The sequence below is a fragment of the Leisingera sp. G5_S3_59_S7 genome, assembly GCF_054968485.1.
The window spans coordinates 1-46,590 of the sequence record NZ_JBQKUH010000036.1 but is presented as its reverse complement, the minus strand read 5'-3'; the positions used below and the strand labels follow the sequence as shown (position 1 = coordinate 46,590).

43 protein-coding genes, 2 tRNA genes and 1 riboswitch are annotated in these 46,590 nt (G+C 64.3%); of the genes, 20 read left to right on the top strand and 25 right to left on the bottom strand.

Features of this window, described 5'->3' with window-relative positions; translation table 11 throughout:
- From ACTRWG_RS15600 to ACTRWG_RS15585, 4 genes are all read right to left on the bottom strand, one after another.
- Positions 1–580: DNA-3-methyladenine glycosylase I (locus ACTRWG_RS15600; protein ID WP_462829566.1), on the bottom strand; the 580-nt coding region annotated here is incomplete at its 3' end.
- Positions 577–870, bottom strand: a complete 294-nt coding sequence (locus ACTRWG_RS15595; protein WP_027238204.1) for a YciI family protein — start codon at positions 868–870, stop codon at positions 577–579. The genes ACTRWG_RS15600 and ACTRWG_RS15595, both read right to left, overlap by 4 nt.
- 21 nt (positions 871–891) lie before the next feature.
- Positions 892–1,473: a TetR/AcrR family transcriptional regulator gene (locus tag ACTRWG_RS15590; protein WP_462829565.1), complete on the bottom strand. Its 582-nt coding sequence runs from the start codon at positions 1,471–1,473 to the stop codon at positions 892–894.
- A gap of 95 nt (positions 1,474–1,568) precedes the next feature.
- Complete coding sequence (locus tag ACTRWG_RS15585) at positions 1,569–2,018, bottom strand: nucleoside deaminase (RefSeq protein ID WP_462829564.1); 450 nt, start codon at positions 2,016–2,018, stop codon at positions 1,569–1,571.
- 61 nt (positions 2,019–2,079) lie between these two features.
- Here ACTRWG_RS15585 and ACTRWG_RS15580 point away from each other — a divergent pair, with 61 nt between their 5' ends.
- From ACTRWG_RS15580 to ACTRWG_RS15555, 6 genes are all read left to right on the top strand, one after another.
- Positions 2,080–3,102 carry a pseudouridine synthase gene (locus tag ACTRWG_RS15580; RefSeq protein WP_462829563.1) on the top strand — a complete coding sequence of 341 codons (1,023 nt, stop codon included), beginning with the start codon at positions 2,080–2,082 and terminating at the stop codon, positions 3,100–3,102.
- Between the two features lie 174 nt (positions 3,103–3,276).
- On the top strand, positions 3,277–4,170 hold the full coding sequence (locus tag ACTRWG_RS15575) for a 5-bromo-4-chloroindolyl phosphate hydrolysis family protein (RefSeq protein WP_462829562.1): 894 nt from the start codon (positions 3,277–3,279) through the stop codon (positions 4,168–4,170).
- A gap of 18 nt (positions 4,171–4,188) precedes the next feature.
- On the top strand, positions 4,189–5,379 hold the full coding sequence (locus ACTRWG_RS15570) for a toxic anion resistance protein (RefSeq protein ID WP_462829561.1): 1,191 nt from the start codon (positions 4,189–4,191) through the stop codon (positions 5,377–5,379).
- 53 nt (positions 5,380–5,432) lie between these two features.
- Positions 5,433–6,326 carry a DUF2927 domain-containing protein gene (locus ACTRWG_RS15565; RefSeq protein WP_084299665.1) on the top strand — a complete coding sequence of 298 codons (894 nt, stop codon included), beginning with the start codon at positions 5,433–5,435 and terminating at the stop codon, positions 6,324–6,326.
- Between the two features lie 26 nt (positions 6,327–6,352).
- A complete protein-coding gene (locus ACTRWG_RS15560; RefSeq protein ID WP_027238211.1) occupies positions 6,353–7,537 on the top strand; it encodes an SPFH domain-containing protein in 1,185 nt (394 codons plus the stop codon).
- Between the two features lie 88 nt (positions 7,538–7,625).
- Positions 7,626–8,747 (top strand): TFIIB-type zinc ribbon-containing protein, encoded by a 1,122-nt coding sequence (locus tag ACTRWG_RS15555; RefSeq protein ID WP_027238212.1) that lies wholly within the window; start codon positions 7,626–7,628, stop codon positions 8,745–8,747.
- Between the two features lie 94 nt (positions 8,748–8,841).
- On the opposite strand, the gene ACTRWG_RS15550 is transcribed toward ACTRWG_RS15555, so the two are convergent.
- Positions 8,842–9,261: an Hsp20/alpha crystallin family protein gene (locus ACTRWG_RS15550; RefSeq protein WP_462829560.1), complete on the bottom strand. Its 420-nt coding sequence runs from the start codon at positions 9,259–9,261 to the stop codon at positions 8,842–8,844.
- Positions 9,262–9,397: 136 nt separating this feature from the next.
- On the opposite strand from ACTRWG_RS15550, the gene ACTRWG_RS15545 reads away from it, so the two are divergent.
- Both ACTRWG_RS15545 and dtd read left to right on the top strand, forming a co-directional pair.
- Complete coding sequence (locus ACTRWG_RS15545) at positions 9,398–10,072, top strand: nitroreductase (RefSeq protein WP_462829559.1); 675 nt, start codon at positions 9,398–9,400, stop codon at positions 10,070–10,072.
- Positions 10,073–10,094: 22 nt separating this feature from the next.
- Positions 10,095–10,541: a D-aminoacyl-tRNA deacylase gene (gene dtd / locus ACTRWG_RS15540; protein WP_027238215.1), complete on the top strand. Its 447-nt coding sequence runs from the start codon at positions 10,095–10,097 to the stop codon at positions 10,539–10,541.
- A gap of 165 nt (positions 10,542–10,706) precedes the next feature.
- Here the strand turns inward: dtd and ACTRWG_RS15535 are convergent, their stop codons facing one another.
- Complete coding sequence (locus tag ACTRWG_RS15535; RefSeq protein ID WP_260003513.1) at positions 10,707–10,907, bottom strand: hypothetical protein; 201 nt, start codon at positions 10,905–10,907, stop codon at positions 10,707–10,709.
- Positions 10,908–10,953: 46 nt separating this feature from the next.
- Here ACTRWG_RS15535 and ACTRWG_RS15530 point away from each other — a divergent pair, with 46 nt between their 5' ends.
- From ACTRWG_RS15530 to ACTRWG_RS15495, 8 genes are all read left to right on the top strand, one after another.
- Positions 10,954–12,537: an ABC transporter substrate-binding protein gene (locus tag ACTRWG_RS15530; protein ID WP_027238216.1), complete on the top strand. Its 1,584-nt coding sequence runs from the start codon at positions 10,954–10,956 to the stop codon at positions 12,535–12,537.
- Positions 12,538–13,494 (top strand): ABC transporter permease, encoded by a 957-nt coding sequence (locus tag ACTRWG_RS15525; RefSeq protein ID WP_027238217.1) that lies wholly within the window; start codon positions 12,538–12,540, stop codon positions 13,492–13,494.
- Entirely contained in the window at positions 13,491–14,306 is an 816-nt protein-coding gene (locus ACTRWG_RS15520) for an ABC transporter permease (protein ID WP_027238218.1), read from the top strand. Before ACTRWG_RS15525 ends, ACTRWG_RS15520 begins: the two co-directional genes overlap by 4 nt.
- Complete coding sequence (locus tag ACTRWG_RS15515) at positions 14,303–15,940, top strand: ABC transporter ATP-binding protein (RefSeq protein ID WP_027238219.1); 1,638 nt, start codon at positions 14,303–14,305, stop codon at positions 15,938–15,940. Before ACTRWG_RS15520 ends, ACTRWG_RS15515 begins: the two co-directional genes overlap by 4 nt.
- A gap of 214 nt (positions 15,941–16,154) precedes the next feature.
- Positions 16,155–16,796, top strand: a complete 642-nt coding sequence (locus ACTRWG_RS15510) for a DUF1326 domain-containing protein (protein ID WP_027238220.1) — start codon at positions 16,155–16,157, stop codon at positions 16,794–16,796.
- A gap of 88 nt (positions 16,797–16,884) precedes the next feature.
- Positions 16,885–17,628 carry a DUF2182 domain-containing protein gene (locus ACTRWG_RS15505; RefSeq protein ID WP_462829558.1) on the top strand — a complete coding sequence of 248 codons (744 nt, stop codon included), beginning with the start codon at positions 16,885–16,887 and terminating at the stop codon, positions 17,626–17,628.
- Between the two features lie 132 nt (positions 17,629–17,760).
- A complete protein-coding gene (locus ACTRWG_RS15500; protein ID WP_027238222.1) occupies positions 17,761–18,597 on the top strand; it encodes an alkaline phosphatase family protein in 837 nt (278 codons plus the stop codon).
- A gap of 69 nt (positions 18,598–18,666) precedes the next feature.
- Complete coding sequence (locus ACTRWG_RS15495; protein ID WP_027238223.1) at positions 18,667–19,224, top strand: DUF4453 domain-containing protein; 558 nt, start codon at positions 18,667–18,669, stop codon at positions 19,222–19,224.
- Between the two features lie 6 nt (positions 19,225–19,230).
- On the opposite strand, the gene ACTRWG_RS15490 is transcribed toward ACTRWG_RS15495, so the two are convergent.
- The 4 genes from ACTRWG_RS15490 to ACTRWG_RS15475 all read right to left on the bottom strand — a co-directional run bounded on the left by ACTRWG_RS15490 (position 19,231) and on the right by ACTRWG_RS15475 (position 24,445).
- A complete protein-coding gene (locus ACTRWG_RS15490; protein ID WP_027238224.1) occupies positions 19,231–20,157 on the bottom strand; it encodes an alpha/beta hydrolase in 927 nt (308 codons plus the stop codon).
- Between the two features lie 120 nt (positions 20,158–20,277).
- Complete coding sequence (locus tag ACTRWG_RS15485; RefSeq protein ID WP_027238225.1) at positions 20,278–22,173, bottom strand: acyl-CoA synthetase; 1,896 nt, start codon at positions 22,171–22,173, stop codon at positions 20,278–20,280.
- 211 nt (positions 22,174–22,384) lie between these two features.
- Positions 22,385–24,184, bottom strand: coding sequence for an ABC transporter transmembrane domain-containing protein (locus ACTRWG_RS15480; protein ID WP_260003501.1), 1,800 nt, complete (start codon positions 24,182–24,184; stop codon positions 22,385–22,387).
- A 187-nt stretch (positions 24,185–24,371) separates the two neighbouring features.
- Positions 24,372–24,445: transfer RNA gene (locus tag ACTRWG_RS15475), tRNA-Gly, on the bottom strand.
- 172 nt (positions 24,446–24,617) lie between these two features.
- Here ACTRWG_RS15475 and ACTRWG_RS15470 point away from each other — a divergent pair.
- Positions 24,618–25,325 carry a CbiX/SirB N-terminal domain-containing protein gene (locus ACTRWG_RS15470; RefSeq protein WP_462829557.1) on the top strand — a complete coding sequence of 236 codons (708 nt, stop codon included), beginning with the start codon at positions 24,618–24,620 and terminating at the stop codon, positions 25,323–25,325.
- Positions 25,326–25,449: 124 nt separating this feature from the next.
- A tRNA-Cys gene (locus tag ACTRWG_RS15465) sits at positions 25,450–25,523 on the top strand.
- A gap of 131 nt (positions 25,524–25,654) precedes the next feature.
- Here the strand turns inward: ACTRWG_RS15465 and ACTRWG_RS15460 are convergent.
- The 12 genes from ACTRWG_RS15460 to ACTRWG_RS15405 form a co-directional block, all read right to left on the bottom strand.
- The gene (locus ACTRWG_RS15460) at positions 25,655–27,268 is read right to left on the bottom strand and encodes an AMP-binding protein (RefSeq protein WP_462829555.1); all 1,614 of its coding nucleotides are present in this window, start codon (positions 27,266–27,268) and stop codon (positions 25,655–25,657) included.
- Position 27,269: 1 nt separating this feature from the next.
- Entirely contained in the window at positions 27,270–28,430 is a 1,161-nt protein-coding gene (locus tag ACTRWG_RS15455) for an acyl-CoA dehydrogenase family protein (RefSeq protein ID WP_027238229.1), read from the bottom strand.
- A 110-nt stretch (positions 28,431–28,540) separates the two neighbouring features.
- Positions 28,541–29,344 (bottom strand): enoyl-CoA hydratase family protein, encoded by an 804-nt coding sequence (locus ACTRWG_RS15450; protein ID WP_027238230.1) that lies wholly within the window; start codon positions 29,342–29,344, stop codon positions 28,541–28,543.
- Positions 29,338–29,796 carry a MarR family winged helix-turn-helix transcriptional regulator gene (locus ACTRWG_RS15445; RefSeq protein WP_027238231.1) on the bottom strand — a complete coding sequence of 153 codons (459 nt, stop codon included), beginning with the start codon at positions 29,794–29,796 and terminating at the stop codon, positions 29,338–29,340. Before ACTRWG_RS15445 ends, ACTRWG_RS15450 begins: the two co-directional genes overlap by 7 nt.
- Positions 29,793–30,548 carry an SDR family NAD(P)-dependent oxidoreductase gene (locus tag ACTRWG_RS15440; protein WP_027238232.1) on the bottom strand — a complete coding sequence of 252 codons (756 nt, stop codon included), beginning with the start codon at positions 30,546–30,548 and terminating at the stop codon, positions 29,793–29,795. The genes ACTRWG_RS15445 and ACTRWG_RS15440 overlap by 4 nt, the downstream gene beginning before the upstream one ends.
- Entirely contained in the window at positions 30,545–32,839 is a 2,295-nt protein-coding gene (locus ACTRWG_RS15435; RefSeq protein ID WP_027238233.1) for a bifunctional salicylyl-CoA 5-hydroxylase/oxidoreductase, read from the bottom strand. The genes ACTRWG_RS15440 and ACTRWG_RS15435 overlap by 4 nt, the downstream gene beginning before the upstream one ends.
- A 209-nt stretch (positions 32,840–33,048) precedes the next feature.
- The gene (ptsP, locus tag ACTRWG_RS15430; RefSeq protein ID WP_027238234.1) at positions 33,049–35,289 is read right to left on the bottom strand and encodes a phosphoenolpyruvate--protein phosphotransferase; all 2,241 of its coding nucleotides are present in this window, start codon (positions 35,287–35,289) and stop codon (positions 33,049–33,051) included.
- A gap of 271 nt (positions 35,290–35,560) precedes the next feature.
- Positions 35,561–36,799, bottom strand: a complete 1,239-nt coding sequence (locus ACTRWG_RS15425) for an aspartate kinase (protein ID WP_027238235.1) — start codon at positions 36,797–36,799, stop codon at positions 35,561–35,563.
- A 178-nt stretch (positions 36,800–36,977) separates the two neighbouring features.
- Positions 36,978–38,426: a TrkH family potassium uptake protein gene (locus ACTRWG_RS15420; protein WP_027238236.1), complete on the bottom strand. Its 1,449-nt coding sequence runs from the start codon at positions 38,424–38,426 to the stop codon at positions 36,978–36,980.
- A 47-nt stretch (positions 38,427–38,473) separates the two neighbouring features.
- Positions 38,474–39,418: a hypothetical protein gene (locus tag ACTRWG_RS15415; RefSeq protein ID WP_051357896.1), complete on the bottom strand. Its 945-nt coding sequence runs from the start codon at positions 39,416–39,418 to the stop codon at positions 38,474–38,476.
- Positions 39,419–39,721: 303 nt separating this feature from the next.
- Positions 39,722–40,825, bottom strand: coding sequence for a GTP cyclohydrolase FolE2 (gene folE2 / locus ACTRWG_RS15410; protein WP_462829554.1), 1,104 nt, complete (start codon positions 40,823–40,825; stop codon positions 39,722–39,724).
- 110 nt (positions 40,826–40,935) lie between these two features.
- Positions 40,936–41,787: a LysR substrate-binding domain-containing protein gene (locus tag ACTRWG_RS15405; protein ID WP_161631112.1), complete on the bottom strand. Its 852-nt coding sequence runs from the start codon at positions 41,785–41,787 to the stop codon at positions 40,936–40,938.
- Positions 41,788–41,897: 110 nt separating this feature from the next.
- Between ACTRWG_RS15405 and ACTRWG_RS15400 the strand changes: the two genes are divergently transcribed.
- Entirely contained in the window at positions 41,898–42,686 is a 789-nt protein-coding gene (locus ACTRWG_RS15400; protein WP_027238238.1) for a HalD/BesD family halogenase, read from the top strand.
- Between the two features lie 118 nt (positions 42,687–42,804).
- On the opposite strand, the gene metZ is transcribed toward ACTRWG_RS15400, so the two are convergent.
- On the bottom strand, positions 42,805–43,995 hold the full coding sequence (metZ, locus tag ACTRWG_RS15395) for an O-succinylhomoserine sulfhydrylase (RefSeq protein WP_027238239.1): 1,191 nt from the start codon (positions 43,993–43,995) through the stop codon (positions 42,805–42,807).
- Positions 43,996–44,055: 60 nt separating this feature from the next.
- A riboswitch (SAM riboswitch) is annotated at positions 44,056–44,134 on the bottom strand.
- Positions 44,135–44,270: 136 nt separating this feature from the next.
- Here metZ and ACTRWG_RS15390 point away from each other — a divergent pair.
- Positions 44,271–44,960 carry a glutathione S-transferase N-terminal domain-containing protein gene (locus ACTRWG_RS15390; protein ID WP_027234710.1) on the top strand — a complete coding sequence of 230 codons (690 nt, stop codon included), beginning with the start codon at positions 44,271–44,273 and terminating at the stop codon, positions 44,958–44,960.
- A gap of 106 nt (positions 44,961–45,066) precedes the next feature.
- On the opposite strand, the gene ACTRWG_RS15385 is transcribed toward ACTRWG_RS15390, so the two are convergent.
- Both ACTRWG_RS15385 and ACTRWG_RS15380 read right to left on the bottom strand, forming a co-directional pair.
- Entirely contained in the window at positions 45,067–45,678 is a 612-nt protein-coding gene (locus ACTRWG_RS15385) for an inner membrane-spanning protein YciB (protein WP_027234711.1), read from the bottom strand.
- A gap of 32 nt (positions 45,679–45,710) precedes the next feature.
- On the bottom strand, positions 45,711–46,590 hold an 880-nt coding region (locus ACTRWG_RS15380; protein ID WP_462829553.1), incomplete at its 5' end, for an EamA family transporter.

Sequence of the window (46,590 nt, the reverse complement as noted above, 5' to 3'; positions counted from 1 at the left end):
CGGTGGCGGCCTTCTCGCGGCAGATGCAGCCGCGGGCGTGATCGTTGATCAGCCCCATTGCTTGCATGAAAGCGAACGCCGTGGTGGGGCCGACAAATTTCCAGCCGCGTTTTTTCAGCGCCTTGGACAGCGCAACGGACTCCGGGCTGGTGGAGGCGGTCTGCGGTTCCGGCAGGTCTTCCGGCTTCGGCTCAAAACTCCAGAAAAACGCGGCCAGCGAACCCGTCTCCGCCACCAGTTCCCGGGCGCAGGCGGCGTTGTTGATCACCGCCTCGATCTTGCCGCGGTGGCGGATGATGCCCTTGTCCTGCAAGAGCCGCTCCACGTCCGCCGCGCCGAACTTGGCCACCTCGTTGTAATCGAACCCGGCAAAGGCCGCGCGGAAGTTCTCGCGCTTGTCCAGAATGGTGCGCCAGCTGAGGCCGGACTGGAAGCTTTCCAGGCAGACTTTCTCGAACAGGCGGATGTCGTCGCCCACCGGATAGCCCCATTCCTCGTCGTGGTAGCGCAGAAAGTCCGGCGCCGAGGCGCTCCAGCCGCAGCGGGGCAAACCGTCGGCGGCGGTGAACAAACTGCTCATTCCCCTGCCCGCAGAAAATCAAGCCGGGGATCCATCATGGTCGGCGCGACGCCAATGATTTCGGGCTCAACGACGCCGCCGGTCACAAAGGGGTCCTGCGCGACGCGGCCGGCCAGCGCCTCCTCGCTTTCTCCCACAGCCAGGATTGCGCCGCCCTCGCCGTCGGTCATCGACCCGGCGGCAAGAAAAACCCCGTCCTCAAACCCCTGCTGAAGCCAGGCCTTGTGGCCCTCCAGAAATTCGGCCAGACGGTCCTTCTGCGCCGCAAACGAAAGCAAAATGAAATACATGCGTGTCTCCTGTGATGAGTGTTATGCGGGGTGATCCGTTGGCATCTGATCCCGGAGCCAGTCCTGCATCAGCGCCACTTCACGGCTGATGAAATCCGCGTCGCCAAACGCCTGTGCCAGTGTCGCCGCCCCCTGGCTGCGGGCCAGCAGGTGCATGGCCAGGGCGTCCGCCCCTTCGCCGCAACCCAGCTCCTCAAACTGGCGGCGCAGCCAATCGCGGAACAGCGTGAAAAGGGCAGCGGCCTGATCCTGCGCCGCATGGTCCAGCTTGCCAAGTTCCGCCACCAGCGTGCCAACCGGGCAGCCGTAGAGGGTGATCTTGGCCTGGTTGGCGGTCAGGATGCGGATAAAGCAGGCTATCCGGTCCAGCGGGCTGGCGGACGCCGTTTGCCAGTCGCTCAGCATAGCGCGTGTGCTGGCCATGCGGCGTGTGATCACGGCGTCAAGGATCTCGTCCTTGGTCTTGAAATGGTAGTAGAAATTGCCGCGGGAGATGCCGACAGCAGCGGCAATGTCCGCAAATGACGTGGCCTCGAACCCGCGCTCATAGAACAGCTGATCAGCTGCTTCCGCAATCCGGTCTTTGGTTGTTTCCTGCGTCATCCAAACCCCTAGGACAATTGACCTACATCCTTCTTAGGGCAAATGTCCTAATTCCGCAACCATTCGAATCCCGGTGTAAAACCACCGGCATCCGCTCAGCGCTTTCCAGCGAAGAAACCCTTGAGCAGCGCGCTGGCCTCGCCTTCGGCAATCCCTTCATAAACCTCTGGCGCGTGATGCGCCTGCGGGTGGGAGAACACACGGGCGCCATGCGCCACGCCGCCGGACTTGGGGTCGGAGGCGCCATAGTAAACCCGGCGGATGCGGGCGGCGGCGATGGCGGCGGCGCACATGGCGCAGGGCTCCAGCGTGACATAAAGGTCGTAGCCCGTGAGCCGCTCGCTGCCCAAGGCGGCGCAGGCCTCGCGGATGGTCAGGATCTCGGCATGGGCAGTGGGATCGTGCAGCTCGCGGGTGCGGTTGCCCGCCAGCGCCGCCACCTGTCCGTCCGGCGCAATCAGAACGGCGCCCACCGGCACCTCGCCCCGCCCTGCCGCCGCCCGCGCCTGGTCCAGCGCCTTATCCATATGCGATTTGAATGCCATGCCCCTTCCTGCCCGCGATTGCCCGCTTTCGCAAGGCGGCGGAATGCTCTATGGCACTGGCATGAGCAAAACACCCGCATCCCCCAAGGGCAAACCGGCCCCGAAATCACAGCCCCGCAAGGCCCCTGCCAAACCTGAAGGCGCCGCGCCCGAGGGCGACCGCATCGCCAAGGTCCTGTCGCGCGCAGGCATCGCCTCGCGCCGCGAAGCCGAGCGCATGATCGCCGAGGGCCGCGTATCGGTGAACGGCAAGAAGATCGACAGCCCGGCGCTGAACGTGACCGCGGCAGACCGGATCAGCGTTGACGGCCAGCCCTTGCCGGAGGCCGAAGCGCCGCGGATGTGGCTGTATTACAAACCCATCGGGCTGGTGACCTCGAACAGCGACGAAAAAGGCCGCAAGACGATCTTTGACGAGCTGCCGGAGGACATGCCGCGGGTGATGACGGTCGGCCGCCTCGACCTCAACTCCGAGGGGCTTTTGCTGCTGACAAACGACGGCGGCATCAAGCGCAAGCTGGAGCTGCCCGCCACCGGCTGGCTGCGCCGCTACCGGGTGCGGATCAACGGCCGCCCCAAGGACGAGGATTTCGCCCCTCTGCGCAAGGGCCTGATGATCGAGGGCGAGAGGTTCCAGCCGATGACGGTCTCGCTGGACCGCCAGCAGGGCGCAAACGCCTGGCTGACCGTGGGCCTGCGCGAAGGCAAGAACCGCGAGATCCGGCGTGCGATGGAGGATATCGGCTTCAGCGTGAACCGGCTGCTGCGGGTGTCTTACGGGCCGTTCCAGCTGGGCAACCTGAAACCGGGCGAGGTCGAGGAACTGCGCGCCCGCGTGGTGCGCGACCAGTTGGGGTTGGAGCCGGAAGAGGAAAAACCGGCCGCCCGCCCCACCCGCGCGCGCGGCGGCAAGCCGGCAGGAAAGCCGATGGGCAAGCCCGCAGGCAAACCAGGCGGGAAACAGGCGTCGCAGGCGCCTGGCAAAGCGGGCAGGCCCGCAGGCAAAGCCCCGCCCTCCCGCGGCGCCCGGCCGGAACAGCGCGGCGGCGGTAAACGCCCCGCCGGCAAGAATCCCCGCCGCTGAGCCATTTACCGCGGACTTCCCCCTAGCAACAGCGCCAGCTATCCCCTAGATTTCCAATCAGTTAATCTTCGCTGGCCGTTCCTGGGGGAGCTTGCGTGCAGAAAATCGCCTATGTCGCCCTATTGATCCTGATGTTCGGCCTCAGCACTGGCTGGATTGTGGGGGGCTGAGCGGATGGCACAGCGTTACGGCGGCAAACACAGCCCCGGCAGCAAACCCGGGCCGGAAGGCCCTGCTCCGCAGCAGTCTTACCGCAATGCCCAGGTGGACCCGGTCGGGGTGCGCGCCAACGTGCTCTTTGTGCCGCCCGCACTCCTGGCCCTGCTGTCGCTGAACGACGGCGCCACCGGGCTGGCGCTGGGGCTGCTTGGCGCAGGCCTGTGGACCAGCGGCGCCTTCCTGCTGCGCGAGGGGCTGCAGGCTGAGGCCGCCTATACCGCCCGCAAGGTGGCCCGCAGGCCCGCCCTGCCCCGCAAGATCTTGGCAGCACTGCTGGCCGGCGGCGGCGCGGCGCTGGCTGCGTGGAAGGCCGAACCCGGCATACTGATTGCCGCCATTTACGGCGCCGCGGCAACGGGTTTGCATATCACCGCCTTTGGCATCGACCCGCTGCGGGACAAGGGTGTGGCAGGCGCCGACACCTTTCAGCAGTCCAGGGTGGCCCGCGCAGTGGATGAGGCCGAGCAAAGCCTTGCCGCCATGAAGGACGCCGCCCTGCGCGCCCGCGACCGCCGGGTGGAGGCACGGGTGGAACAGTTCCAATCTGTTGCCCGCGAATTGTTCCGCACGGTTGAGGAAGACCCGCGCGACCTGACTGCGGCGCGGAAGTACCTGACCGTTTATCTGCAGGGCGCCCGTGACGCGACGGTGAAATTTGCCGACATTTACGCCCGCAGCCAGGACGCGCAGGCGCGCGAGGGTTATTTGGCGCTGCTGGATGATCTGGAACAGAACTTTGCCGCGCGCACCCGCAAGATGCTGGTGGAAGACCGCACGGACCTGACGATTGAGATTGATGTGCTGCGCGACCGTTTGCAGCGTGAAGGGGTCCATCTGGACCGCAACTGATTAGCGAGGAAGCCGTTCATGTCGGAAGCTGTCCAACAGAAAGCCGCCCAGGCCGAAACACTGGTAAAAGAGGTCACGGCCATCGAACTGCCGGAACCTGTGGCGGAGGTGCAGCCGCTTGAGCAGGCCGATGCCCCCACCAGCGAGGCGATCCGGGTGCGCATGGACCAGCTCGACATGGCGGACACCAATTCGATCATCCATTTCGGCTCTGCCGCACAGGCCGAGCTGCAGACAATCAGCCAGGCGATGCTCTCGGATGTTCGCAATAAGGACGTGGGGCCTGCAGGCGACAGCTTGCGCAATATCGTGACCACCATCCGCGGCTTCTCGGTCTCCGAACTGGACATCCGCCGCAAGCCGACCTTGTGGGAGCGTCTTTTGGGCAGGGCCGCCCCCTTTGCCAAATTCACCGCGCGCTATGAGACGGTGCAGGAGCAGATCGACAGGATCACCGATGACCTGCTGGGCCATGAGCATCAGCTGCTGAAAGACATCAAGTCGCTCGACCTGCTGTATGAGAAGACGCTGAACTTCTACGACGAGCTGGCGCTGTATATCGCGGCAGGCGAGGCCAAGCTGGCGCAGCTGGACGGCGAGGACATCCCGGCCAAGGAAGCCGAGGTGCAGGCTGCCGCCGAAAACGATCAGGTCATGAAGGCGCAGGAGCTGCGCGATCTGCGCGCAGCCCGTGATGATCTGGAACGCCGGGTGCATGATCTCAAGCTCACCCGCCAGGTCACCATGCAGTCGCTGCCGTCGATCCGGCTGGTGCAGGAGAACGACAAGTCGCTGGTGACCAAGATCAACTCCACCCTGGTCAACACCGTGCCGCTGTGGGAAACCCAGCTGGCGCAGGCACTGACCATCCAGCGCTCCGCCCAGGCGGCCGCCGCGGTGCGCGACGCCAATGACCTGACCAATGAGCTCTTGACCTCCAACGCCGCCAACCTGCGCCAGTCGAACGAGATGATCCGCCAGGAGATGGAGCGCGGCGTCTTTGACATTGAGGCCGTGAAACAGGCCAATGCGGATCTGATCGGCACCATTCAGGACAGCCTGCGCATCGCCGATGAGGGCAAGGCCAGACGCGCCGCCGCAGAGGCCGAACTGCAAAAGATGGAGGCCGAGCTGCGCGACACGCTGGCTGCCGCCAAGTCCCGCCGCGACGGGACTGGCGACACCGCGGGCACCGCGGTGCCGAACTGAAACCGGTGGCAGGCGTGCGGGCGCATAACGCGGTTTGGAAAGGCGGAGCGGCACTGGCCGGGCTGGCTGCCCTGGCGGCATGCCTGCCGTTTGACCAGCCGGAATCGCTGGTGCCGCAGCCCCGCCCTGCCGTGCCGGAACCTGCAGTCTACAAACCCTCCGCCGACAGCGCACAGCTGGCCTACTACTACAACGCCTTGCAGCGCGACCTGCTGACCCGCGGCCTGCTGCGAACCGACGGCGGCGGACCGGACACGCCTTATGATGCCGAAGATCTGGCGGAGAGCTTCGAAGCGCTGGCGTTTTATGATGAATACGGCGGCTCCGGCATATCCGGCGGATTGGGCCGCTGGGAAGGCCCGGTGCGGATCGCGGCAGAGTTCGGCCCCTCGGTGCCCGCGGCCCGGCGGGCTGCGGACACCGAGACGCTGAACGCCTACGCCGCCCGGCTGGCCCGGATCACCGGCCACCCGATCGGCACCGTGGCCGCGCGCGGCAATTTCCACGTGATCTTTGCCAGCCTCGACGACAGCGCCTTTGTGGCCGAGCGCGTGCGCGAACTGCTGCCCGCGATCAGCGCCAAGGACCTGTCGCTGCTGGCCGCGCCGCCGCGCAGTTTCTACTGCCTGGTGGTGGCAGGCGGGCCGCAGAGCAATCCGCTGTCCTACACCCGCGGAGTGGCGCTGATCCGGGCCGAGCACCCGGACCTGGTACGCAAAAGCTGCGTGCATGAGGAAGTGGCGCAAGGTCTGGGCCTTCGCAACGACAGCCCGCGGGCGCGGCCCTCGATTTTCAACGACGATGACGAATTTGCGCTGCTGACCAGCTTTGACGAAAAACTGCTGCAGATGCTGTATGATCCAAGACTGAAAACGGGCATGAGCGCCGAAGACGCCCGCCCCGTGATCCGCATTCTCGCCCGCGAGGCGATGGGCCAGGAACTGTAGGCCGCCAAAGGAAGAGGACCTGAAACATGGGTATTTTCGATTTTCTCAAGGGCGAATTCATTGATGTCATTCACTGGGTGGATGACACTCGTGACACCATGGTCTGGCGGTTCGAGCGCGAGGGCCATGCCATCAAATACGGCGCCAAGCTGACGGTGCGCGAGGGCCAGGCAGCAGTGTTCGTGCATGAGGGGCAGCTGGCGGATGTGTTCACCCCGGGTCTCTATCTGCTGGAGACCAACAACATGCCGGTGCTGACGACGCTGCAGCATTGGGACCATGGCTTCCAATCGCCGTTCAAGTCGGAGATCTACTTTGTCGACACCACCCGCTTCAGCGATCTGAAGTGGGGCACCAAGAACCCGATCATCTGCCGCGATCCGGAATTCGGCCCGGTGCGGCTGCGCGCCTATGGCACCTATACGATCAAGGTCGCCGACCCCGCCCGCTTCCTGAGCGAGATCGTCGGCACCGATGGCGAGTTCACGATGGACGAGATCTCCTATCAGATCCGCAATATCATCGTGCAGGAGTTCTCCCGCGTCATCGCAGGCTCCGGCATTCCGGTGCTGGACATGGCCGCCAACACGGCAGACCTGGGCAAGCTGGTGGCGGCAGAGATCTCCGGCACTTTGGCGGACTACGGCCTGATGATGCCGGAGCTTTATATCGAAAACATCTCGCTGCCGCCCGCGGTAGAGGAAGCGATGGACAAGCGCACGCAGATGGGCGTGCTGGGCGACCTTGGCCGCTATACCCAGTTTTCTGCGGCCGAAGCGATGACCGCCGCGGCCAAAACGCCGAACAGCGGCATGGGTGCCGGCATGGGGATGGGCATGGGAATGGCGATGGCGCAGCAGATGGGCCAGGCCCTGCAGGGAGGCGCGGCTTCTCAGGCAGCGGGTCAGCCGTCCGGGCCATGGGGTGCGCGGCCCGAACCCGCTGCGCCGCAAGCGCCTGCGCCCGTGGCGCCGCCCCCGCCGCCGGTGGAGCATGTCTGGCATATCGCGGCGGAGGGGCAAACCTCCGGGCCCTTTTCCAAAGCGCGGATGGGGCGGATGGCGCAGGACGGCAGCCTGACGCGGGACACCCATGTCTGGACGCCAGGCCAGGATGGCTGGAAACGGGCGGGCGATGTGATGGAACTGGCGCAGCTGTTCACGATCCTGCCGCCCCCGCCCCCGCCCCCTCCGGCCCCGCCTGCCGGCTGAGCCTTGGCTGCGGCGGTGCCCGGACCGCGATGCCGCCGCCCTCATTCCTTCCGTTGATTTCCCACCGCAGGTTCCCCGCCCCGTGACGATGCCCCCGCCGCCGCCAGCCGCCAGCGCGCCCTCTGCCCAGGAGGACAGCCACCGCTTCCCCTGCCCCAATTGCGGCGCCGATTACCGTTTCGACCCGAACGCGGGGGCGCTGATCTGCGATCACTGCGGCCACCGCGAAGACGTGCGCAGCGGGCCGTGGGAGGGCTCCGCCCTGCGGGAGCTGGACTTCCGCGCTGCCGTGGCCGAGCAGCTGCCGGAGGCGGAAATCGAAGTCACGCGCGTCTCTGTCTGCCCGAACTGCGCGGCCCAGGTCGAGTTCGACCCTGACACCCACGCCAAGGAATGCCCGTTCTGCGCCACCCCGGTCGTGACCGGCACCGGCGAGAACAGGCATATCAAGCCCAAGGGGGTGCTGCCGTTTGCCGTGGAGGAGCGCGCGGCGCACAAGGCAATGACCGATTGGCTCGGCCAGTTGTGGTTCGCACCAAGCGGCCTGAAGGAATACGCCCGCAAGGGGCGGCGGATGCAAGGGATCTATGTGCCTTACTGGACCTATGACGCCCAGACCCGCAGTTCCTATACCGGTCAGCGCGGCACGGTCTATTACGTGACCGAAACCTTCCGGCGCGACGGCAAGATGCAGACCCGGCAGGTGGCCAAGGTGCGCTGGCGGCCCGCTTCCGGCCGGGTGCAGCGGTTCTTTGACGATGTGCTGGTGCTGGCCTCCAAAAGCCTGCCGAAACGCTATACCGAGGCGCTGGAGCCCTGGGACCTGTCGCAGCTTGAACCCTATCAGCCGCAGTATCTGGCGGGCTTCCGGGCCGAGGCCTATGCGGTGGACCTGGAGGCAGGCTTTGCCGAGGCGGGACAGAAGATGGAGCGCGTTATCGAGCGCGACGTGCGCTTCGACATCGGCGGCGACCGGCAGCGCATCAGCAGCATCGACACGCGGATGTCCGATGTGACCTTCAAGCACATCCTGCTGCCGGTCTGGCTGGCGGCCTACAAGTACCGCGGCAAGACCTACCGTTTTGTGGTGAACGGGCAATCGGGCCGGGTGCAGGGCGAGCGGCCCTATTCGGCCTGGAAGATTGCCATTGCGGTCGTTCTGGCGCTGGCCGTTGCCGCGGGCATCGCCCTGCTGGCCAGCCAGCAGTAGCGCTGCAAACAGCGGAAGGGGGAGCTGCCTCCCCCTTCCTGATGCGGCCGGTTCCTTTCCCCGGTATTCTGCCGGAACCGCAGCCGACCCCTTGTCAGCCCTTACTGATCTCGATCTTGCGGGCGGTCTCAGGCTGCTCCAGCGCTTTCTTCGGCACCGAGATATGCAGAACGCCGTCCTCCATCCTGGCAGAGGCCGCCTGCCCGTCGGCATCCTCCGGCAGGCGGAAGGAACGGCGGAAGGCACCATACTGGCGCTCGCTGAAGTACCATGTGTCGCCTGTCTTCTCGGACTGGGTTTTCTTTTCGCCGCGGATCGTCAGCACGCCGTTGTCCACGGTCAGCTCGACATCTCCAAGAGCGACGCCCGGAAGCTCCATCGCAATGTCATAAGCCTCTTTGCCCGAAGAGGCCTCAGTTGCGGGATTGAGCCAATCGGTGAGACGGGTTCCGAAGCTGCGGAACGGGTCATAGAGCGACGGCCAGAAACCGCCGTGTTCGGTTTTTTCCACCATAGTTCAACCTCCTTTCCTGTTTCGGCCCATTGTATCCCTGACGCTGCGGCACTGCCTTGATCCGGCGCAAGCGGGGCGCTTGCGCAAAGGAAATTCTGACGCCAGTCTGGCCCTCAGCCGCCCGGAGGGACCTGACGTGACACCCGAACTGCAACGCCTGAACAAACTGTTTGCCGCGCGCCACAGCTGCCGGGCCTTCCGCCCGGAGCCGGTGCCGCGCGCGGTGATAGATGACATCCTGCGGACCGCGCAAAAGGTGCCCTCATGGTGCAATGCGCAGCCCTGGAAGGTGACGATCTGCAGCGGCGCTGAAGCGGAGCGCGTGCGGGCCGCCCTTCTGAAGGCGGCCGAGGACGGCGGGCACAGCCCGGACCTGCCCTTTCCCGATGGCTACTCGGATGAGTATCAGCAGCGCCGCCGCGACTGCGGCTGGGCGCTGTATGAGGCTGTCGGCGTGCAGAAAGGCGACCGTGCGGGCTCGGCCCGGCAGATGATGGAAAATTACCGGCTGTTCGGCGCACCCCATTGCGCGATCCTGTCCTCTCCGGCGGAGCTGGGATCCTACGGCACGATGGATTGCGGCGGCTTTGTTGCGGCCTTCACGCTGGCGGCCCAAGCCGCCGGGGTTGCCAGTATCCCGCAGGCGGCGGTTGCCTCCTTTGCACCGCTGCTGCATGAACTGCTGGACATACCGGACGACCGGATCATCCTCTGCGCCATCTCCTTTGGTTACGGCGACGGAGACCACCCGGCCAACAGCTTCCGCACCAGCCGGGCGGCGCTGGAGGAATTTGCGGACTGGCGCGGCTGAGGCAGGACAAGGACAAACACAGATGCGGGCATTGATTCAGCGGGTCAGCGAGGCCTCGGTCACGGTGGATGGCGAAACCCTTGGCGAAATCGGCCCCGGACTGCTGATCCTGGTCTGTGCCATGCAGGGCGACAGCGAAGCCCAGGCGGATCAGCTGGCCGCCAAGATCTCCAAGCTCAGGATCTTCAAGGATGAGGGCGGCAAGATGAACCTCTCGGTGCTGGACACCGGCGGCAGCGCCCTGGTGGTCAGCCAGTTCACCCTGGCCGCAGACACCCGCCGCGGCAACCGGCCCGGGTTTTCGGCAGCCGCATCCCCGGCAGAGGGCGAGCGGCTGTATGACTATTTTGCGGGCCAGCTGTCGCGGCTCGGTTTGGAAACAGCCAAGGGGCGCTTTGGCGCCGACATGAAAGTGCGGCTGCTGAACGACGGCCCGGTGACCATCTGGATGGATACGGAACAGGCCTGATCCGGCCATCGCGCCCCAGTGGCCCCAGCGGCCCCACCCGCCGGAAACGCGCTGTCAGCCGGCCCTGCCGGCGGCAGCGACGACGTTTTCAGGCCAGAAAGCATCGATTCTATCCCTGTTACCGCCAGCATTGCACCTCGAACCGGCCAAATCATAAAAAAACCGTCATTCCTGCGCACAAAAATTTCTTGTCGCATTCCAGATGTTTTTTTGATTTACACCCGGCATGGCAGCGAAAAACGGCACCTTACTTGAAAAAGGCGACTTCCCTTCAGCAGCCCTTGCCGGCGTGTGCGCGGCCTTACCAAGCGTTTCACGAATAACGCTTGCGAGGTGGCAGCAAATGCGCAAATCTTGAACCACCAATCAAAAAACGGGTGCTTACGGCACCGCAACCAATCGGGAGAGACCTATGAACAGACACATGCAGTACCTGGCCAGCCAGGCTGTGGCAGGCAAGCTGTCGCGCCGCGACTTCCTGGGCAAGGCCGCAGCACTGGGCTTTACCGCTGTATCCGCCAACCTGCTGCTGTCCAGCGCCGCCAAGGCGGCTGGCCCGCAGAAAGGCGGCACCATCCGCCTTGGCCTGCAGGGCGGCTCCACCACCGACAGCCTTGATCCTGCTCTGGTCACCAACACCGTCGGCCTGATGGTCACCCGCCTGTGGGGTGAAACCCTGGTCGAGCTGGCCGAGGACGGCGGCATCGAAGGCAAGCTGGCCGAAAGCTATGAAGCCTCGGCTGACGCCAAGACCTGGACCTTCAAGCTGCGCCCCGGCGTGACCTACTCGAACGGCCAGAACGTGACCGCCGAGGACGTGGTCAAGACCATGGAGCGCCACAGCGGCGAGGACACCAAGTCCGGCGCCCTGGGCATCATGCGCGGCATCAAGGACGTGCGCGCGGACGGCGACAGCGTTGTCTTCGAACTGGACAGCCCGAACGCCGACTTGCCTTATCTGCTGGCCGACTACCACCTGATCATCCAGCCGAACGGCGGCAATGACGATCCGGCAGCGGCCATCGGCACCGGCCCCTACATCATGAAATCCTCCGACATGGGCGTGCGCTTCGTGGCCGAGAAGAACCCGAACTACTGGGGCGATCTGGGCAATGCGGACACCGTGGAGATCATCGTCATCAACGACGACACCGCCCGCGTCGCAGCGCTGCAGTCCGGCCAGGTGGATGTGATCGACCGGGTGCCGCCGCGCACCGCGAAACTGGTGGACCGCGCGCCGAACATCACCGTGCACTCGACCTCTGCGGCCGGCCACTATGTGTTCATCATGCACTGCAACACCGCGCCGTTTGACAACAACGACGTGCGGATGGCTCTGAAGTACGGCATCAACCGCCAGGAAATGGTCGACAAGATCCTGAACGGCTATGGCACCGTGGGCAACGACACCCCGATCAACGCCTCCTATCCGATGTACACCGAGCTGGAACAGCGCCAGTTCGACCCGGACAAGGCGATGCACCACATGAAGAAGGCTGGCCACGACGGCGCCATCCTGCTGCGCACTTCGGACAACTCCTTCCCCGGCGCGCCGGATGCCTCCGCCCTGTTCCAGCAGTCGCTCAACAGCGCGGGCATCAAGCTGGACGTCAAGCGCGAGCCGAACGATGGCTACTGGTCGGAAGTCTGGAACAACAAACCGTTCTGCACCAGCTACTGGGGCGGCCGTCCGACTCAGGACCAGATGTTCACCACAGCCTATCTGTCCACCGCGGACTGGAACGACACCCGCTTCAACAACGAGCAGTTCGACCAGATGCTGGTTGCCGCACGCGGCGAGCTGGACGTTGCAAAGCGGACGCAGATGTATGCTGACATGTCGATGATCCTGCGCGACGAAGGCGGCCTGATCTGCCCGATGTTCAACGACTTCGTCGAAGCGACCACCGACAAGGTCGACGGCTTTGTCGAAGGCATCCCGGGCCAGGTTCTGATGAACGGCTACGCCGCCAGCAAACTGTGGGTCAAAGCCTAAATGTCCCCGGTATTGAAACTTTTGGTTCAGCGCATTGCGCTGAGCCTCCTCCTCCTTTTGCTTATCTCGATGGTGATTTTCGCGGGCACGATGGTGCTGCCCGGCGATGTTGCCCAATCGATTCTGGGCCAGTCGGCGACTCCGGAAGCACTTGCCAACCTGCGGGCTGAGCTTGGGGTCAACGATCCGCCTGTGCAGCGCTATTTCGCCTGGCTGTTCGGCGCCATCCAAGGCGACCTGGGCACCGCGCTCACCAGCGGCCAGGATATTTCCGAGGCCCTCGCCAGCCGTTTCTGGAATACCCTGTTCCTGGCCTTCTGGGCAGCCGTCGTTGCTGTGCCCCTGGCCATTTTCCTTGGCCTGCTTGCTGTCCGCTTCAAGGACCGCTGGCCCGACAAGCTGATCTCCGGCGTCACCCTCGCCTCGATCTCCATTCCCGAATTCCTGATCGGCTACGTGCTGATGTACGTCATTGCGGTGCAGCTGCGCTGGTTCCCCTCTGTGGCGATGGTCAACGACAACATGAGCCTGTTTGAAAAGCTCAACGCCATCGCTCTGCCGATTGCCGTGCTGACCCTGGTGGTGCTGGCGCACATGATGCGGATGACCCGCGCGGCGATCCTGAACGTGATGCAATCGGCCTACATCGAAACCGCCGAGCTGAAGGGCCTCAACGCCTTTCAGGTGATCTACCGGCATGCCTTCCCGAACGCCATTGCCCCCATCGTCAACGTGGTGATGCTGAACCTCGCCTATCTGGTGGTGGGCGTCGTGGTGATCGAGGTGGTCTTTGTCTATCCCGGCATGGGCCAGTATCTGGTGGACCACGTGTCCAAGCGCGATGTGCCTGTTGTGCAGGCCTGCGGACTGATCTTTGCGGCCGTCTATATCGGCCTCAACATGATCGCTGATATCGTCGCCATCCTGAGCAACCCGCGCCTGAGGCATCCGAAATGAAGAATATCCCCATTTCCGCACTCATCGGGCTGTTCTTTACGGCCTTGTACTTTCTCGGCGCGATTTTCGCGCCGCTGCTGGCCCCCTATGGGGTTGGCGAAGTGGTCGGCGACGTCTGGGAACCCGCCAGCTCGGAGTTCCTGCTGGGCACTGACAACATCGGACGGGACCTGCTGACCCGGATGATCTATGGCGGCCAGACCACGATCTTCATCGCCACTGCAGCAACCCTGCTGTCCTTCACCACCGGATCCATCCTGGGCTTTATCGCCGCCGAGGCCGGCGGCTGGCTGGACCAGGCAATGTCGCGCTTTGTCGACCTGATCATGTCGATCCCGACGCTGATCTTCGCCCTGGTGGTGCTGTCGGTCATGCCGGTGACCATTCCGATTCTGATCGTCGTGATGGGCCTGCTGGACTCGACCCGGGTCTACCGGCTGGCGCGCGCGGTTGCGGTCGATATCGAGGTCATGGACTACGTCGAAGCCGCGCGGCTTCGCGGCGAGAAGACCTCCTGGATCATCTTCCGCGAGATCCTGCCGAACGCGCTGTCGCCGCTGGTCGCCGAAATGGGCTTGCGGTTCATCTTTGCGGTTCTGTTTGTCTCCACCCTGTCCTTCCTGGGCCTTGGCGTTCAGCCGCCGGCGGCCGACTGGGGCGGCATCGTGAAGGAAAACAAGGACGGGATTGTCTATGGCATTCCTGCGGCCCTGATCCCTGCCTTTGCCATCGCCACCCTGGCGATCTCGGTCAACCTGGTGGCTGACTGGGTGCTGAACCGGACCACATCGCTGAAAGGAGGCCGCGGATGAGCGATACCCTGTTGAAAGTCCGCGACCTGAAAATCGGCGCAACCGTCTATCCGCCGGGGGAACGCCCCCGCGACATCGAAATCGTGCACGGGGTCAGCTTTGACCTCGCGCCCGGAAAGGTGTTGGGGCTGATCGGTGAATCCGGTGCCGGCAAATCGACCATTGGCCTCGCCTCCATGGCCTATGGCCGCGGCGGCGTGAAGATCACCGGCGGCGAGGTCTGGGTCAACGGCCGCGACATCCTGAAGTCCAAGCTTGGCGACATCCGCAAGCTGCGCGGCGGCGAGGTCACCTATGTCTCGCAATCCGCGGCGGCCTCCTTCAACCCTGCCAAGAAGATCATGGACCAGGTGGTCGAGGCCGCGGTCGAGCAGAAGAAGTTCTCCCGCAAGCAGGCCGAAGCCCGTGCCCGCGCCCTGTTCGCCAAGCTGGGCCTGCCGGATCCGGACAACATCGGCGAGCGCTACCCGCACCAGGTGTCTGGCGGCCAGCTGCAGCGCTGCATGACCGCGCTGGCGCTGTGTCCTGAGCCGGATCTGGTGGTGTTCGACGAGCCGACCACCGCCCTCGACGTGACCACCCAGATCGACGTGCTGATGGCGATCAAGGAAGCGATCCGGGATACCGGCGTTGCCGCGCTCTACATCACCCACGACCTGGCGGTTGTGGCGCAGGTAAGCGACGACATCATGGTGCTGAAGATGGGCAACACGGTTGAATACGGCCCTGTCGACCAGATCATCAACAACCCGCAGGAGGAGTATACCCAAGCGCTGGTCTCGGTCCGCTCCATCGAGCATGAGGAAAAGGCTCCCACCGAGGAGCCGGTGCTGAGCGTGCGCAACATCACCGCCCGCTACAAGGGCACCAGCTTCGACGTGCTGCACAATGTGAACGTCGACCTGTACCCCGGCCAGACGCTGGCGGTGGTGGGCGAATCCGGTTCCGGCAAATCCACCCTCGCCCGCGTGATCACCGGCCTGTTGCCGCCGCGCGAGGGCGAGATCGAGTTTGCCGGCCGCACGCTATCGCCCGATCTCAAGGGCCGCAGCCGCGAGGACCTGCGCGAGCTGCAGATGATCTATCAGATGGCGGACGTGGCGATGAACCCGCGCCAGACCGTCGGCACCATCATCGGGCGCCCGCTGGAGTTCTACTTTGGCATGCGCGGCGCGGAGAAGAAGAAGCGGATCATCGAACTGCTGGATGAGATCGAGCTGGGCGAGAAGTTCATGGACCGCTACCCGGCGGAGCTGTCGGGCGGCCAGAAGCAGCGCGTATGCATCGCCCGCTCGCTGGCGGCCAAGCCCAAGATGATCATCTGCGACGAGGTCACCTCGGCGCTGGACCCGCTGGTGGCGGACGGCATCCTGAAGCTGCTCCTGGACCTGCAGAAGATCGAGGACGTGGCGTATCTGTTCATCACCCACGACCTGGCGACCGTGCGCGCCATCTCCGACAACATCGCGGTGATGTACCAGGGCAAGGTGCAGCGCTACGGCGGCAAGTCCAAAGTGCTGAGCCCGCCGTTCGACGATTACACCGACCTCCTGCTGAGCTCCGTTCCAGAGATGAAGCTCGGCTGGCTGGAAGAGGTGATCGCCCACCGCAAGATGGAAAGCGCCGGCAACTGAGTCCACCACAAGATGCAAAGCCCCCGCCCCAATGCGGGCGGGGGCTTTTTCTTTTTATACATACATGATTTTGTGATAATTTAACGGTGCAGGGAGAGTGCGGCGACATCAGCCGCAAGCAATAATACGATCACCGCGTGCGGCTGTTTTCATGCAGGTCTAACCCGAATACTCCGGGCAGTTTTGCGTTTCAGGCAGAACAGGAGGGGATGCCATGACGGATTGGGCTATTCACGGACAGGAAATCGGAAACTGCAACTGCAACCCGGGATGCCCCTGCCAGTTTTCCCAGCTGCCCACGGACGGCACCTGCGAGGCTTTGCTGACGTACCGCATCGACAAGGGGCATTACGGCAATGTCCAGCTGGACGGCCTGTTCGCCGCAGTGATCTATAAATGGCCAGGCCCCGTGCATGAGGGCGGCGGCCAGATGCAGATGATTATCGACGAACGCGCAACAGCCGAACAACGCGCAGCACTGGAAGCGATCATGACAGGCGAAGACACAGATGAGTTCGCCACGATGTTCTCTGTGTTCAGTCTGATGAGCCCGACCAAGCACGAGACGCTGAGCGCAGCAATTTCGCTGGATTATGACGCTGAGAGCGGCACCGGCCAGGCCAAGGTGGGCGGCTATGCAGAGACCAAGGTGCAGCCGATCCCGAACATTGTTTCCGGTGACCCGCATTTCGTCAGCATTGCGCTGCCCAAAGGCTTTGAATTTTCCGAGGCCACCATGGCGTGCGGCTCCACCCAGACCCGCAATGCAGCGATCAGCCTGGAAAAGAACAGCGGAACCCACGCCCATATCGCCGAGCTGCACCTGACCGGCAAAGGCGTAGAGCGCGCGGCCTGAGGCGGTCATGCCGCAGGTCCAGCAAGACACAGGGCCGGTGGAACGGCTGGCCCGCCACGACCAGGCGGTCGTGCTGGGCGCCGCAACCATGGTTGTCGTGCTGAGCGCACTCTACACCGTGCTCGGCACCGGCATGGACATGACTGCGGCCGAGATGACCAGGATGGCCGGCCCGGTCGGCGAGCCGATGCAAATGGGAACCGGCGCTCCGTGGACCGCAGGCTACGCCGGTCTGGTCTTCCTGATGTGGTGGATCATGATGATTGCCATGATGACACCCAGCGCCGCCCCCGTCCTGCTGCTGTTCACCGCCATCAAGAAAGCGGGCGCGCGTCCTGCACAGGCGCCGCTGCTCAGCCTCTTGTTCCTGTGCGGCTACCTGCTGGCCTGGGGCGCCTTTTCAGCCGCAGCCACCGCCTTGCAGTGGGGGTTGGAAACAGTTGGGCTGTCGGATGGCCCGATGATGTCGCTCAGCAGCCGTGCCCTTGCGGGTGCGTTGCTGCTGGCGGCGGGCGCCTATCAGTTTACCCCCTGCAAGCACGCCTGCCTCTCTCACTGCCGTATGCCGGTTCATTTTTTGACCGCGCATAACCGCACAGGCTTGGCTGGTGCTGTGCTGATGGGCGCCCATCACGGCGCGTATTGCCTGGGCTGCTGCTGGGCGCTGATGCTGCTGCTGTTTGCGGGCGGTATTATGAACCTGTACTGGATCGCCGGTATTGCCCTCTATGTGCTTGCCGAGAAGCACCTGGCACGCGCCAGGCCGGTCGTTCCGGCCACCGGTATCCTGCTGATGCTTGCCGGCGGCTACCTGATGGCTACCGCTTTCTGAACCGCGGCGGCCCTGCCCGCTCACCAGAATTTGCCGCTTTCAGACCATCCATTCGCTTTTTGAATGGCGCTTCAAGAAACTGACATCAAAATGGGGCACCGAAGCCATTGCAAGGCAAGAGGGATTCGGGCCATGGACAACAAACTTCTGCTTATCATTCTGGACGGCGTGCCCTGGCGCAACTTCCGGCGCCTGTTCGGAAACCTGGAAGGCTGGGTGGACAGCGGCGATGCCCGCGTCTGGAAGCTGCGCAGCGTGCTGCCGTCGATCTCTGCCAGCTGCTATGCCTCGATCCACACTGGCGTGGCCCCCGCCATCCACGGCTGCACCGGCAACGCCAACGTGTTCCGGCTGAAAGAAAAGGACGTGTTCAGCCAGGTGCGCGAGGCGGGCGGCGTAACAGGAGCCGTGGCGCACAGCTACTGGTCCTCTTTCTTCAACCGGCATCCGTTCGACTACGTGCGCGACATCGAATATGACGAGCCCGAAAGCAAGACAATCAACCACGGCCGGTTCCACACCATGACCGGCTACGGCAAGGACAACCAGATGACCCCGTCGGATGTCGATCTGTTCGGCACCCTGACCAACCTGTGCCTGCGGTTCGGCCTGGATTACGGCATGCTGCACACCTGCACACTGGACAGCATGGGCCACCGCTATTTCCACGACTGCCAGGAAATGGACCACGCCTGCTTTGTGATGGATGAGATGCTGGCCCCTTTCATCACCCGCTGGCGCGATCTGGGCTATGAGGTGATCGTCACTGCCGACCACGGCCAGGACGAGCGCGGCCACCACGGCGGCCGCAGCCCGCTGCAGCAGGAAACTGCGCTCTACTATTTTGGCGATGCCGACGGCCCCGACCACAGCGATGTCATCGACCAGCGCCAATTGGCCCCGGCCATCCTCCAGCGGCTGGGCGCGCCCATCGCGGAAACCATGAAGGCTGAACCGTTCCTGAAGTAACGCGGTTGCGGCGGCTGTGTGCTAGACTGCCCCTCAGCCGCCGTTTCCAATTGCCAGAAAGGATTGCCCGTGAAATCCCTTGTTACCGCCCTCTGCCTGCTAGCCGGCCCGGCTCTGGCCCGCGATACCTGCCACGATCTGTGGTTCACCAGAAACGCGCTGATCGACCGGGCCGGCTATTGCTTCGGCTCGCCGCTGGGCCAGGCCGTCTTTGACAACACAGGCTGCATCGGCAAGTCCGTCTCCCTGCCGCCGCAGGACGCGCGGACAGTGGCACAGGTCAAACAGATGGAGGCACGCATCGGCTGCCGGGTGAACAACCGGCAGACCTATCTGAACCTGGACGACCTGTACCTGCGTTATCAGCTGTGGGACCTGCCGGTGCATGACGAGTTTGAAGGCGCCTGCCTGGGCTGGCTGGGCCCCGTGATGGGCCTGCGGGCCGGACACCGGCCGGACGCCCCTCTGGTCGGGCAGATCAATCCCGGCGACTACATCAAGTTCTCCCATATCCCGGTTGGCAGCTGGACCTACGTCACCACCTCCGGCCCGGACTGGCGGTTCATCAGCGGCGGCTGGCTCGATACTTCGCTGTATGAGGAACAGTGCCGGGATTTTGCCGGTTAGGCGGGACTAGTCGTCATAAGCCCAGATTCCCTGCCCCAGCGCCTCGATCGCGATCGAGATCCTCTCGAAACTGTCACGGGCGCGGCTGACGCTGTGGCGGGCGCGCAGATAGCCATGGATCAGCCCCGGCTCGTTGATCCAATGCGCTTTGCCGCCGGCAGCGGCGATGCGGTCGCGGTAGTCACGCGAGTCATCGCGGACCGGGTCGCAATCCGCCGTCACCAGCACCGTAGGCGGCAGCCCCGAAAAGTCGCTGTCTGCCAGCGGCGCGAACCGCGGATCATCCTTCGGCGCCCCGCCATCCGCGCGAATATCCATATAGTAACGCACGTCCTCGCGGGTCAGCATCGGTGCCTGGGCGTGTTCGATATAGGACCCCTGGTCCATATCACCGCCAAAGACGCCATAGATCAGCACCTGACCCAGCAACGCATCGGTCCGGCCCCGGGCGTGGTGCGCCACCGCAGCACAGATGTTTGCCCCGGCGCTGTCGCCCGCCAGCACAATCCCCTTGCCATAGGTCTTTTCCGCCCAGGTCAGCACGGTCCAGGCGTCTTCGAACCCGGCGGGATGCTTGTGCTCCGGTGCCAGACGGTAATCCACCGCCACCACCCTGTAACCAGTCTGCGCACAGATCTCGGCGCAGATATCGTCGTGGCTGTCGAGGCCGCCGACCACAAAACCGCCGCCGTGGCAGAACAGCACCGTGCGGGTGGGATCGCCCGCGGAATAGATGCGCACTGGCACGCCGCCGGCCCGGGTGTCCTTGATGGTGACGAAGTCCGGACGCGGCGCCCGGAACTCCCGGGCCATGCAGTCGTAAATGCGGCGCTGCTCGTCTATGGACATTTCCACGGCGTCATCGGGATAGAGCTCGCCGGTCTTCTGGATGAAATCCCAGGTCTCCTCGTCGATCAGCCGTTCGTAGTCCATCTGCGAGCCTCCCTGCGCGCCTCGTTTTCCCGAGCCTAGGCAGAGATTCCCGCAAATGGAATGCCTGAATGAAAAAGCGCCCCGCAGGGCGCCTTTTGCTGTTGCATCTGATGGCGGAGGTCACGCTGCCGCGGCCGGCTCCCAGGGCCGGGTGAAGCTGTTCAGAACGCCGTTGATATCCGCATCCTGGCTGCCGTTGGCGGCGACCTGCGCCACCAGCCCGCGCTTCTTGTCATCAATCACGCTGACAACCCGCGCAGCCACCCCGGCCTTTTCCAGTGCGCCATTGTAGACACGGGTGATCGCCAGCTTGCGCAGATCCGGCTTGAACACCTTGCCCACCGCAGTTTTCGGCAGCTCATCCAGCACCGTCAGATGCTTGGGGATCGCTGCGCGTTCGTGCACGTGGATCTTGCAGTATTCCAGCAGCTCCTGCTCGCTGACAGAGGCCCCGTCCACCAGCTCGACAAAGGCGCAGGGCAATTCACCGGAATGGGCGTCCGGCTGGCCGATGGCCCCGGCAAAGGCCACGGCCTCATGCCCCAGCAGCGCCTCTTCGATTTCCGCCGGGTCGATGTTGTGGCCGCCGCGGATGATCAGGTCCTTGGCGCGGCCGGTGATCCACAGGTAGCCATCCTCGTCGATACGGCCCAGATCGCCGGTGCGCAGGAATTTTTCCTGATAGTAGAGATCCACGTTCTTTTCGGCCTCGGTATAGGTGTTGCCGGCAAAAACCCCGGGATTGGACACGCAGATCTCGCCCACCTCGTCCACACCGCATTCCAGCGGGCCGCCGTTGGTCTGCTTGACGATCCGAACGTCCGTATACGGGAACGGAATGCCGACAGAGCCGACCTTCTTCTCGCCGCCGGGCGGGTTGCAGGACACCAGACAGGTGGCCTCAGTCAGGCCGTAGCCCTCGACAATGGTCACACCAGAGGCGTTTTCGAAACGCTTGAACAGCTCCATCGGCATCGGGGCGGAGCCGGAAAACGCCGTCTTGACGGTCGAGATATCGGCATCCACCGGCCGCTGCATCAGCGCCGACACCGCGGTGGGCACGGTGATGACAAAGGTGATCTTCCAGCGCTCGATCAGCTTCCAGAAATTGTCGAAAACCCCCTCGCCGCGGTAGCCCTGCGGGGTCGGGAACACCACATGCGCGCCAGAGGCCACCGCCGCCATCATGATCACATGCACCGCAAAGACATGGAACAGCGGCAGCGGGCAGATGATGTTGTCTTCCTCGGTGAACAGCAGGGTGCTGCCCAGCCAGCCGTTGTAGACCAGGCCCGAGTATTTGTGCTGCGCCACCTTGGGCATGCCCGTGGTGCCGCCGGTGTGGAAATAGCAGGCCACCCGGTCGCCGGCGCTGTCAGCAAAGCTCAGCGTCTTGGGATGCTTCGCCATTTCCTTGGCAAAGCTCATGTAGTCGGCGTGGGCAGCCTTGGCCTGGTTATCCAACTTGGGCCGCACCAGCGGCACGATCCAGGACTTGGGCGGCGTCAAGTAGCGGTTCAGGTCCACCTCCAGCACCGTGTTCACTCCGGGCGCATGGCGCACCGCCTCGGCCACTTTCTGCGCCACGTCGGTCTTGGGGAAAGGCCGCAGGGTCACCACCACCTTGGCCTTGGTCTCGCGCAGGATCGAGGCGATCTGCTCCGGCTCCAGCAGCGGGTTGATCGGGTTCACGATCCCCGCCACCGCGCCGCCCAGCATGGTCACCAGCGTCTCGTTGCAGTTGGGCAGCACATAGGCGACCACGTCCTTCTCGCCGATCCCCAGCGCGCGGAACATGTTGGCCGCCTGGCTCACCTGCTCCTTCAGCGTGCGCCAGGTCAGCGTTTCCGCCTTGTCCGCAGGGCCAGAGAAGATCTGATAGCTGACCGCATTGCTGTCCGGAAATTTATCCGCCGTGCGCGACAGCAGCCCATACAGCGTGGCTGGCAGATCCCGCGCCTCATACGGCATTTCGTTCTGCAGCGCGTTACGGTCCGTAATCCCGCAAAAACCCATTCGTCTCCTCCCCGTGCCCCCGGTGTTTCGGGGTGTGTTCTCGTTCGCCTCAGACTATTGCAAACACGCATTTGCGCAAGCTCCGGCACGGGGTCACGTCAAGGCAGGTTGCGGCATGACGTGACGCCAATTCCACCAAGAATTGACCTTTTGCTGCAAAAAACGCCCCGGACAGGGTCCGGGGCGCCTGGAATCATGCGAATGCGTGCGGTTACTCCGCGGCCAAACCTTCGGTGAACTGCAGCTTGGCAAGGCGCGCATAAAGACCGCCCTGCGCCACCAGCTCATCATGGCTGCCGGTGGCGACGATGCGCCCCTGGTCCATCACAACGATGCGGTCAGCCTTTTTCACGGTGGCCAGACGGTGCGCCACAATCAGCGTGGTGCGGCCCTGGCTCAGCTCATCCACCGCGGCCTGCACCAGCCGTTCGCTTTCCGCATCCAGCGCCGAGGTCGCCTCGTCCAGCAGCAGCACCGGCGCGTCGCGCAGGATCGCACGGGCAATGGCGATCCGCTGCTTCTGCCCGCCCGACAGCATCACCCCGCGCTCGCCGACAAAGCTGTCGTAGCCGTCCGGCAGCTTGGAAATGAACTCATGCGCCGCAGCAGCTTTGGCGGCAGCTTCCACTTCCGCATCGGACGCATCGGGGCGGCCAAACCGGATGTTCTCGCGGGCCGAGGCGGCAAAGATCACCGGATCCTGCGGCACCAGTGCGATATGGCGGCGGAACTCGTCCCGCTGCAGGTGCTTCAGCGCAATGCCGTCCAGCTTCACCGCGCCCAGATTGGGGTCATAAAAGCGCTGCAGCAGCTGGATGATGGTGGTCTTGCCAGCGCCGGACGGACCGACAAAGGCGACCGTCTCGCCCGGCTTCACAGCCAGCGACACCTCCTCCAGCGCCGAGACGTCCGGGCGTGACGGATAGCGGAAGGAGACATTCTCGAACGCGATCTCGCCCTTAACAGGCGCGGGCAGCACTTGCGCCGCTGCCGGGTCCAGCACGGTATCCTGGGCGTTCAGCAGCTCCACCAGCCGCTCAGTCGCACCGGCAGCGCGCTGCAGTTCGCTCCAGATTTCCGACAGCGCGGCGACGGAGCCCGCCACCAGCACCGCGTAGATCACAAACTGGATCAGCGTGCCCTCGGACATCACGCCGGCGCGCACATCGTTGGCCCCCATCCACAGCACGCCGACAATGCCTGAGAACACCAGGAAGATCACGATCACCGTCAGATAAGCCCGGGTCCGGATCCGGCGGCGCGAGACGTCATAGGCGGTCTCGGTCATCTCACCGAACTTCAGGCGGCTGGCGCTTTCATGGGTAAAGGCCTGGACCGTCTGCACCGCCCCCAACGCCTCCCCCGCGTTGCCGGAGGACGCGGCGATCCAATCCTGGTTCTCCTTGCTGATCGCGCGCAGCCGGCGGCCCAGGAACAGGATCGGCACGATCACCGCAGGCACGATCAGCAGCACCATCATCGTGAGCTTCGCGGAGGTCAGCAGCATCAGCACCATGCCGCCCAGGAAAATCAGCAGGTTGCGCAGCGCAATCGACACCGACGAGCCCAGCACCGACTGGATCAGCGTGGTGTCGGTGGTGATCCGGCTCAGCACCTCGCCGGTCATGATACGCTCATAGAATTCCGGGCTCATGCCGATCACCCGATCAAACACCGCCTTGCGGATATCCGCCACCACGCGCTCGCCCAGCCGCGTCACCAGCGCATACCGCACCCCGGTGCCAACAGCCAGCAGCGCTGCAATCCCCAGCGCAGCACCGAAATAGAGGTTCAGCAGCTCGGAATCGGAGACCCGGAAGTTGTCCACCACCCGGCGCACCGCCAAGGGCAGCGTCAGCGACAGCGCCGCCGTCAGCACCAGCGCGCAGGTGGCTGCAAACATCAGCCCCCGGTAAGGGCGCATAAACGGCCACAGCGCCGAGAGCACACCAATCTTGCGGGACTTTTCCCGCTCCTGTTCCGCGTTCGGGGCCGCTTGTCTCCGCGCCATTCCGGATCCTTCTGCACTTTTGGTCTTGCGGGCCGAAAACCCGCGCATTTGCCAAGGTTCATGGCCCCGCAGGCCCCGCGCGTCAAGCGCAGAGCAGTTTCAAACTGCGTATGAGAATGGCGCCAGCCCGCGTCACACTGTATCAGCGGATCAGCGCGGCGCTTCGGCAGGCGGTGCGGGGAAGGTCTGGAGCGGGTAGCGGGAATCGAACCCGCACCTTAAGCTTGGAAGGCTCTTATGATACCATTTCACCATACCCGCTCAGGACATCTGCTGATTTAGGTGAAGCGCCGGGGAAGGTCAACCACCTTGAATTGCTTTCTCCGGGGGCGGCCGGAAAATTATCTGCAGCCCTTGCGGAACGCCCCCCAAGACCCCCAAATAACAGGATAATCCGCTGCCCGGCAGCCCCTCAACAATCCGGACGCACGCTGTGACCCAAAGCCCGAAAACCGCCGTCATCACCGCCCACGGACAGCCCTCCGCGCCCGCGCCCGCCGAAGCGGACCTGGCAAAACTCGCAGCGGATGTTGCCGCATACCTGCCGGAGTGGGATGTGCGCTCCGCCACGCTCGCAACGCCTGGGCGGCTGGAGGAAATGACGGAGGACGGCGCCGTGGTCTACCCGTTCTTCATGTCCCAAGGCTATTTCACGGCCAGGGTGCTGCCAGAGCGCCTGAAAGGGATCAACTGCCATATCGCGGCGCCCTTCGGCCTCGATGCCGCCTTGCCGCCGCTGGCGGCCCGGGCGATTCAGCAGGCAGCACTGGCACAAGGGTGGGATCTAGGCGGCCTCCACCTGCTGCTGGCCGCCCACGGCTCTGCCCGCGGACTTAAGGCAGCCGAGGCCGCAGAAGCCTTTGCCGCCAGACTGCGTCCGATGCTGCCCGGCTGCACGGTCACCCCCGGCTACGTCGAACAGGACCCGCGTGTTGAAACCGCGGCGGCTTCCCTGCCCGCCCGCGCCCTCTGCCTGCCGTTCTTCGCCCAGGCCGGCGACCACGTGAAAGAAGACATTCCCGAAGCGCTGGAGGCAGCGCAGTTCGGCGGCCCTGTGCTGCCGGTCACCGGCGCGCTGCCGGGTGTCCCCGGGCTGATCGCCAAGGCCATCCGCAGCGCGGCCTCAGACCGCGAACCCTGACGCAACTCGGGCCCGGCGGGATTCTACCCAACCGGAAAGAAAAACAATTTTAGGCCGGGGCAAGGACAAAACGCCTCTTGCACCGGCGCCGGGCATGTGATTAATCACGCCTTACACCACGGATGGCGAGTTGGCGGAGTGGTGACGCAGCGGATTGCAAATCCGTGTACACCGGTTCGATTCCGGTACTCGCCTCCACACTCGTTCACTAACATCCGTGAGATCCGCAAGCGCTGCCGCCACACAGGCAGCACGCGTTTTGCGCCGCACCGAACACCCCGGCGGCACGGCGCCCGCCAAGGGCGTTCTGCTGAAGATATCCTCTACAACTACCCTTTCAGCCGGAACCGCTGGATCTTGCCCGTCTCCGTCTTCGGCAGCGCGTCAGTGAACACCACCGAGCGCGGGTATTTGTAAGGTGCGATCTCCGCCTTCACGTGGTCCTGCAACTGCTTGATCAGATCCTCCGACGGCACAAGCCCTGCGGCCAGCACCACATGCGCCTGCACGATCTCCCCGCGGGCCTCGTCCGGGGCACCGACTACCGCGCATTCCGCCACCGCCGCATGCGCCAAGAGCGCCGCCTCCACCTCAGGGCCGGCGATGTTGTAGCCGGAAGAGACGATCATGTCGTCGTTGCGGGCCGCGAAATGCAAATAGCCGTCCGCGTCCTGGATGAAGCTGTCACCGGTGATGTTCCAGCCGTTCACCACGTAAGCCGCCTGCCGGTCATCCGCCAGATAGCGGCAGCCGGTCGGGCCCTTCACCGCCAGCCGCCCGGCCTCGCCGCGCGGGGCTTCGTTGCCGTCTGCGTCCAGCACCCTTACCCGGTAGCCGCCCACCGGTTTGCCGGTGCAGGCGGGCCGGTGGTCGCTGAAGCGGTTGGTGATGAAGATATGCAGCAGTTCGGTTGCGCCGATCCCGTCCAGCATCGGCTTGCCGGTTTTCTCCATCCACTCCTGATAGACCGGCGCGGGCAAGGTTTCGCCCGCCGAAACCGCCGCCCGCAGCGAGGACAGATCCGCCCCCTCCTCCATCGCCCGCAGCATCACCCGGTAGGCGGTCGGCGCGGTAAAGCAGACCGTTGCCTTGTATTTCTCGATGATCTCGATCAGGTTCGGCGGCGAGGCATTCTCCAGAAGCGTCGCCGCCGCGCCGAACCGCAGGGGGAAGATCGCCAGCCCGCCCAGGCCGAATGTGAAGGCCAGGGGCGGTGAGCCGACAAACACGTCCTCCGGCTGCACATCCAGCACTTCGCGGGCATAGCCATCGGCGATGATCAGCAGGTCGCGGTGGAAATGCATCGTTGCCTTGGGCGACCCTGTGGTGCCGGAGGTGAAGCCCAGCAGCGCTACGTCATCCCGGCCGGTTCTCACCGCCTCATAGGTCACCGGCCTCTCCAGCGCCAGCCGGTCCAGTTCCGCATCGTGGTTGGAGGTGCCGTCAAACCCGACAACCGTTTTCAGGAACTTCGACTCCTTGGCGCAGGCCACCAGCTCATCCTTCAGACGGGTGTCGCACAGCGCGTGGGAGACCTCGGCCTTGTCGACGATCTTGGCCAGCTCGCCCTTCCGCAGCAGCGGCATGGTGTTGACAACCACCGCGCCCGCCTTGGTCGCCGCCAGCCAGCAGGCCACCATCGCCGGGTTGTTGGCCGAGCGGATGAGCACCCGGTTGCCGGGCTTCACGCCCAGGTCCTCGGTCAGCACATGCGCCAGCCGGTTGGTCCAGTCGGCCAGTTCCTTGTAGGTGCGGTACCGGCCGTTACCGATCAGCGCGGTGCGGTCGCCAAAGCCCTTCTCCACCATCGCATCGGTCAGCTCGACCGCCGCATTCAGGTATTCTGGATAGTCGAAGCCCTCCAGCAGGAACTCCGGCCACTGGTCGATGGGCGGCAGGTTATCCCGGGCGAATGTGTCCACATGGGCGGTTGGTCCCAGCATCTCAATTCCCTCCCTGAAAGGCACCCAGCGCCTGGCGCGCGATCACCACCCGCTGCACGTCCGAGGCCCCCTCGTAAATCCGCAAGGCCCGGATATCGCGGTAAAGCTCCTCCACCTTCTGGCCCCGGCGCACACCATCACCGCCGTGCAGCTGCACCGCCTTGTCGATGACCTGCTGCGCCTGATCGGTGGAGAATAGCTTGGCCATCGCAGCTTCCCGCGTGACCCGCGCGGCACCGGAATCCTTGGCCCAAGCGGCGCGGTAGACCAGCAGCGCGCTGGCATCCACATCCAGCGCCATGTCGGCGATATGGCCCTGCACCATTTGCAACTCGAACAGCGGCGCCCCTTGCACCGTGCGCTCGCTCACCCGCTGCAGCGCCTCGTCCAGCGCCCGGCGGGCAAAGCCCAAGGCGGCGGCGGCCACGGTGGAGCGGAACACGTCCAGCACCGACATCGCGATTTTGAAGCCCTGCCCCGGCTGCCCCAGCAGCGCCGATTTCGGGATGCGGCAGCCGGTGAACCGCAGCGTCGCCAGCGGGTGCGGCGCGATCACCTGCTGGCGCTCAACAACTTCAAAACCCGGCAGGCCTGCGGGCACGACAAACGCCGACAGCCCCCTGGCGCCCGGCGCCTCGCCGGTGCGGGCAAACAGCGTGTAAACATCGGCAATCCCGCCGTTGGAAATCCAGGTCTTCTCGCCATTCAGCACATAATGGTCGCCATCCAGCGTGGCGGACATGGTGGAGTTCGCCACATCCGACCCTGACTGCGGCTCGGTCAGGGCAAAGGCCGAAATCGCCTTGCCTGCCCGCGTCAGCGGCAGCCATTCCGCCTGCTGCTCCGGGGTGCCGAACAGCGAGATCGCGCCGGTGCCCAGCCCCTGCATGGCAAAGGCAAAATCGGCCAGCCCGTCATGGCGCGCCAGCGTCTCGCGGATCAGGCACAGGGTGCGAACGTCCAAGGTCTCCCCCGCTTCGGCGCCTGAATGCCGTGTCCAGCCCGCCTCGCCCAGGGCCGCAACCAAAGCCCGGCAAGCGGCGTCGGTATCGGAATGATCAATCCCGCCCAGATTCGCCCCGGCCCAGTTGTCCAGCTCTGCCGCCAAGGCGCGGTGGCGGTCCTCAAAAAACGGCCATTCCAAAAACGACTTGTCTGCCATCTTCACTCCTCCCCGGCCAGAGAACGGATCCGCTCCTTCATCTGGCCCTAATTATCCCCGCCGGAGGCTCCCGCACCCTCCTCCGGCGCGGGCTCCGGCGTTTTCACGGCTCAGTCGCCCTCGAACAGCGGCTTTTCCTTCTTCACAAAGGCATGATAGGCGCGCTCGAAATCCGCCGTCTGCATGCAGATCGCCTGCGCTTGAGCCTCCGCTTCAATCGCCTGTTCGATCGACATCGACCATTCCTGCGCCAGCATGGTCTTGGTCATCATGTGACCAAAGTTCGGCCCCGCCGCGATCCGCTCCGCCCAGCTCTGCGCCTCGCCCGCCAGCGCGTCCGCCGCAACCAGCTTGTTGTGAAAGCCCCAGGCGTGACCCTCCTCGGCGCTCATCGACCGCCCGGTATACAGCAGCTCCGCCGCCCGGCCCTGGCCGATAATGCGCGGCAGGATTGCACAGGCGCCCATATCGCAGCCCGCCAGCCCTACCCGGGTGAACAGGAACGCGGTCTTCGCCTCCGGCGTCGCGATCCGGATGTCGGAGGCCATGGCGATAATTGCCCCCGCACCCACGCAGATCCCGTCAATCGCCGCAATCACCGGCTTGCCGCAGTTCACCATCGCCTTGACCAGATCGCCGGTCATCCGGGTGAAGGCCAAAAGCTCCTTCATGCTCATCTTGGTCAGCGGCCCGATAATGTCATGCACATCACCGCCAGAGCAGAAGTTGCCGCCGTTGGAGGCAAAGACCACCGCCTTAACGGTATCGTCGTAATGCAGATCCCGGAACCAGTCGCGCAGCTCGGCGTAGCTGTCGAAGGTCAGCGGGTTCTTCCGCTCCGGCCGGTCCAATGAGACGGTGGCGACACCGTCTTCGATCCGGCACAGGAAGTGTTTCGGGTCCGTGTTCAGCATCTCGCCTTGCCTCCGTTTTCCAGACGCCGGGCCACCGCGTCCAGGCTTTCTGTTATTCTCTGCGCCTCATCCGCGGTCAGCCCGTCAAAGGCCGCGTTGATCCAGCCCTCATGCGCGTCCGCCTGCCGGGCAAACTCCGCCTTGCCCGCCGGGGTCAGCCGCACCAGGTTGGCGCGCCGGTCGCCTTCGACCTTCTCGCGCAGCACATGGCCGTCTTCGACCAGCCGCTCGACGATCCCTGTCACATTGCCGTTTGAGACTTTCAGGACCCCCGACAGTTCGCTCATCTTCAGGCCCTTATCGTGCTGCATCAGCGCCGCCATCACGTCGAACCGCGGCAGCGTGGTAGAGAAATCGCGCCGCAGGTTTTCCCGCACTTCGCTCTCCACCGCCTTGGTGGCTTTCAGCACCTTCAGCCACAGCCGCAGCCGGTCTTTCGAAGTTGTGCTCAAATCTCCCCTCCCGAAATCGGCAGCGCGCTGCCGTTGACCGATCCCGCGCCCTCGCTGGCCAGCCACAGCGCTGCCTCCGCCACTTCTTCCGGCTGGATAAACCGGTCCTGCGGGTTGCCCCGGCGCAGGGATTTGGCCGCCTGCTCCGCCGTCATACCGGTCTTGGCCACGATGTTGTCCAGCGATCTTTGCAGCAGCGGTGTTTCGATGAAACCCGGGCAGATCGCATTCACCGTCACCCCGGATTTCGCCAATTCCACCGCCAGCGCCCGGGTCAGGCCGACAACGCCGTGCTTGGCAGCGCAATAGCCGGAAACATAAGGATAGCCCTTCAGCCCCGCGGTGGAGGCCACGGCAATCAACCGCCCCCAGCCCTGGTCTTTCATGCCCGGCAGACAGCCCTGCCACAGATTGAAAACACCGGTCAGATTGACCGACAGCGCCGCCTCGAAATCCCCGGTGGTCATCCGCTCAAAGGGTTTGGAGGGCGCAGCACCGGCATTGGCCAGCGCGATGCTGACCGGCCCGTTAGCCTCAGCCGCCTTGGCCAAGGCGTCATCCAGCGCCGCCCGGTCCGTCACGTCGCATACGGACGGAAAGGCGCCCGTGCGGTCCGCCACCTCTTGCAACGGCTCCATGCGGCGGCCCAGGATGGTGACCCTGGCGCCGCCTGCGGCAAACCGCGCGGCAAGCTCGGCGCCGACGCCGGAGCCGCCGCCGGAAATCACCGCATGTTTGCCCGCCACGCTCATGCCCGGATCACCTCCGCCTCGCGGTCGGCCAGCCGCCACAGCTGATCGCGGCCCGCGTGATAAGGCAGCGGCCAGTCGCCATGCCGGTCACCGATCCGCGCCGCCTCGTGCAGGCTCCAATAGGGATCTGCCAGATGCGGCCGGCCGACGCAGACCAGATCCGCCCGCCCCGCCATCAGGATCGAGTTGGCATGATCCGCCTCATAGATGTTGCCCACCGCCATGGTGGCAATCCCGGCCTCGTTGCGGATGCGGTCGGAGAACGGCGTCTGGAACATCCGGCCATAAACCGGCTGCGCATCGGTCGAGGTCTGCCCGGCAGAGACGTCAATGATATCGGCACCCGCCGCGGTGAAAGCCTTGGCGATCTCCACCGCCTCCTCCGGCGTCACACCCTCGTCGCCGACCCAGTCGTTGGCGGAGATACGCACCGACATCGGTTTGTCGTCCGGCCAGACTGCGCGCATCGCCTGGAACACCTCCAGCGGGTAGCGCAGGCGGTTTTCGAGGGAGCCGCCGTACTCATCCTCCCGGATGTTCGATTTAGGCGAGATAAAGGACGAAATCAGATAGCCATGCGCCGCATGAAGTTCGATCATGTCAAACCCGGCGCGCTCTGCCATTTGCGCGGCGGCCACGAATTCCGCTTTGATCGCATCCATTTCCGCGCGTGAGATTTCCCGCGGTGCCGGGTTGTTGTCCGACCACGGGATCGCCGAGGCCGAAACCGTTTCCCAGTTCCCTTCCGGCAGCGGCGCATCCATTTCCTCCCAGCCCAGCTGGGTTGAGCCCTTGCGGCCCGAATGGCCGATCTGGCAGCAGATTTTCGCACTGGTCTCAGCGTGGACGAAATCCGTCAGCCGCTTCCACGCCGCCTCATGCTCCGGCGCGTAGAGCCCTGGGCACCCGGGCGTGATCCGCCCCTCCGCCGACACACAGGTCATCTCGGTGTAAACCAGCCCTGCCCCGCCCTTGGCGCGCTCGCCGTAATGGATCAGGTGCCAGTCCGTCGGGCTGCCATCCACCGCCTTGTACTGCGCCATCGGCGACACCACGACGCGGTTCTTCAGCTCCATCCCGCGCAAGGCATAGGGCGCAAACATCGGCGGCCGCACAGGTGCATCGGCAGGCGCGCCTGCCTTATCCTGAAACCACTTCTCGGCGCTTTCCAGCCACTCCGCATCGCGCAGGCGCAGGTTTTCATGGGAAATCCGCTGCGAGCGGGTCAGCAGCGAGTAATTGAACTGCACCGGATCCATGTCCAGATAGCGCTCGACTTCCTCGAACCACTCCAGCGAGTTGCGCGCCGCCGACTGCAGCCGCAGCACATCCAGCCGCCGCTCCTCCTGATAACGCTCAAACGCGCGCTCAAGCGTCGGCTCGGTGCTGACCAGCTCCGCCAGCGCAATTGCGCTGTCAAAGGCCAGCCGCGACCCCGACCCGATGGAAAAATGCGCAGTGGCGGAGGCATCGCCCAAAAGCACCACATTCTCGTGATACCACTTCTCGCACAGCACCCGCGGAAAGTTGATCCACACCGCTGCCCCGCGCAGATGCGCAGCGTTGGACATCAGCGCGTGCCCGTCCAGATGATCGGCAAAGATCTCCTCGCAGGTGCGGATGATTTCGTCCTTGCTCATCCCCTCAAAGCCCCAGGCCTCCCAGGTCTCGGCAGAGCATTCAACAATCACCGTAGCGGTGTCGGCGTCGAACTGATAGGCGTGAATCCACATCCAGCCGTGCTTGGTCTTCTCGAACACAAAGGTGAAGGCATCATCGAATTTCTGATGGGTGCCCAGCCAGATGAACTTGCAGGGGCGGACGTCGATTTCCGGTTTAAAGTGCTCTGCGAACTCATTGCGGACACTGGAATTCAGCCCGTCGCAGCCCACCACCAGATCGTATTCTTTCTGATACTCGGCAGCGGTTTTCGCGGCGGTTTCAAACTGCAGGTCGACGCCCAGCTCCCGCGCCCGGTCCTGCAACAGCAGCAGCATCTGCTTGCGCCCGATCCCGGCAAAACCGTGGCCGCCCGACACCGTGCGGGTCCCGTTATGGACAACTGCGATGTCGTCCCAATAGGCAAAGTTTTCCCGGATCGCCGCCGCGCTTTGAGGGTCGTTCTCGGTCAGGTTCTCCAGCGCGTCATCCGACAGCACTACACCCCAGCCGAAGGTGTCATCCGCCTTGTTGCGTTCAATCACCGTGACCTGCGCCTCCGGCTGGCGCAGCTTCATAGAGATCGCAAAGTAGAGGCCGGCAGGCCCTCCCCCCAGACAGACGACTTTCATGACCATCCACTCCCGCTCAGCACAATATCCGCGGATCAGGATAAGCGGGTCCGGAAAAACTTCAAGCCTAAAGTTTTAAGCTTGAAACAAATGGCCGCGAGAAAGGCTCACGGCACGGACCCGGCACCGCCTCAGACGTGGCAAATGCACCCCAGCCCCGCCCTGGGCGGGGCTACGGAGCAGGCCGCCGCGGCACGGGCTGCCGCGGATTACAGCCCCCGCAGGTACTCCATCACCGCCGGGCGCACCGCCTGGTCGCCGCGGTGGCGCGCATCCGAGATGATCTTGCGCAGCTCACCCAGATCCACCCGCAGCAGCAGCGATTTCACCGGCCCGATCGAGGCCGGGCGCATCGACAGCGTGCGGATGCCCATCGCGGCCAGGCACACCGCCTCGACCGGCCGCCCTGCATCCTCCCCGCAGAAGCTGAGCGGCGTGCCGGAGATCGCGCAGCGTTCGACAATCCGCTCGATAAAGCTCAGGAAGCTGACATTCAGCGTGTCATAGCGGCGGCGCACCCGCTCGTTCTCGCGGTCAGCCGCAAAGAAGAACTGCTTCAGGTCGTTGCCGCCGATCGAGATGAACGCCACCTCGTCAAAGAACTTCTGCGGCGCATAGGCCAGCGACGGCGTCTCCAGCATCGCGCCCACCTCCAGATCGGATGGCAGCACGTGGCCCAGAATACGCTCGCGCTCGATTGTCTTTTCTACCTCGGCCTTGGCGGCGCGGTATTCCTCGAACTGCGCCACAAAGGGGAACATGACCGACAGCGGCCGCCCCTCGGCGGCGCGCAGCAGCGCTTGCAGCTGCATCCGCATCACCCCGGGCTTGTCCAGCCCGACCCGGATCGCCCGCCAGCCCAGCGCCGGGTTCGGCTCATCCGTGGGCTTCATGTAAGGCAGCACCTTGTCGGAGCCGATGTCCAGCGTGCGGAACACCACCGGCTTGCCGTGGGCCGCGTCCAGAACCCGTTTGTACAAGGCCACCAGCTCCGAACGCTTCGGCATCTGGTTGCGCACCAGGAACTGCAGTTCGGTGCGGAACAGCCCCACCCCTTCGGCGCCAGAGCCGTCCAGCGACGGCAGGTCAGCCATCAGGCCCGCGTTCATCATCATGTTTATGCGCTGCCCGTCGGTTGTCACCGCGGACTTGTTGCGGATCGAGGCATAGCGCTCCTGCGCCTGGGTATGCATCGCGATCTTGTCGCGGAAGGCGCCGACGACGGTTTCGTCGGGGCGCAGATGCACCACGCCCTGATCGCCGTCCACCATGATGTGGTCGCCATTCAGCGCCTCGGTGGTGACGCGCTTGGCATTCACCACCAGCGGAATTGCCAGCGCCCGCGCAACAATGGCCGCGTGCGAGCCGACGGAGCCTTCCTCCAGCACGATCCCCCGCAAGGACCGGCCGTATTCCAGCAGATCGCCCGGGCCGATGTTGCGGGCAATGAGGATCGGGTTCTCCGGCAATTCAGCGCCTGTATCGGCGCCCTGGCCGGTCAGAATGCGCAGCAGCCGGTTCGACAGGTCGTCCAGATCGCTCAGCCGTTCGCGCAGGTATGCGTCCTGCACCTGACTCATCCGGGCGCGGGCCTGGGACTGCTCCTTCTCCACCGCCGCCTCAGCGCTCAGGCCGCGGGCGATGTCCTCTTCCATGCGCCGCATCCAGCCTTTGGAATTGGCGAACATCCTATAGGCCTCAAGGACCTGCAGCTGCTCCTTGTCGCCATTGCGAGAGACTTCCAGCATCTTGTCGACACCGACCCGCAGTTCCTCCACCGCGCCGTTCAGCCGCTCCAGCTCGCGCTGCGGATCATCGGCAATCGGATTAGTGACAATCACCCGCGGCTCGTGCAGCCAGACATTGCCTTCCGCCGCGCCCTCCTGGGCCGAGGTGCCGTGAATCAGCACCGCCTGCTGGTGCAGCGGAGACAGCGCCGCGCCCTCGCCAACAAAGGCGCCCAGCTCGGTCATCTCGGCGATCACCATTGCCACCACTTCCAGTGCGTAAACCGCGTCCGAGGAAAACTCGCGCGCCTCCTTGGACTGCACCACCAGCACGCCCAGCATCTCGCCCAGGCGCTGGATCGGCACCCCCAGGAAGGACGAGTACCGCTCCTCCCCGGTTTCCGGCATGTAGCGGAAGCCTTTGGCATTGGGCGCATCCGGCGTGTTCACCACTTTGCCAAACCGCGCCACCCGGCCCACCAGGCCCTCGCCGATGCGCATCCGGGTCTGGTGCACCGATTCGATGTTCAGGCCTTGAGTCGCGCACAACTCCAGCGTCTCATCATCGCGGAACAGATAGACTGAGCACACCTCTGTGCCCATGCTGTCGGCGATCAGATGGGTGATCTTGTCGAGCCGCGCCTGACCGGCATCATCACTCGCCATCGCCTCGCGCAAGCGGCCCAGAAGCTTCCTGCTTTCGGATTCCGTACTATCGGCCATTCTCACCCTCTCCCGAGGTCGTTTCCCCGCACGCTGCCGCCCAGATTGCTCTCCCGGAACGGATACCGCCCAGAGTAGTACGCCAGCGCTCTCTCCTCCACCCACTTGTCCCACCCCAGGATGAAAAGTCCAAGTGTTTTTACTGCATTGCCCGTATTCAGCGCAGCCCGCTCCGGCGTTGCGCAAAATACCGCACAGCGCGGCCCAGACACAACAAAGGCGCCGGAAGGGCGCCCTTGCAATTTACCGGATCTCTTTATCAGATCAGCGCTCAGCCGGCTTTCTGCAGCTCAAACGCGTCGTGCAGCGCCTGCACCGCCAGCTCCATGTACTTGCGGTCGATCAGCACCGAGATCTTGATTTCCGAGGTGGTGATCACCTTGATGTTGATGCCCTCATCCGACAGCACCTTGAACATCTTGGCCGCCACGCCCGACTGCGAGCGCATGCCGATGCCGACCACCGACACCTTGGCCACATCCCTGTCGGCCAGCAGCTCGGCATAGTTCAGCTCGCCCTTTTCCTTGATCGCCAGCAGCGCCTGTTCGGCGCGGGCAACCTGATCGGTCGGGCAGGAGAAGGTCATGTCGGTGCGGCCCTCTTCGGAGATGTCCTGCACGATCATGTCCACATTCACGCCCGCGTCGCTCAGCGTTGTAAAGATGGTGGCCGCGATGCCAGGGCGGTCGGCCACCGACTGCACGGTCAGCTTGGCTTCGTCACGGGAATAGGCCACACCGGCCACAACATTGGATTCCATGATTTCCTCCTCGTCGCAGACCAGGGTTCCGGCCTCGTCGGACTGTTCCTCAAAGCTCGACAGAACGCGCAGCTTCACCTTATAGCGCATTGCCAGTTCGACCGAGCGGGTTTGCAGCACCTTGGCCCCCAGCGAGGCCAGCTCCAGCATTTCTTCAAAGGCGATCTTGTCCAGCTTGCGCGCCTTGTCGCAAATCCGCGGATCGGTGGTATAGACGCCGTCCACGTCGGTGTAGATGTCGCAGCGCTCCGCCTCGAACGCGGCGGCAAACGCCACTGCGGTCGTGTCCGAACCGCCGCGGCCCAGGGTGGTGATACGGCCCTCGGGGCTGATGCCCTGGAAACCGGCCACAACCGCCACTTTCATGCCCTCGGCAAACTTGGCACGGATGTTTTCCGGCGGAATCTCCTCGATCCGGGCCTGGCTGTGCGCCGAATTGGTCTTGAGCGGCACCTGCCAGCCCTGCCAGCTGCGCGCCGGGACATCCATCTCCTGCAGCGTCAGCGCCATCAGGCCGGCGGTCACGTTCTCGCCCGAGGACACCACGGCGTCATATTCCCGCGCATCGTACAGCGGCGAGGTCTCATCGACCCAGCCCACCAGCTCGTTGGTCTTACCGGACATGGCAGAGACGATGACGATCACGTCATAGCCCTTGGCCACTTCAACGCCGACACGCTTGGCGGCGCGGCGGATGCGGTCCAGGTTGGCGACAGATGTGCCGCCGAATTTCATCACAAGTACGGGCATATGGAACGGGTCTCCCTGCGCTTGCGGGTTTCGGTCCCGTGCCTCATATGCGAGCGGCCCTGTAAGGGCAAGAGCGCGCAGCCCCATCCGGCAAGGAAGCTGCGGTTCCGCCAGCCCCTGCGGCGCGGCAAAGCGCCACAACAGGCGGTTTGCGCAATTTCTGCCAATCCGCGCGCTGTCAGCCGCGCCAGAACCGCACCGTCAGAATGGCGTAGACCGCCATCAGTTCCAGCCGCCCGATCAGCATTGCCGCGCTCAGGATCCATTTCGCCGGATCGTTGAGAGTGGAAAAATTGCCGGCCGGCCCGATTGTATCGCCCAGCCCGGGGCCGATGTTGGCCACTGCAGTGGCCGCGCCCGAGACTGCGGTGACAAAGTCCAGCCCCGTCAGCGCCAGCGCCCAGGCAACCACCCCCAATGTAACCACAAAGAACATGAAAAAGGAGATCACCGAGCTCAGCACCTCAGCGTTCACGGGACGCCCCTCATAACGGGTGATGAACACCCCGTGCGGCGAGCGGATGCGCTGGATCTGATTGCGTATCGAGGCAAACAACAGCTGGTAGCGGAAGATCTTGACTGAACAGGCGGTCGAGCCCGCGCAGCCGCCGATCAGCCCGGTGAAAAAGAAGATCATCACCAGAAAGCTGCCCCATTGCATGTAATCGGCGCTGGCATAACCGGTGCCCGACATGATCGAGGTGATATTGAACAGGGCCGAGCGCAGCGCCTCCTCGCCGCCATGCGGGCGCGCGTAGTACAGCACGCCTGCGGCAATCGCGACCAGCAGCCCCAGCGTCATCATGAAGCCCCGGATCTGGCTGTCGCGCAGCATCGGGGTGCCGTGGCCGTTGATCAGCTGCACATAGCGCACGAAGGGCAGCGCCGCCAGGATCATAAAGACAGAGGCGGCATATTCCACCGGCCCGGCAAAGGCCCCGAAGGACGCATCGTAATTGGCAAAGCCGCCGGTCGCGATGGTGGTCATCGAATGCACCAGCGCATCAAACGGCCCCATGCCCATCACCATGTAAACCAGCATGCAGGCCATCGTCAGCGACACGTAGATCAGCGAAATCTGCTTGGCGATCGCCTGCGCGCGCGGCAGGATTTTCCCAAAGGTGTCAAAGCTTTCCGATTTAAAGATCTGCATCCCCCCGACCCGAAGCTCGGGCAGGAACACCATCGCCACAACAATGATGCCGATCCCGCCGACCCATTGCAGGATGCCACGCCACAGCAGCAATCCGCGCGGCAGATCATCAAGTCCCGAGATCACCGTCGAGCCGGTTGTGGTCAGCCCCGACATCGCCTCGAAAAAAGCATCGACAAAACGCAGCTCGGTGGCCCCCAGCATCAGCGGCACCGCACCGAACAGCGGCAGCGCAAGCCAGACCATCGTGGTCAGAAGGAAGGTCTGGCGGATGCTCAGCCCCTCCTTCACCCCGTTGGCACAGCTCAGCGCCATCAGCCCGCCGACCAGAATGGTGAACACCGCGCTTTCCAGAAAAACATGCCACTCGCCGCGGCCGTCCAGCAGATCGACCAGCAGCGGGAACACCATCATGGCTCCCAAGATGACGACCAGCAGGCCGATGACATATCCAACCGGGCGGAGATCCAACATGCGGCGCAGCGTTGGCCCCCCGCGCGGTAAGTGTCAAGTGTGCGGCGCTATTCGCCGCTGCCTCTGGTGCCAGCAGCGTTGCGCTGCGGCATCTGCGGCGGCGAAGACGGCTTGCGCGGCCGCTTGGCAGAGCCGGACTGGGCTGCCTCCGCCTTGGCTGGTGCTTTCACCTCAGGCGGCTTAGCTCCCGCGGCTTTTGCCTCAGGCGCCCTTGCCTCAGGAGCCTTTGCCTCAGGCGCCTTTGCTTCCGGTGCCTTTGCTTCAGGTTTCTTTGCCTGAGGCGCCGCGGCCTTGGTCTCGGGTGCCTTCAACGCAGCAGCCTTGGCGTCCGGCGCTGCGGCCTTTGGCGCTTCGGCCTTGGCTGCGGGTTTCTCTGCCGCCTTGGCCGGCTGTTCCGGCGCGCTCTTGCGGGATGCGGAGGTGCGGAACACCGCGGGTGCCTCTTTCATCCCGGGTCCGGCAGCCGCCCCGCCTTGCTTGGCGGCCTGATTGCCGGCGGCGTCTTTGGCTGGCTGTGCCGCGGCAGTCTTGGCCTGCTCCGGCTTGGCCGCCGTATCTGCCGCCGCCGCACGGGCCGGGGCCTTTCGCGCGGCAGGCTTGCGGGTTGCAGGCTTCCGGGTTGCAGCCTTGCGGGCCGCCGGCTTTTTGGCTGCCGCCTTCCGGGCCGTCTTGGCAGCCGGCTTCTTGCCGGGCTGCGCCTTTGCGTCCGCGTCCGCCACGGCTTCCGTTCCGGCTGCCGCTAGCGGGGCCGTTTCCGCCTCCGCTCCGGCGTCAGCTTGGCCTTCCGGCACGGTCTCCGCCGCGGCCGGGTTTGCGCCCATCAGCCGCCGTTGCGCCTCAAGCATCGAATGCGCCATCCGCATCTGCTCAAAGGGGGTCTGCAACGCCGCCTCTGCCGCCTGGCGCCACAGCTTCAGCTGTATGCCGGCCGCAAACCCCGCCCATTCATGCGCCCGGGCCGTGAAACCGGCAAAGTGGTGAAAGCTCGTCATCTGGTACTCCTCAAGTCCTGCACTGGCCTTGCGCCGGGGCTGCATTGAGATGTCCGGGCAAGGATATCGGGGAGCGGACGCCGGATGCGCACCGGGCCGGGTCCAGCAGAATTCGGGCCGTCAATTGCAGACACCTGCGCACAAGCTCCCCTGCCCCCGGCAGGATAACCGGGGGATTCGCAGATCAGGCTAACATGCGTTTCTGCGCAGCGGCGTAAAAATTGCGGCAACGCAGAAAATGCCGCAGAGCAGGCTCGTTTCAGGCGGAAACCTGCCTGCAAATCAGGCAGGCGCGCGCGTGTCTCAGCCGTGATGGATCAGGGTCGAGAACAGTTTCGGGTCCAGGCTCATCGCCTTGAACAGCGGTCCTTGGGTCAGCACGCTGACCGCGTCATGGCTGTGCAGGCTTTCCTGGTGGCTGGCCACCACCCGGAAATCGCCGATCCGGGCATCCCCCTGCAGCGCCTCGCAAAACAGCCGCGCCGCATCCTCGACAAAGATCGGATTGGCGGCGTTCAGCTCGGCAAACGCCTGCTCGTCCTCGCGCTTGACCATCACCTGGGTCTCGGTCGGCACCGCCTTGCGGCACAGCTCGATCAGGTCCTCGAACCACAGGCACTGGCTGCCCGGCACAGACTGCACCGAAATCCGCGCGACAGAGCGCTGCGAATGCGGCGTCGCCAGCTGGCCGCGCGCCTGGCGGGCGTGCTCTGACAGCTCCAGCGAACACGGGCAGGTCGAGGAATAGACATAGTCCAGGTGCATGATCTTCTCACGCACCCCGTCATGGTCCACCAGCTCCAGCGCAAAATCGTAATACTGGTAACCGCTCAGGCCGGAGCGCAGGCTCTTGACCCGCGCCGGGAAGGAGAACCGCATCTGGATGCGCGCATCCGGGCTGTCCAGATCGCTCAGGTAATCATCCAGCGCGTTCGCCATCACCTCGAAACTGAAGGTCCGCTCCGCGTGCTTGTAGAAGGTGCGCATGATCCGGGACATGTTGATGCCCTTCTTGCCGGCGTCCAGGCTGACGGTGCCGGTCACGCTGGTTTCCAGCGTCAGATCGCCATCATCGCGGGTGTGGAACCGGATCGGCAGGCGGAAGTTGGAGATCCCCACATGCTGAATCTGCTCCTTGGCGCCGCGGATCAGGCTGGTAGGCCCGTTCTGCAGGTCGGGCAGCGTCGCGCGATAAGCCTCGTCCGACTTGAAATCCTCGGGGTAAATCCGCGACAGATCCGGATAATTCCCGACCTCACGGCCCGGCAGCAGCCGTGCCACAGCCGGGTCCAGCTCGGCAATCTCGGTCTCAGACGCAATGCCGGCCCAGGCCCGCAACACATCCAGCGCGGCGGCAGCGGCCTCGCGGTCCGGCGCCTCAGCAGCGTCGCGGTTATGAATGTTCATCGGCGTTTCCCCCAGTGATACGGCCCATATAAGGTCCGGCAGGCCACCCTCATATACTGTTACGCGGCAATTTTCAAAACGGATCCGCCATTTGCGGCAGAACCGGCGCCTTATCGGACCCCCAACGCCTCTGCAAGCGCCCTCAAGCGCCGCGAACGCGACTTGTAATGCGCAGTGACCAGCACATAAGGCCGCGCCATCTCCAGCGCCGGCCCCTCCAGCCGGTGCAGCCTGCCCGCGCGGAGTTCGCCGCCCACAACCTGCTCCGGCAGCAGCGCAATGCCCAGCCCCGCCTGCACCAGCGACACGACAGAGGGAACCGACTGCCCGATCGCCGCCGCCAGGCTGGGGCGCTCAATCCCATGCTGCGTAAAATACTGCCGCCAGCCCGGCACCGAGGAAATCGTCTCGCCCCAGGCAACCTCGACCAGCGGCGCACTGCGCACATCGGCCTGCGGATCCGCTCCGACCGGCACCAGCCGGTCCTTGAACAGTGCCTGCGTCCGGTGCTCCGGATGCTCGCCGCCATAGGCCAGCCGCGCATCAATACCCTCGGCTTCCAGGTCGATCCTGTCATCCTCGATCCGAAGCCGCACCGTCACGTCAGGCCGCGCCTGCGCAAACAGCTTCAGCCGCTCCGGCAGCCACAGCTGCGCCAATGCAGGCGTGGCAGAAATCACCAGCGGGCGGCTTTTGGCGCCTTCGGTCATCGCTTCGGTGAAACTGGCGATCTCCGCCAGCGATACCGCCGCCCGTTGGTAGTAATCCCGCCCCGCATCCGTCAGCCGCACCTGATTGGCGCGGCGGACAAACAGCTTCAGCGCCAGCCAGTCCTCCAGGTTCTTGACCTGCATCGACACCGCAGCAGAGCTCACCCCCAGCTCCGCCCCCGCAGCCGAAAAACTCCCGGTCCGGGCAGCGCATTCAAAGGCGCGCAGGGCGTTCAGGGGCGGCAGCTTCATGGCGGCACAGTGCAAGAAATGCTTATGCTCGCCAAGATATTTTATAGTGGTCAGATGTCCGCGCAGCGCGCAGGCTTTACAAAAGACCATCAAGATCCAAGGACCACCCCATGCACGATATTCTTGATCTCGACCGTTACCCGCTCGACCGCCCCGGCACCCCGGAATGGCAGGCGCTGGTGGACCGCTGCCGTGCTGAGCTGGCCGCCGACGGCATGTTCAGCCTGGAGGGGCTGATGAAGCCGGAGGTGGCCCAAGGCGCAGCCGACGCGCTGAAAGGCAAGTTCGAGACCGAAAGCTTCCACCACAAGCGCTGGCACAACATCTATTTCAAGGACCGCGTCGAGGGGCTGGCCTCGGACCACCCGGCCCTGCAGAAGGTGGAGACCTCGAACTTCACCCTGTGTGCCGACCAGTTCCCGGACTCGCCTGTGCTTCGGCTGTACGACTGGCCGCCCTTTGCCGAATTCCTCGCCGCCACAATGGACAAGCCCGCGCTTTACACCATGGACGACCCGCTGGCGCGGCTGAACATCATGTCCTACGGAGCCGATCAGGCGCTGAACTGGCATTTCGACCGTTCTGAATTCACCACCACCATGCTGCTGCAAGCGCCTGAGGAAGGCGGCGAGTTCATCTACAGCCCCGAGCTGCGCAGTGATGACGATCCGAATTACGCAGGCGTCGAACGGCTGCTGAAGGGTGAAGACCCCAACATGCGCTCGATCACCCTGGCGCCCGGCACGCTGAACATCTTCCGCGGCAAGAATTCACCCCACCGGGTCGGCACCGTCAAAGGCGGCAAGACCAGGGTGATCGCCGTCTTCACCTTCTACGAACGCCCGGGCGTGCGGTTCAGCGATGAGGAAAACATCGGCTTTTACGGCCGCGCCTCCTGAGCCGGCCCCCGCTGAAAGAAAAGAGGGGGCTGTCTGCCCCCTCTTGAGCCTCCGGCTCAATTCACCCCCGAGGATATTTTCAGCCAGATGAATAAATGTTTTTCCGGCTGTAACGGGGTCAAGCCTGCGCGGCCTCCAGCGCCGCTGTCAGGTCGGCAATCAGATCGTCTGCGTCTTCCAGCCCCACCGAGAAGCGCACCAGGCCGGGTGTGATGCCCAGCTCGACCTTCAGGTCGTCGCTGAGGCGCTGGTGGGTGGTGGTGGCCGGGTGGGTGGCAATGGATTTGGCGTCGCCCAGGTTGTTGGAGATCACCGGGATGGTCATGGCGTTCAGGAACTTGAAAGCCGCCGCCTTGCCGCCCTTCAGGTCCAGCGACAAAACGGTGCCGCCCTTGCCGCCCAGCTGGGTCTGCACCAGCGCGTTTTGCGGATGGTCCTTGAGCCCCGGATAGATGGTTCGCGCCAGTGCCGGATGGCCGTTCAGGGCTTCGGCAATTTTCAGCGCGGTTTCGGCCTGGGCATTCACCCGCAGCGCCAGTGTTTCCAGCCCCTTCAGCATCACCCAGGCATTGAACGGGCTCAATGAGCCGCCGGTGTGCTTCATATAGGGTTCCAGCGTGCCGCGGATGTAGTCCTTGGTGCCCAGCACCACACCGCCCAGCGCCCGGCCCTGGCCGTCGATGTGCTTGGTCGCGGAGTAGATCACCACATCGGCGCCCTGTTCGATCGCGTTGGAAAACACCGGGGTCGAGAACACGTTGTCCACCACCACCGTGGCGCCCGCGGCATGGGCGATCTCAGCCACGCCCGCGATGTCGATCACCTCCAGCGTCGGGTTCGACATGCTCTCAAAGAACACCGCCTTGGTGTCCGGGCGCACCGCCTGCCGCCAGGCTTCCAGATCGGTGCCGTCGATGAACGTCACCTCAACCCCGAAGCGGCCCAGCACATCCGCCAGGATATAGTTGCAGGAGCCGAACAGCGCCTTGGCCGACACGATGTGGTCGCCCGCCTTGACCAGCGAGGTCAGCGCGCCATTCACAGCCGCCATGCCGGAGGCGGTGGCAAAGGCATCCTCTGCCCCTTCCAGCGCCGCGATACGCTTTTCGAACATGTCGACGGTCGGGTTGCCGTAACGGGCATAGATGAATTCATCCGGGCCGGTCTCGATGAACCGCGCCTCGGCCTGCTCGGCGCTGTCGTAGACAAAGCCCTGGGTCAGGAAGATCGCCTCGCTCACCTCGTTGTACTGGCTGCGGCGGGTGCCGCCATGAACCAGCTTGGTGCGGCTGTTCCAGTTGTCGCTCATCTTCTGTCTCCTCGCGCCTATAGCGCACAAAAAAACCCCCGATCGGCCAAGCGAAAGGGGGTCCTTCACGTCCTGACCTCTTTAGCGGGATTGTTTAACGTGGCCCGCAATCCGGTAACAAATCGCCACGATGTGATGGTTGCGATTTACGCATCTTGCGGGATTCGGTCAAGCCGCCGCGGAGCCGCCGGTCACACCGATGTGAGCGCCGCCGCCCCTTGCCTGCCCGCTGGCTGACGTGTTCCTGTGGCCGGGCACACTGACGGAGGCACGCGATGCAGGATCCCATCCGGCTGTTCTACTGGCCGACCCCCAATGGCTGGAAAATCTCCATCGCGCTGGAGGAGATGGGCCTGCCCTACGAGGTTACGCTGATCGACATCGGCAAGGGGGACCAGTTCGCGCCGGAGTTCCTGAAGATCTCCCCCAACAACCGCATGCCCGCCATTGTGGATCCGGACGGGCCCGGCGGCGCACCAGTCTCCCTGTTCGAAAGCGGCGCCATCCTGCAATACCTCGCCCGCAAGACCGGGCGGTTCTACGGCGCGGACGAACGCGCCCGGCTGATGGTGGATCAATGGCTGATGTGGCAGATGGGCGGCCTCGGCCCGATGGCGGGCCAAGCGCATCATTTCCTCAAATATGCAGCCCAAGACTTGCCCTACGCCAAGGACCGCTACCGCAACGAAGTCGCCCGCCTCTATGGCGTGCTGGACCGGCAGCTGGCGAAAACTGAGTATGTCGCGGGCGCTGATTTTACGATTGCCGACATGGCGGTCTGGCCCTGGGCCTCGCTCTGGGAAGGCCAGCAGCAAGTGCTGGACGACAAGCCGCATCTGGCCCGCTGGCTGGATCTGATGTGGTCCCGCCCCGGCGTCGCGGCGGGCCGGGCGCTGCATGCGGACCTGCGGGCCGACCGGTCTGACAGCAAGGCCCAGCAAGTAATTTTCGGCCAATCCCGCTAAACCGCGCACCCGCAGCGCACCGCAGGTGCGCTGCCCGGCCCAAGGCTTGGCGCCTCATCTGTGATGAGGGGCCAAGGCGCGGGAGCCCGCCCTTGCCTGCCGCCGGTTATTCCGCCGGGCCTGCCTCTTCCTCGTCGCCGTATTTCTGGAACAGCTGCCCCTGGAACATGAAGAAGGCAAACATCGCCACCGGCAGGCCGAATGTCTTGAAATAGACCCAGGTCTCGGTGCTCTGCGTGCGCCAGATCAGCTCATTCGCCATCGCGAGGCCAAAGAAGAAGGCGCACAGCCGCCGCGTGAGGATCATCCAGCCCTCCTGCTTCAGGGGCATCAGCTCCTCCATCACCACCTTGAGCCAGCTTTGGCCGCGCATCAGGCCGATGCCCAGCAGGCCGCCGAACAGCACATAGAGCATCGTCGGCTTCATCTTGATGAAACGGTCATCGTTGAACCACACCGACATGCCGCCGAACAGCACCACCAGGATCAGCGTCGCAAACTGCATCCGCGACAGATGGCCGGTCAGCTTCCACAAGGCGAGCGTTGACGCCACCATCAGCGGGATGAACGCCGCGGTGATGACGATGAAGCCCTTGTATTCGCTGCCGCCGATCAGAAACACCTCATCCTTCAGCTTCAGATAGCCGATGAAGAACAGGACGATGGGTCCAAGCTCCAGCACCATCTTCAAGGTCGGGTTGATCTTCTTTGCGGCCATGGGGCCTCCTGTCTGCTCTACTTGCGGCGGTCTCAGCCGCCCATTTCCACTATCACGGCGCCCAGGGCGATCAAAGCCATCAAGGCAATCCGCCGCGGCCCCACGGTTTCCTTCAGGACCAGCCAGCCGATCAGCGCCGCAAACACGGTCGAGGTCTCGCGCAGCACCGCCGCCTCCCCCACCTTGTCCAGCCTTGTGGCCAGCATGATCGCCCCAAAGGAGGCGAACGCCACCAGCCCGCCAAAGAAGCCCCGGACCATCAGCGGCCCCGGCGCGGGCGGTTCCGCCATGCTGCGCCAGCGGGCAAAGGCAATCACCGGAAACACCAGCCCGTCGATCATGAAAAACCACGCGAGGAAGGTGAACGGATCCGCCGTCGCCCGGATGCCATAGGCGTCATATGTGGTGTAGGCGGCCACAAACAAGCCGGTGATAAAGGCAAACAGCAGTGCGATCCCGAGGGTGTCGCGGTTGGCTTCCAGGAAGACAAAATTATAGGCCGCCAGACCAAAGATCCCGGCCAGCAGCACCGCCACCCCCAGCCATTGCACCGGGGTGAACACCTCGCCGAACAGAAAGAAGGAGCCGATCACCGTGAACAGCGGTCCGGTACCGCGCACCACCGGGTAGACCACGGTATAGCTGCCCTTGGTATAGGCCAGCGCCTGAAACAGCTTGTAGAAAACGTGGATCACCCAGGCGACGGCGAAGATCACCCACATGTGCGGCTCCGGCCAGGGCACCACAAACAGCGCAAAGGGCGCCGCCATCACGCAATAGGAAAAGTCGATCGCCCCGCGCGACAGCCAGGGGTCATGCCGACCCTTTTGCAGCGCGCCGAAGACCGCGTGCAAAAAGGCTGCCCAGATGGCCAGAAACAGCGCCGCCTGATGCCCGGCCTCGGTGCCTTCC

Coding starts and splice junctions, on each gene's coding strand:
- ACTRWG_RS15595 (WP_027238204.1), bottom strand. CDS start 870: ATGTATTTCATTTTGCTTTCGTTTGCGGCGCAGAAGGACCGTCTGGCC.
- ACTRWG_RS15590 (WP_462829565.1), bottom strand. CDS start 1,473: ATGACGCAGGAAACAACCAAAGACCGGATTGCGGAAGCAGCTGATCAG.
- ACTRWG_RS15585 (WP_462829564.1), bottom strand. CDS start 2,018: ATGGCATTCAAATCGCATATGGATAAGGCGCTGGACCAGGCGCGGGCG.
- ACTRWG_RS15580 (WP_462829563.1), top strand. CDS start 2,080: ATGAGCAAAACACCCGCATCCCCCAAGGGCAAACCGGCCCCGAAATCA.
- ACTRWG_RS15575 (WP_462829562.1), top strand. CDS start 3,277: ATGGCACAGCGTTACGGCGGCAAACACAGCCCCGGCAGCAAACCCGGG.
- ACTRWG_RS15570 (WP_462829561.1), top strand. CDS start 4,189: ATGTCGGAAGCTGTCCAACAGAAAGCCGCCCAGGCCGAAACACTGGTA.
- ACTRWG_RS15560 (WP_027238211.1), top strand. CDS start 6,353: ATGGGTATTTTCGATTTTCTCAAGGGCGAATTCATTGATGTCATTCAC.
- ACTRWG_RS15555 (WP_027238212.1), top strand. CDS start 7,626: ATGCCCCCGCCGCCGCCAGCCGCCAGCGCGCCCTCTGCCCAGGAGGAC.
- ACTRWG_RS15550 (WP_462829560.1), bottom strand. CDS start 9,261: ATGGTGGAAAAAACCGAACACGGCGGTTTCTGGCCGTCGCTCTATGAC.
- dtd (WP_027238215.1), top strand. CDS start 10,095: ATGCGGGCATTGATTCAGCGGGTCAGCGAGGCCTCGGTCACGGTGGAT.
- ACTRWG_RS15530 (WP_027238216.1), top strand. CDS start 10,954: ATGAACAGACACATGCAGTACCTGGCCAGCCAGGCTGTGGCAGGCAAG.
- ACTRWG_RS15525 (WP_027238217.1), top strand. CDS start 12,538: ATGTCCCCGGTATTGAAACTTTTGGTTCAGCGCATTGCGCTGAGCCTC.
- ACTRWG_RS15520 (WP_027238218.1), top strand. CDS start 13,491: ATGAAGAATATCCCCATTTCCGCACTCATCGGGCTGTTCTTTACGGCC.
- ACTRWG_RS15515 (WP_027238219.1), top strand. CDS start 14,303: ATGAGCGATACCCTGTTGAAAGTCCGCGACCTGAAAATCGGCGCAACC.
- ACTRWG_RS15510 (WP_027238220.1), top strand. CDS start 16,155: ATGACGGATTGGGCTATTCACGGACAGGAAATCGGAAACTGCAACTGC.
- ACTRWG_RS15505 (WP_462829558.1), top strand. CDS start 16,885: ATGGTTGTCGTGCTGAGCGCACTCTACACCGTGCTCGGCACCGGCATG.
- ACTRWG_RS15500 (WP_027238222.1), top strand. CDS start 17,761: ATGGACAACAAACTTCTGCTTATCATTCTGGACGGCGTGCCCTGGCGC.
- ACTRWG_RS15490 (WP_027238224.1), bottom strand. CDS start 20,157: ATGGACTACGAACGGCTGATCGACGAGGAGACCTGGGATTTCATCCAG.
- ACTRWG_RS15485 (WP_027238225.1), bottom strand. CDS start 22,173: ATGGGTTTTTGCGGGATTACGGACCGTAACGCGCTGCAGAACGAAATG.
- ACTRWG_RS15480 (WP_260003501.1), bottom strand. CDS start 24,184: ATGGCGCGGAGACAAGCGGCCCCGAACGCGGAACAGGAGCGGGAAAAG.
- ACTRWG_RS15460 (WP_462829555.1), bottom strand. CDS start 27,268: ATGCTGGGACCAACCGCCCATGTGGACACATTCGCCCGGGATAACCTG.
- ACTRWG_RS15455 (WP_027238229.1), bottom strand. CDS start 28,430: ATGGCAGACAAGTCGTTTTTGGAATGGCCGTTTTTTGAGGACCGCCAC.
- ACTRWG_RS15450 (WP_027238230.1), bottom strand. CDS start 29,344: ATGCTGAACACGGACCCGAAACACTTCCTGTGCCGGATCGAAGACGGT.
- ACTRWG_RS15440 (WP_027238232.1), bottom strand. CDS start 30,548: ATGAGCGTGGCGGGCAAACATGCGGTGATTTCCGGCGGCGGCTCCGGC.
- ACTRWG_RS15435 (WP_027238233.1), bottom strand. CDS start 32,839: ATGAAAGTCGTCTGTCTGGGGGGAGGGCCTGCCGGCCTCTACTTTGCG.
- ptsP (WP_027238234.1), bottom strand. CDS start 35,289: ATGGCCGATAGTACGGAATCCGAAAGCAGGAAGCTTCTGGGCCGCTTG.
- ACTRWG_RS15425 (WP_027238235.1), bottom strand. CDS start 36,799: ATGCCCGTACTTGTGATGAAATTCGGCGGCACATCTGTCGCCAACCTG.
- ACTRWG_RS15420 (WP_027238236.1), bottom strand. CDS start 38,426: ATGTTGGATCTCCGCCCGGTTGGATATGTCATCGGCCTGCTGGTCGTC.
- ACTRWG_RS15415 (WP_051357896.1), bottom strand. CDS start 39,418: ATGACGAGCTTTCACCACTTTGCCGGTTTCACGGCCCGGGCGCATGAA.
- folE2 (WP_462829554.1), bottom strand. CDS start 40,825: ATGAACATTCATAACCGCGACGCTGCTGAGGCGCCGGACCGCGAGGCC.
- ACTRWG_RS15405 (WP_161631112.1), bottom strand. CDS start 41,787: ATGAAGCTGCCGCCCCTGAACGCCCTGCGCGCCTTTGAATGCGCTGCC.
- ACTRWG_RS15400 (WP_027238238.1), top strand. CDS start 41,898: ATGCACGATATTCTTGATCTCGACCGTTACCCGCTCGACCGCCCCGGC.
- metZ (WP_027238239.1), bottom strand. CDS start 43,995: ATGAGCGACAACTGGAACAGCCGCACCAAGCTGGTTCATGGCGGCACC.
- ACTRWG_RS15390 (WP_027234710.1), top strand. CDS start 44,271: ATGCAGGATCCCATCCGGCTGTTCTACTGGCCGACCCCCAATGGCTGG.
- ACTRWG_RS15385 (WP_027234711.1), bottom strand. CDS start 45,678: ATGGCCGCAAAGAAGATCAACCCGACCTTGAAGATGGTGCTGGAGCTT.